Genomic DNA, 40927 nt, shown 5'->3' with positions numbered 1-40927 from the left:
ACTTCCGTCAGATCCTTGGGCGCATCATACGAATGACCAAAGATCAGTCACCTGTCGCTAATATGTACATGTTGGCAGAACCAAACTTAGTAGAATTCGCAGAACGACTGAACAAAGCAATTCCGGGCACTTACAACTACCAAAAAACAGAAGAATTGCTAAATAGCATAGACACCCCAAGCTCAACAAATGGTGGTAGTCGAGACTCTTACAGAGACGGCATTTTAACACCAGAAACTAATCTTGGTGAATTTATCTTGAGTAACGATCATGAACTATTGAAACAGACATGCTTGAATGAACTGGCAATGTCTTCATTCAAATCGAAAATCATTTCGTATTATTTATAGGCTCACTCTTACACCAAAGGATTGGTTCTTACCTAACCAATATTTTTTTAATGTGCGCTCTTAACCCCCCTTATTTCACAAAGAGCTTCAATAGTAGTATTTCCTTATAGCAGCAATGGTGCTGCTCAGTTAATAAAGGAAACATACAATGTCTCAATTCGAAAGTGACTACGAACAAACTCAAGATGATATTGATAATCGCGCAGACCAACTAAACCCAAACAATGACTCATATTGGCAGTCTCGTGGTGAGGAAGAAAGACCAGAAGATTGGGAGGATCAATAATGCCGACGAATAATCCGAACTGGCCGACTAAAAATGGTAGTGGCAACCCTTCAGGCAAAGGGTGAGGAAATAACCCACCTAAGAAATAGACTGATATACGGCCGCTTAAGCGGCCGTCTCTTTTTCTCTCAAATAGTAGGACAGGTAGTTATCTGCTGAGTAAATTTCTTTAAGCATCCTCTGCTCATCAGTTTTATATTTGACGAGCAGACGGTCTATTGCTTGGCAAATCAAGCAATAAATAAATAAAAGAAGTTGGTCTTCAAAAGCAAAGTTTGAGCAAAATTTTTCCAGCGTTGCAAAGCTAGGTTTAGTTTTTCCTTTACGCCATTCTTTTAGGCGTTCAACTTGTACTTCTAACAAAGTCCGACCTGTTTCCGTACTTTCTTGCTGAATGGGTACATACTGAGCTAATGTTCGAAATGAAACGCCAGTGTCTTCTTTGATAAACGACATGAGTTTACCAAAGTAGCATTTACCATCTGATGCTAGAATTTTAACCAGAAAACTATTGTGTTGTTTTATACCTTCTTGATGACGGTGCTTCCAATTAAGAGCAACTAGATCAAAGGCAGCGAATAAAGACAAATTGAAGTCTTGCGTAAAAAGTCCCATAGCTTCTATTTCGTCTTGGTTCGCTTGAATATTCTGTTCTAAAGAAAGCCTCTCAAATAATTGGATAACTATATTTTGTTGTTCTGAATTCAAAGCAGTTTTATCGATAACTGGACGATAAAATTCGGCAATTAGAGTAAGAAGCTTTTGCTCATCTACACCTCGATGGTTAGAGCCCCATTCACGCTGAGCTTCATACTCAGTACATCGCCTTTCGATAAAAGCAATGAGAGGCTGTAGAAAACTCGTGTCCTGAGCAGCTGACTCAAACCCCGCTGCAAAGCTTTTAATAGCTGCACGCCATAAGGTCTTAAGATCGTCTGTGCTAGTCCCTATCGGAATGAAGTTATCAAGATTGAGGTTGAGCTGATCTAACAGTGTAAGCATAGGAGCGAGTGCCTCATCTGCTTTTTGTTCAGACACTCCCTTTCCCGACAAGTTATCAAGGCTACGATCACTAACTTTCACCTCTTGCCCAAACAAGGCAGCAAGAATTTTTATCTGACTTCGAATGGAGGTAGGAAAGCCAAATAATTCTGCGACCTCATCAGGAGTCTTTATAAAAGGGTTTTTCTTTATGATTGGTTTGATGACTACTTTTTCACTACTCATTAGCTTAATCACAAGATGGTATTTGAAAAGGGTGGACTATCAGAGCCTTACTACATAATTCATGATATTAAAATCTGATAAAACAATAGGCGTTTATGAGGTCATATTATACTTCAGGATCTAAAAATGGTGCAGCGTAATTAAAATATTCTTCTTGTGGTGTACGAGCTACATTCCACATTTTTTTGTGACCTGCTGGCCTGTCTCTTTGATCAGCATGGGTAAGAATAAGTCTCCTCTTAGCCCGAGAGACTCCAACAAAGAAAGCGCACCTCTCAGCTTCGGGTTTCCCGAAGAATATTTCGTTCTCTACTGCCATGATTATTACTGAGTCAAACTCCAATCCTTTGCTCTTATGAATAGTCAAAATACGTACAGCTTGGTCATCAGAAAAACGAGTCAGAGCTTGCGGCAAATCAGAGACAAGTCCAAGCAGTTCGTCAATGCGAGCTTTTGTATCACTCAAGACTTCACCTAACCTAACATGAGACTCATAGTCAGGTGATAGAGCTACAAGGGTCTCTATGCCTATTTTTTTTAAAAAGCGCCGCACAGCATCCCACCATCCCGAAAACGGTTCATCCAAACCGGCCATAATGACTATTTTTCGCTGTTGTTTGAAGAAGCTTTGAAAGTTTTGCCTAGCACTAGACTGAACCTCATCATCAGCGAAGGGAGTCAATTGATTCATAAGTCGAATCCAGGCTTTGGGCTCTCGCTGGCCATAGAGGCAGGACAAATAGTCAACAACGAGTCGTGCAACTGGCTCGACAGTAATATCCTGCATCTGATGTTCGTTTCTGTATGGTATTCCTCTAACTTCCAAAGCGGCCATAAGTTGGTTGGCGTAAAGCTCGGGTTGCTTAGACACTAATACAGCAATTTCGGATAATGGAACTTGTTCGTTTATCCAAACAGCAACCAAATTAGCCAAGTAGTCAGCCTCTACCTGAGCATTCTCGAATTGCCATGCGAAGACCTCTCCCTCTTCACCAGCAAGCTGGTCTTCTGGCATTACAGAAGTGGGATCGAGTGCACGAATTATTTCATTCTGCATCCGAAGTAAGCGTGGTTTTGAGCGAAAGTTTCGATACATATTGAGTGGAACAGCAGCAAAGTCCTCTGCGAATGTTTGAAAAATACCATCCAGAGCTCCCGCCCATCCCATGATTTTTTGTTTGGTATCGCCTACAGCCGTGAGGCGAATACTAGTGCCTTGGAATGCAACTTTTACAAGTTCATACTGTTGATCCGTGCAGTCTTGGAATTCATCCAAAAAAACATCGCTGTAAGTTTGTCGTACGGCATTTCTTGCAACGTTAGAGATCTGAAGAATTTGAATTGCTAACGGAACAAGAGCTTGAAATGTAATTTGCTTTCTGGCAATTTTTTTGTCGCCAATCGTGAAATCCACATCAAGAGCATCATCACCAGTAAGCACAATTCGGAAGCGATCAATAATACGCTTTGCAAAAGCATGGAATGTGTAGCTATCAAAACGAGAAGCTGATTCTTGACCACTACGACGACGAATTCTTTCTTTTAAATTTTTGCTTGCGTCAACCTTGAAAGAAATAGCTAGTATCCTCTTCGGATAACGGCAGGTTCCAGTCCGTAATAGGAAATCAGCTCGCTGCGCGAGCATTTCTGTCTTGCCTGCACCTGGTCCAGCCGTTAGAGCAAGGCAACCCTCTTGCACTTTTGCAGCACGTAGCGCATTGGGCTCAAGTATCAGCCCATCCGCAGGTAACCAAGCATTGATGGAGATCATTCTGGCAAACCTTCAAGCATAGAAATTACAGCATCCGCGAGTTGTTTGAATGATTTAGGCATGTTCGCTAATAAATCCTTATCACTAATTTGAGCCAAGGCATCTATATGTGCAGCAGGCTTACTACCCAGTTTAAAGTGCTTGTGATAAGTAGAGAAAAGATTTAACTCATCATCGGAATATTGAGACGAGTCATAGTGGCTCTTGCCCAAAACTGCTGTTATAACAGAGCTACTGGGGGCTTCCTGCTGAACAGCATAAGCTTTTGGAAAAGAAATGAGCATTGAAAAGTCTAAATCCAACGGGTAGGAAAAAAATACTCCTCGTTTCCTCAATTCCTTAAAGTAGTGAGGATAAGCACGTACTTTGTGATCATCATTATTCCACTTGGGTATTCTATAGTCCTTAGGAAGTACATTGTCAGGTTGAAAGTCTGCTATTTTATCATTTACATATTTTAACCTTCCCCAGCCTCCCTGATATCTAGCCAAGTCCAAATCAAGAAGCGTTAGATAGGGAATTTCCAATCCAGATAACAAACGCCAAAAATGGTTAACATGCCGACCGCCTAAAGGAGCAATCGTGACCGCAAATTCATCTACAGCCACACCTTTTGCACTGAGAATACGTGGAAGCACTAGCTCTTCGCTATCTCCTTCACCTAAAACAACCAAACGAGAGAAGAAAACCTCAGGGAACGCCTGAACGGCTTCACGAACAAATTTGTGCGCTTCATCAGATTTTTCGGGTAATTGGATATTCTTAACTATTGTTTGTCGAACTTCGGTTAGTCGAAGGTAGCGAATTTTTTCCGGATCGACACGTCGCAACATTGAAGGTGCATGGGTAGCAATTAAAGCTTGAGCGTCTTCATTGCATGTCATGGAATTCAGAGCAGTAACAATCCGGCCCAGGTAATGAGGTGACAGGCTGTTCTCAGGTTCCTCAAGAGCAATTAAAGTAAAGACAGGTGGGCGTAACTTCTCTAGATCAAATGAGTCGTCTTCACCAGAAAGAACGGCACGTCCAATTGCTTGAGAAGAAAGTACTAATGACAAGTAGAGCATCGACTTCTGGCCGTCACTCAGTCGTGAAAAATCAACAACTTTCTCATTATGACCAGGTGAAAAAGACACAGATAGATGACGAAGTAGCATCTCTATTTCTGATGCCACAAAAGTAATCTTTGGATCCGTGAAATAACTACCTTTATGAAGAGTTCCCCATACTTTTTTTAATCGGGAACTAAAAGCATTAACTGATGGATTGGCCGCCAAACTTTCACTAATATGATCAGTTAACCCTTTGACCTCTTCACGCTCATGTTCCCAATTTACAGCCCGCAGCAGGCGACCAAGCAGAGCGTTTGTTCCATATTTAATATGGTCTGTGGGATCTCTACGGGCTGGCAGATAGTGAACCTGTATGTGATTTCTCTCAGACCTAGGAACAGTTTGAGGGTTTAAAGGAGAGCCATCCGGGCCAGCCTCAAGAACATAAACAAAAGTCTCTTCAATATCCCCGTCCAACCCCATAGTAGCGGTTAAACGATATCTAACTCTAGGAATGCCATCAGGACGATCAAGGCGCATGTGGTTAAAATGAGGAGCTATAGTCGAGTTATCTCCCTCGTCATCCAACTCGGGGAACTCGAAGTCTGCCTCAATCCACAGTAGCCTTTCTTCTGGTAATTCCTGTTCATTATGCGGAACATGAAAATCTGATCGCTGAATACGGCGCAATGATGGATCAAAAGCAAATAGTCTGCACAAAGCTTGAAGTACAGCTGTTTTTCCTGAGCCATTGGGGCCAATTAAATAAGTAATATCTTCCAATGTAAGCTCTGTGGGCTTTAAACCAAAACTTTGAAAGTTTGAAATCCGAACGCTGTGTAGGTTCATCCCTATACCTTATTTTAGTAACTCTGTTTGAAATAACTATAAATCAATTGTAAGCTTTAGATCATGCTATGTATAAACTTAAACGTCATATCTATAAGAAGAAAAAATAGAATCACTCTCAAAATTTAAAAGCACATTCTTTAAATCAATTATTTTGTCGAAACAGCCGTAGCTTAACTCTAGGGATTATATAAAAACCTATCTTAAATAGGCCTGAATTAAGCCCAGCTATCTATCAATAATTTTATTCAATTTTTTTAAAATCCGTTACCCCCATTTCATGTAGGTTCTCTTCAAGCCACTGGTTTAACAAGTCAATTTGAACGAACTTTGTAGGTACTTCGTAAGGATGGGAAAACATCCACCAAAAACTATACTTACTAACATATAACTCTATAACCTGGCTTAATTTTTGTGTTTCAGGTGCTGGCCAATTTAAAAGAGATCGGATTAAATCGAAGTTTGAATTTAAAAAATCTCTACGTTTTTTAATTTTACATAAGTGGCTTTTACCCTTTGATTGATCAAACATTTTATCTCTTAACCTCTTTGAGTCTTTAAAACAAAACGCAGGTTGTGTATATTTACATTCAATAGTGAGCCAAATATTTTTTGTAGGCCAGTATGCAAGTACATCATAGTCACCAACATCTTCCAAACTAAGTTTAGAGAAGCGGCGCTTAAAATCAATTCCAGAAATATAGTAAGGCGCAAACCTTGATGTAATTTCAGAAGATACTACCTCTAATTTTTTCTCTAAGCTTTCTTTAATATTTCTAAGTGATTTATCTATTTTTATTGAACCAAGATCTGTTGGTAAAAAACCTTCTAAAAGGCTTTCTCGCCATATGTTTTTTGCTTGGTATACTGAATGAGCACCCCAAATAAGCATATTATCATTTAAAAGAATAATCGGTCTAATAGTATAACGATGAGGTCTTTTATTATGCTCCCATATTGGAACATCAGACTCGAAAATATCTTTTCCTGTAAGTTTTCTTGTTTTTTCAGGATCTAACGTAAGAAAAAGCAAAACTTTTTCAATTTCCAAAACATCAGAATCCCTTAAAGTTTTTGAAATGATAGATAAAACATACTCTTTTTCAAATTTATATGAATACTTTGGAGTATTTACAGATGAAAAATGAGTCCATCTTGACAAAACCTTTAAAACGTCGAGCATTAATATAAAGTTAAAACCAAATTCTTCTAAAAAAGCCAAACATATATCATCAAGTGATTTTTCATCAGAAACTTCGACTCTGTCAGATTTCTTACCAGTTAAACCTAGTTTTAAACTTGCATCATGCTCTTTATAAAGAGTTTCTTTATCCTTTCTTTCTTCTGAATAAAATACTTCTGGTATATACTCATCATCAACAACAATCCCGCCTTTTTCAATATCATTATGCAAGACATCACTAGCAGAATACAAAACCATTAACCAGTCAACTTTCCCCAAAATAGTAAGAATATCATTTATAGATGGAATTTCACTTCCAAACTCTTCCTTACCAACACAATATTCTATTAAGTATCTATAATTCTTTGAATCTTTAGTTAAATTTTCAGATGATTCATATTGGGCTGAAGTTCGATCAAATGAAACCTCATGACTCAAACTTTGCCTTAATCTTTCTTGCTTATTCTTATGATAATTAATCAAACTTTCATTCTGTTCAATAAAAAAAACTAAAAGGTCATCCCTATCAAATCTTTTTAATTCTTCGTGTATTTTTTTTCTGTATATTTCTTTAGCATTATCAATTATTTCTTTTGCGGCCTTCAAATCATAACGACCTGGAGATATATCTAGATCTTTAAGAATGAAAGCGACCTCTTTCCTTGCAGTTTTGTAATCTTTTCCAGAAGCACCATTATAAAAACTCTCGTTTGGAATTGATATATGCTTATCGACTATATTTACATTTATCCTAGGAGGTCTAGATGAAGTTTCCAAAACTTTAGAGTACAAGGATTCATCTAATTTATCGCTACAAATATGGAACTCTAAGTTTTTTAGAATTTCACATGTACACTTAGCTTGAAATGAAGCGTCCACAGGCTTCTGTAAAGAGTCAAATATTAGTTTTAAATTTAAAGAAGCCTTAAAATTATCATCTATATCAGAAAAATAAAATTTAGAAAAAACATCACCTCCTAAAAAACTCTCATTATTTTCATTTAAATCAGGATTAACCAAAAAATCAACATCAGCTTCACATTGAATATGTATAAACTCTCTATCGAAAATAATTTCATTAGATAATATTTCATTTCGCTGCTTAATGGCGTCAGTAAAACATTCTAATGATAGCAGCAACAATTCAATATTATTCTCATCTAATTTACTATTTTTAAGGTTACAAAAAAAGTGTAATTCACAACATCCTATAACCGTATACCAAGAAACCCAAAAATCAGTTTTAGATAAAATTGATTTTATACCGCCATAATTATCACCGATATTCCATGACAAGTTTGAAACCGGAATATATTTTGGAGCCACCCGCCAATATTTCAATAAGTAATCATACCTCCATTCACAACCATAATGAGGATCTAAAAAAATCTGATTTGGTGTTATAGCACCTCCGACAATTACTGAATCCGAATTTTTATATGCTGCTAATTTATCTATCATCCCAGCCATTAAGAAAATAGAACCATCCCCATCAAAGTCCATAATATCTAATAGCGAGTCACTTTTTTCATAAGATGAAATCAAAGTTATAAAGTCACTTAAAAAAATAGCGTACGCAGGTTTTTTAGGCATATCAAAAGGCAATATAGAAGGGGTAAGCTCCATAATTATAAACAATATTTTTATATTTCCTTTTAAAAAATCGCCCCCTTCATCGACTACAAATCTTTTTTTATTTTCTATATTTAAAAAATCAAAATCTTCTGCATTTGAAAATTCGCCAAGCAATTTATTAGATAAAAAATCAATATTCTCGCATTCACTATATAATATAGGAACAGGTATAAAAAAATTATTTTCAGATACCATCATACTTGGAAAAAACCACTCTGGGTTATTCTTTTCTTTGAAAAAAATATTAGGACCAGGAATACTTTTTTCAACATTAGAGTCTATAAATTTAGATAATGAGCATAACTGATCGTACTCACCAAGTATGACATTATAATTAGTGCTCCAGTGTTGAATTATTACACTTGAAAAATTCCTGATAGACATAGGAAATAATTTATTTTCAAACTCTAAAAACAATTTTTTCTGCATTTCTCCCTGACTTACTAAATCGTCAAATTCGTATTCATCAACCATACCCTTATCATCATCCAAATTAATGATATAAGGATGAGAAAGCTCTTTTATAAATTTGTTTTTATTAATTTTTTTGATTGCATCTTTCACATTTTCCCAAAACACTTTAGTTGGTATGGAAAGATAGCCAGTTGTTATATCACTTACAACACCTGCATTTTCTTTATCAATAGCGCTTATAAAATCAGACTGGGTAACTAGAGCCATCTCCATTGATTCTAATATATCAGGATGATTTGCATATTTAATTTCAAATGCCTTAATATAATCAGTTATTCGCTCTACAAATCCACCAAAAAAAACAGGGATCACTCGACCATTAAAATCAGAAAATATATCTCCCCAATCAGCTTCAGGCACAAAATCTTCCGCAGGGAAACTAGGCAGTAAACGATAAACAGTACTTATAAAATCAGTGAATTGCGAGTAGTTATTTATTTCTTTATTGCTTTTAAATTCATTAACATCCATTGAGATCAATATATTCCAAGCCAACTGATGTTTTATATTACTTGATCTATTTGGAATCCAAGTCTCTGATGTAATAATTGATTGAATAACACTTTCAAAGCTATATTCAGAAAAAATTCTTCTCAACGAAAAAACTGCATGATCATAAGACCCCAACTTAGAAGTATTTATTTTTTTAGAAAGTTTAGATTTTCTAGGCTTTTTATTAGATTTAGACATTTAAATTCCTTTTCCATATCTGATTATACTTCTCAGACTTTACTAGACGATAAATTTTAGCCCCATCGAATGGGTTTATAATATTCAAACTTGCAAGTCAAAAAGAAAGCTATTTCTTCGACTTGCATTGCTGCTGGCCGCAGTAAAAACCATGAAATTCTCCTTGCTTCCTACGATATGTATTTCACTCTCTGAACGGGTAAAGGATATATACAGCCATGCGCGATCGACGATTCTGCCAATGATCACTCGTGGAAATTGTGAACCTTAGGCCTTATGTAGAGTGATGGCGTAACCCAGCTCCATGCAATCCAATATGTCTTGTGTGATTTGTATTCTCTCACCACTATCATGTGTCACATCACCAAAGTATTTTTCAGCTGACTCATACGAGATGTTCCCTTCAGAATCAATGCCACTAAGAATGCCAAGGCTGCCATTGTGAATGCATAAGTCGTAGAAAAGACATTTAATGCTTTTGTATTCAATGAAGCTTGGTTGTCGTGAAATATCTTTGAAATTAGCCATTCGTACTGATGCCAACTGGGAATTTCCTTATCAGATGACACCCAAACTCCTTTATAAACTTAACGCCTCGTTAAGAGGCAAAAAATTATTGGCTAAAACTAGCGACGAAGTAGAACAAACCAGCTTTTTTCCTTTTAAACGACTTGCTAAGTGCCTTTCTTCATATTTTCATAGATAGAAGCTGAAACCTTATATCTTGGCATTCTTGTGACTGAGTATTATATGTAAAGTTAACTCTGTAGAATGGTCTAGTATAATGATCATAATAGACGTTGTCCTCATCCAATTCTTGATTGTGAAGACTAGCTATAGAGGTAATTGCAGCCTCATGATATTTGTGCTCAACTATAGGTATTTGTAATCTAACAAATACAATTCTCATGTCAAAGAAAGCATCAACACCCACATTTCCATCTTCTAACAATGAAACAGACTGGATAAGTAAATCTTCTAGACCTTCCATAATATAAGCATCAATACACTTAAATAACTTTAACGTTTCCGTATATTCTTTTTGCATCAGAGATCTATCAAAAATACTTTTATCTACTTCAGATAAATAATTAAGACCTTTTACTTCAAGAAACTTTTCAAAATTATCGTATGCAAAATCAGAAAACTCATAATCTTCACTTGGAAGCTCAACACCAGCAGACTTTAAGACTAATAACATTGACTCTGAACTCTGCTCTGGAAATTTAACACGAAAAGCGCCATCTTTATCAAATCGGGCCTCTCCTAATAGTCTAGCACCTTGCCCATTTGAAGATGTCTGGATACCAGCTACATTTTCTGGCCAATGATTTTCTGGCCATGGCGAATGTACTGTTGATAATAGTGATGTCCAAACTAGAGAAACGTATGTAGGGCCTTTTGAATCATCTTGGCCTTCTAAACAAGAGGAAATAACACCCACTACTCTTCCTTCTGCATTAAACACTGGCCCTCCACTCATACCGCCTAATGCTTGCATGGCAACCTCTATACACGGTCCATTAATATGGGAGCCCCTGCCTTCTAAATATTGCTCAGTTACGAGTCCAGAAGTTATGAAGAATGATATAGTGGGTACACCATCATTAGATATTTCTCGATAGCCAGTAGCCCAGAGTCGTTCTCCGATTTTAGGTACGGATGCTTCAATAGGAGCAAATAAATAATCATTTTTATCAGTGAATTTTGAAAATGGTGAATACGATAAAATACCAACATCACTATATTTTGCTTCTGGATTTTGAAAGGGAATTAATTCAATTGATATTTTTTCTTGAGCCGAGAAGTCTTCTGGCGTCCAAATTCTCATGTTGCTATCATTAGGAAACGTAAATAGTAACGCATGCTTCTTTTCAGTTTCTTCAATAACATGAGTCGCGGTAAGACAAAGTCCTGGAGCAATCATGATACCGCTACCTATAATGGATTGTTGTTCACTGTCTATAAAACCAATTGCAACTATTAACCCTTGAAGGCTCCACAACTCCTCTTCACCAATTCCATCAATTGGATGAAACTCTGGACGGATCCATTTACAAGCTCGATCTAAAATATTACTTACAGGACGTTCAATCATTGTTTGGAATGAGTTTTTCAAGCTTACCTCTAATAGTATTAATTTCTATGGTGTACAGCTGTAACATAGAGTACTACAAAATTATCTATGATCCTGCACGAAAGGAGTCTATTTCCTTTCTTTTCCCAAATGAACCTTTGGCCATGATCTTGATAAGAGGATAGTAACTATTTCTTAAATCAATAATCTAAGAGATCAGAGTTTAAATATCACATTTAATGTACAGAAAGAGTATTGCGAGCTAAATTTTTAGCTTACTCAAGAGTAGATTGGTGTGTTTGCCTCTCATAAACTGTTTCAGTCTCAGGTGTTGAAAAGCGCTTTCGGGTCTTCTTGGCTCTAGGCTTGCTTATGGCTATAGAAATTATGCTGTGGGTTTATAGTCTATAGCACTTAAAACAGTTAATATGATTTTTCAAACTGTTCAAGGAGGAACACATGGAACAACTCAAACGATTGCTCACAGATTTAGAGCGTATTTCATTTCAAGATATATCCGAAGTACCTAAAGAAAGGCAACACGAAGTTGCTGAGCAGATAGAACAACTCCAAGATATCCTTTCAACACTAAGTCCATTTAAGGAAAACACTTTCAAAACTCTCTAGTGCTAAGTTGGGAGGGGCTATGCTTTTTTATGGTAGAAAGTATAAAAACCGCAGTCTAGCTTTTGTAACTGCAGGGGGGTAGTGAGGAATATCAGCCATTTATGGTAAATTACAACTATCCTCAATTCTGTAAAATTGAGGATAGCTTAGCTTAGGGTTCTGGGGAAATAGTATCGAGTTAATCAAGCTATAAGCATGATTAACTTCCAATGTATTTCAAGTATTGGAGGATTTTAAGTTTAGTCATACCAAAGCTAGGTCTGAATGGTTGATGTAGCAGGCAAGCTGATGACTTAGAAAAGGGAGACTAATACAACTAAGTTAGTAAACCTGATATCCATTCTTTAGTGGCCTTCGAATCAAACGCTTTTCTTCCGTACCCTGCGTTTAACAAATCTTCAGGCAAATAATCGTCATACTTTTCAATCATTTTTTGTTGTAATGAAAGTATTTTAGCCAACTCTGTTTCATCAGGCACCCCATCTATTATGATATCCATAAAGTAATCCTTTAAGGCATCGAGACTCGCATTCTGAACTTCGATAACACCAGCAAAATTACTGTATACATACCCGCTTTTAATTAGCAAAATAGTAAGAGTATTAACTACTTTATCGCCCATCCATGAAAAAATATAACAGTGCTTACCACTTTGATATATGGGCTGATTTTCAAGATTGGCTTCTTTGAAAAAATACGCTCCTTCTTGAAATAACTGACTTCCGATCTTATCCACAAAATCTATTTTCTGATTACCAACTTCAATACGATAGTCACCAGAGCAATAGATTCTTAACATCTCTTGTCGAACTCTGTCATGAATCGACATGCCGCTACCGTTAAATTTTGGAGGTTTACCACCTTTAGTAGAAGTCACATAGATTACTTTCTTTTCATCATCAATATCAGTTACCTTCCATCTACGACCACCAAATATGATGTGCTGACCTTTTAAAATTAGTGAATCAACTGGTAACGTTCCTAGAGTTTTACTTCCGGCAACGATACGGAATTCCTCTGGTGTTTTAAAAACAGCATAGAAAGTATAGGAATTGGTAAGGCGCTCACCCTCAATCCCTAAAACCAATTCACCGCTATTAAGTTGCTGTATTAGTTGGACGGTCCCCATATGGGACAAGAGTTGTTTAAAGTGCTGAATTGATATTTCTTTGAATGATCCTTGCTCACATAATAAAGAATAAAGCTGGTCTGCTCTGACGCTTCCCCATTGAGCAATGACAGCTAGAATCTGGTGTAAAAATGTAGAAAAATGCATTTGCTTTGTATCTGCTGGTTCAAACCAGTTATCTACAATTAATAAGCGTATCATTGCTAGTGATTGAACAAGCTCTAACCTAAGACCATCTACTATATTAGATTTATCACTCAGTTCATTTTCTGCGATAAACATTCGTAAAATGGAAGGGGTATTTCTTCTACCGGATCGACCTAACCGCTGACGTAAGCTTGATACTGAATGTGGAGCAGTAACCTGAATGACAGAACTCACTTTCCCAATGTCGATACCTAGCTCTAAAGTCATAGTACAAATAGCTGTAGTAGGAAGAGCTTCCTTTTGCAATCTGGCTTCTAAATCTTCTCTGAGTTCTTTAGCTAATGAGCCGTGGTGTGGGAAAAACTCATTCGGTACAACTTGTTGCTCACATAAATCACTTAACTGTGCAGCAATGCTCTCTGTACGACTGCGGCTATTGGCAAATACCAGATGTGAGTCGCCTCTACAGAGCCTAAATATTTCCTTGCAAATCTGCTGTTCTGATGAGGTACATGTATCATCAGCCATAATATCTACAGGTTCTAAATATCCTTTAACCTGAACTTTAATAGTGCTTTGGTGCTGACTACTAGTAATAGTTTCACAAGGCAGACTTTTATTCGGCCTAAGAGAAAGAGGTACTTTTTCAAGCTCTCCTAGTGTCGCACTTAAAGCAACCCGTGGAATAGGATTAGTAATTCGACCTATAAGATGCTCTAGGCGAGTAAGCAGAGAAAGTAATTGCTGACCTCGCTCTGTTCCGATAAACGCATGAAATTCATCAATAACAATATATTTAAGGGATGTGAAGGATTGTTTTACCCATCCAGGCTCTCTGACTAACAGTGACTCTAAGGATTCTGGGGTAATTAACAGAATACCAGAAGGATTGTTTCTGGCTTTCTTCTTTTTGGACTGAAGACTATCACCATGCCACGGCGTAACTTGCAAATCCAACATTTCGCTTAAACTCTCGAGCCTGCGGTATTGATCGTTAATCAGTGCTTTTAAAGGGCTGATATACAAAATACCAAAGCCGCTTTTCTCTTCAGCAATTGCACTACATGCTGGTAGAAAAAAAGCTTCTGTTTTACCTGCCGCTGTTGATGCGCTAATTAGCACATCTTTATCACAAGCTAGAATCGGTATGATTGCCCGTTTTTGGATTTCTCTTAAATCAGGCCACCCTTGGTTAAACAACCATTTCTGTACACGCTTATCAAGAAGTTGATATTCATCTGTCATAATTTGAAATCAGCTAGTCCATCAGATTTCGTTGTTTCTCCAGCTCCTTCGTCTACAAAAATTTCATCTGTATTACTTGGATGATCTTCCTCAATAGCAATAGATTGAACTAACTGCGACCATTGCATAGAAGGGTTTTGCTCTAGTACGGCCAACATATCTAAAAACGCTTTGATAGTATTTCTCGGCGTTCGAAAATAAGCATCTCCGATAGTCTGGCTACAATGCTGTAGAAATGACTTGAGAGCATCATCTGGAACAAGGTATTTAGAAGTATCACCTTCAGCAAAAACATGGCGTAAGTTCTTCAGAAGAATATAAAGTTCTTCTGGAGTTAAACTCGATAGGTGAAGTGCTGGGGAGGAGTAATCAATCACACCTGCTCGCTTTGCAAAGCTGTTTTCAGCTAAACGGGATTGTAATGCATCATAGCTATATAGTCCTCTACGAGGATCTAATAAGAACTCCGGAGTTCCACCCAATAAAAAACCTAGATATTCAGCTGAGCCTTGAAGGCAGTCATTTAGCATTCGTAGAATCTGCTCATAGTTGGATGTACGCGCTTGTGTACTGCTTAATTTGTAAAGGTTAACCATCTCATCTAGATTAACAAGTAAGCCTTCATAGCCAGCCTGACGTACAAATAGGCTCATAAGTTTTAAAGCATCATAAAAAGAATTGTCAGAAATAATCGTTCTGACATCAAGATCCCTTCTCGCATCTGTCTTAGTGGTGTATTCAGCTCGCAACCAACGAATAGCATTTGATTTTAACTCATCATTATCTTGCTCATGACCGTTCCAGTAAGCATCAATGACTTTTGCAAAATCATACCCGCCAACCAGTTCTGACAAAGAGGCTAACTTTTGATGTATTACTGTTGAAACGCTGATATCTTTTTCATCTGCTTCTTTACGAGCCTGAGTTACAAACCGCTCTACAACACTGGCTAATGCATTTCCATCCGGTTTATTACGGGTTGCTAGGTTCTTCATGAGCTCAGAATACAGGTTCCGTGCCTGACCTGAAGAAGCATGTACTCGTCGATCCGGTGAAAGATCTGCATTGACTGTAACCAGCTTCTTTTCAAGAGCAATGGAACGCACTACGCTTAAGAAAAAAGTTTTCCCTGAGCCATAATCACCAATGATAAGTCTGAATGCTGCGCCACCCTGAGAGATTCTTTCAATATCCTTATACAACGCTTTGACTTCATTGCTTCTACCTACCTGAATATGCTGAATCCCAATTTTGGGAGTCACCCCCGATTTCAGTGATTGAATTATTGCGTCACGTTCTTTTAACCGGATACGTTTTTCCATAAGTTTAACCTTCTATCTCTGCTACGATTTCCTGATCAACATAAATAGCATCACCATCATCTTCAAGTACAGCTGCATCCACTTTATCAAAAGACCAGTCATTAATAGTTTCCAATGCTCCGCCAACCATAAGACCTAAATCTCCGCATAGCGATTCCACTTCGTCACGAGACCATTTATCTTTCCGTATCAGGCTTTCAAACAAGGCATAATGCTGTTTATCAATTCCGGCTTCTTCCTCTATATTAAAGCTATCGTCAGTTGAGTCATCGGACTCTCCTGTAGATTCGTCTTCCACAAATATTGCACCTAACATGCTTTGCACATCTTTGGTTTCTGATTCATGAATCGCTAGGATATTTTCATCTAACTGGAACGAAGTAAGAGCTGACGAAGTTGTTTCTGACGGAGAGCTTGAAGATTGTAAACCACCTTTACTTGATGACATTCCATGAATGTCACCTGTAACAAGGGCTTTATCAAGACCTAGCAAGGTATAAAGTTTTTCAAGCTGTTTGATTTCTTCTGGGTCTATTTTTCCATCGGCCATCGCCACACCAACAAGTATGCGACTAACCGCTGCTTTTTCTGTTTTACCTAATATTTCCAGTCTCGCTTTCAAACCTGTGATATTTGAAGGCGTATTGAGCCTCCAAACTAAGTAGGCGTGTAGTGATTGTTTTTCGGTAGGTGATAGATTGGTACTGTGATCAATAAGCTGTGTTAATAAATTTAATTCCGCCTGATCTACATGCGAATCAATAGCGGCAACCATTGCCCCTAAACGAAGTGCCATACCTACTTCACTATAAGCCTTGGATGGTTCAAAGTATTTGCCGTGTCCTTCAGGAAATAGAACCAGCTTTCCATCTGCACTCGTCTTCGAATGATGGTAACGAGTATCAGGAGCGATGCCATATCCGGCTTTTTGAGCAAGGTTCTGAATTAGTTCAGCTTCCTTTTTGTTGATCTTGGAAGGCAAAGGCGATTTAGTATATGTCCAGAACTCCTCAACATCTACCAACCCTTTTTTTGTTGAAATAGCATCATCTGCCCATTTTTGAAATTCTCCCAACCCTAACTCCGCACCTAAATCACTAAGATCATCAGGCAGTAACAATACAGCTTCAATATCAGTGCGAGACGTGGTTGGTTTAGCAAGGTAACGACTATACGCTTCTAATTCGGTCGTACATTCATCTGCTAGGGCAATCAGCTTATTTACAGGACCTTTCAAATTACTTGGGTCAGGAAGATCTTGTTGAGGGAATGATACGCCACGTAAGGAAGAACTTGCTGGATAATACTCAATCTTTAGTCGTGTCTTATTAGGTTTAACAATAACACCGTTTCCATATTTTTTTGTATAACGTAGTTCAAACATCCGACTAAATTCATAGTCACAGCGCCGTGCCGGTTTCTTCAGATTATAATCTGGATAAAATCGAATCCATGCCAATGCCAGTTCAGCGGGAACAGGCGTTCCTTCACTTACTGTAGTGGCTAAGCGATGTTTAAATAGAAGAGAATCTCTTTGTGGGCTTTTTTCAAGTTCTGGATGTGATACTACTTTAGGGCGTAGTAGACACATGAGTTCCAATAGACGTGTGGCATAATTTGAAAAAGATCGGCTACTACCGTAAATGCTTTTTAAACGTAGTATTTCGTTAAACAAAGACTTAAATTCTGCGTCATCTACGGTCTGCTTAATTGAATCAACAGTAATTCGTCTTTCGATGCCATAGAAATAAATAAATACATAACCTAAAGGAGTATCTGGATCACTTCTATTACCGGATAACCAGTTGAGGAAAGCTCCACGCCCTTTAGGAGTAAGTGAGATGAATTTAGGCCAATAGCCTAAGCTTTCATCCTCATAACTTGACAGCTGATGTTCAATTTTTAGCGAATCATCAACTAATGAGGCTTCCGTTCCATAACCATCTAATGAATTAAGCTGTCCACCAAAATAAAAATTACCTTTAGTAAACAGTTGTCCATTTATGGTGATGGATTCATCTGGTTTTACCCATTTTCCTGAAGTTTTGTTTTTGCTTTTTTCTTCTTCATAACCATAAGAAATACTAAAGGTAGCTAGATCGTCGTCGTCATGATTGCTTTTTGCGACCACTCGATTACTAGTTGTTATAGTTACGTTAATGTCATTTTCGGAGCTTAGTCTATTACTCTGGCTTTTTTGTTTTGAGGAGGTTCCTTTTTTTTTGGTGATGTAGAAAAACACTACTACGATTCCAATTAATAGCCAAAACTCCATGTTAACCTCGATTCTTATATTTTCAGTTGAAATGTGATCTAGTAAAGCATAGAAAGTCCATCCTAGCCCCATCGGATGTATTTATAAACTCAAATTAGCAAATTAAGAAGGTAGCTATTTCTTCGACTCGCGTTGCTACTGGCCTCTGTAATTGCAATGAAATCTTCCTGACTTCCTACGATATGTATTTCACTCTCTGCACGGGTAATGGCTGTATACAGCCATGCACGATCGACTATTCTGCCTTTATGCAATGCAATGATCACTCGTGGAAATTGTGAGCCTTGAGCCTTATGTAGGGTGATGGCGTAACCCAGCTCCATGCAATCCAAGACGTCTTGTGTGATTTTTATCCTGTCACCCGTATCAAGTGTCACATCACCAAAGTATGTTTCAGTCAACTCATCTGAGTCATCCTGTTCTGGCTCAACGCCACTAAGAACGCCAAGGCTGCCATTCTGGATGCCTCTGTGATAAAGGTTCTTCGTAAACAAAACAGCATCATTTAGTCGTAGCTTTAAGAAGAACTCTTCAGAGTACATGGTGAATCTAAGCATTTGGCCATGACTATTTACTGCCGATTGAACTTTGTTATTTATATCAGAGACCATGTTTCTAGTAGGCGCAATAATACGACTATTATCAGGGCTTTCACGATACAGAAGGCAACATCTATCAGTTATATCGCTTCTATTAGCCTCATGGAAGAATATAGAGGCGGTAGAAAGTTTCGGAGGAATCTCTCCCTGATTAATAAGCTTTGAGTACTCAGGGATTCCAGTACTTCCTTCTTGACGCTTCACAATATCCAGCATGGTGTTTGCTATTCGTTTTGAGTGAACGATATCAGCCAATACTTTTCCGCACCCAATAGGCGGCAGTTGATCCGGGTCGCCCGTTAATACGATCCGTACAGATGGGTGTATATGCGTAACGATCCGATACATGGTCGGTAAATCAACCATGCTTGCTTCATCAATTACCAATAGGTTTTTATCGCTACCTGTGCTGTCCAATGGTGGGTTTCTCAAAAAGCCAGCAATAGTCATCGTCGTGAAGCCAATAGACTCATGTAGACGCATTGCAGCTCGACCACTTAGTGCAACGGCATGAATTGAATAACCCATTAAACTAAAGGCTCTAAGCGCTGTTCTGAGCACTGTCGTCTTACCTGTTCCAGCCCCTCCGGTTATACAGGCTACAGCATTATCTAAACATGCTCCCACTGCTTCTTTTTGCTTGGCTGTTAGATCATAAGGTAGTTCTTTGAGGGCCGCACGATAAGCTTGACTGGTTTTTCGGTCATACAAACCGTCAATGTCAGCCATTGTTAACAGGCGTTTGGCAACGGTAGATTCCATTAATAGTTGAGCGGTTGGGTGATACGTCAGAGTGTCATTATTCAGCAGAAATTGAGCTTTATCGTGTCCTGCTTTGCATGCGCTTGCGACCAAATCGTTGTTCTTCAGTAATTTGTTCAGTACAGGTACTAGGTCTTCACGCTTGGTATAGGTATGCCCTTTTTCAACTTGCTTTCGTAGGGCAAATTCTAGGGCTGCACTAAGTCGTCTCTGATCATCAGCCGCAATTTCAAAAGTCCAATTTTTAATAAGGCCTTCAACATCATCAAAGTACATTCCGAATCCACATAGTAGGTAAGGGTTGTCCTGTATTGCGTCGACAGATTTGTCATCATGGAACTTGAGCAGTCGTTGTTGAATTGAAGCTGGAATACCACGCAGCGTCATCCAGTTGGTATGTTTGAGATTTTTATATTTCTCATACCCTTCGTAAAGCGCATCAATAGAATCCTCACTCAAAACCCCTTTAAGGCGATTTCTGGCTTCAAGTGTGTCATTTTGCAGGGTGGAGTGGAAAGAGTTGCCTAGCAACGCCCATAGAGCTCTGGCCTTAACCTCTCCAATCCCTCTAAACGCTTTTTCTTTGGCGATGAACTGTATTAGCTGTTCTCCTGACTCTGGCAGAGTACATTCAACATAATCTGGTACTTCATAGATATGCTGTAGCATTACGTAATCGCCTGTTACCACTTTCTCAATGCGTCGTGCGCCTTTGACTATCCAATACTGCCCAATTGCCGGTTGCACTGGGATTGATTCAGGATTTGCTTTAATAGTAACGAAATATTTACCGCTAGCAGTTTTGTAGGAGTTTTTTTCCAGTGGTACACCGGTGAAGATAACTAGACTAGAAGAACTATAAGGAATGCTAGTTATCCTAACGTGATCTTCTTGAATGGCATTATTCATCGAGGCATGAACCCCATCTCAGACAGAGTTTCAGACAACTCACCGAAGCGTTCCAGGCGAGACTCTAATGCTCTAACCTTGGCTTTAAGTTCGATATTTTCAGCCTCTAATTGAGATAACCTTCTAGACTCCAGTTGCCTAGAGGCTTGGCTAGCATCGTATTTCTTTGGGTTAGACTTCGCTGTTTCAGACTCAGCTGTCAGTTGCGGCAACACAGCACGAGCCCTTAACTCAGTCTCAAGTTTCTCAAGACTTTCTCTTAAAACAGGGTTCTGTATCAGCGCCGACTTTCCACAACCAATGGCCTTTGCAATTTCGCTACGCTTTAACTGACCTCGGTAAGCAATTTGAAGAAAATCATCATCTGATTGGGTCGCTTTCCAAACTTCAAAAGAGTCGACGTTTTGCTGTGCTTTTTGTTGCCCGTTAGCCATTACTTTTCATCCCTTATTCGCATGATAGTTTGTCTGCTTACCTCGAATTCGCGTGACAGTTTAGAAATACTCTCAATTTTGAGGCGCTTACGTATCTGCTTTCTTTCGTTGTCGCTGATTTTGGGAGGCCTTCCCATATGCTTACCGGCTTGTATGGCCGCAGCTCGACCTTCGCTTGTTCTATCATAAATTAAGTCGCGTTCTAGTTGAGCGAAAACGCCAATGAGTGAAACCATTGCTTGTGATAGAGCTGTGCGTTGGTAATTATCTAAAGAGCCATTCAGCATTTTAAGGGAGACATTCTTTTCATGAATTTTATCGATGGTTCTCAAAATAGCTTTTAGGGAACGACCAAGCCTGTCTAGCAATGTTACGACAGACATCGTCATCACGCATATAATCAATCAGAGATTGAAGCTGAACATCGTTATCCTTTGAACTACCGCTATATTTTCCTGAAAATATTTTCTGGAACCCAGCACTCTCTAGGACAGTGAATTGTGAACTCAGTGATTGCGCTATGGTGCTTACACGAGCATAACCAATCAAGTGTGACATCATACGTACCAAAGTTATAACTTTAGTTCATCAGAAGTTAAAGGTGTACTTTTATCAAGTCCATTCAATAAGTACATGTACATTAATAAAGATTAGTCTTTAGTTTATTTTTCAAGATGGGTTTTGGGTGTAGTTCAAAAACTAACCCCATGAATCTTTAAAACATTAGGAATAAACAGCTATTTAAAACTGGAAAAACAGGAGTAGACGTTTCTTTTAGACCAAAACAACCTAATAAGTCGTAAAATAATTCAGATTTAAAACCAGCGGGGGGATGTTCAGAAATATTTTTAAGTAATATACAAACTGAATTAATTAAACTAACTAAACGTTATTATCACAAGATCTGATGCTATGAACACTTAATCCTATTGAATCAGATAATAAATAAATGACACATTAAGAATGTTTATCATGCACTACTAATAGGAGAGGGAAGATAAATATAACCGAGAAAAAATTAATAAAAATTAGGAAAAAATAATTTAAATGGTGCCCCGTACTGGATTCGAACCAGTGACCTACCGCTTAGCTTACCACTATAGTTTTCACTACCACCAAAAGGCTTTGTGGTCTGGACTATCCCTTCATCATACAATCAAGTTGCTTAGATGTGAGCCGTCTAGTCTCTACACCTTCCCATCAAAAAGCTGGGCTTGGCTCGAGATTGCCATTTGTCATACGACAAGAAGGTTTCCTCGAATTTGACTCATTACATTCACAAGGTTTCCCAAGCGAAGCTCCTAAATTTTGTAGCAAATAATTACCACAAGCATAAAGGCGGTTGCTCTATCCACTGAGCTAACGGGGCATATATATTCAATTTGGTAAATTGTAATTTAAAAATTGTAAACTTACCATAACTAACACTCCCTAAATATCTCACTCACTCACTGTTTGGTAAGTTTTAAGGGTTTTATTCTTGCTCTATCCAACTGAGCTAACGGAACAAAGATCATTACATTTCATTTGGTGGGCTATTATAGGGATGGAATAGCAATCGTCAACCAATAGACATAAAAAAGCCCAGTAAAACTGGGCTAAAAATGACTATTTGAAGCTATGGAACCGAGAATAGTTAAAATTCACTACTCCGCAGCACAAATATCACAAAAGGAACAAGATAAATAATACAAGCAGCCACCCTAAAAAACAAGACACATGCGCCAAAAGGAGCCACGTTGCACCGTGTTTGTGCAATGTGCATTAAAAAGAAGTTTTTAATAAAATATTTAAGCCTATGTTATTGTAGTAGCCAACTTAAACAGAGCTTGATCACCATGCCAGAACGTCTAATTTATTTTTTTCTTGTCTTCAAACGTTATGGATACTTAACAATAACAAGATTCAAACATAGCAACCTTTCACAAAAAGCAGCACAACTCACCTTATCAAGTTTGTTGGCTGCGGTTCCTATAATTACCATCATTGTTGGAATACTAAGCTTTACACCCGCATTAGAAGCAATGCAGGCACAGCTATTTCAACTCATTGAGCTACATCTTGCACCTGGCTCTAGCGATATCATGATGCCTTATTTAATTAAGTTTTCAGCACAAACCAAAAACCTTCCCGCTGCTGGATTGATCGCACTAGTTTTAACCGCTCTATTACTACTAAATAGCTTTGAAAGCAGTGTCCAATCAATTTGGGAAATCAGAAAGACCAGAAAAATTAGAGAGCGACTTTTAACCTACTGGGCAATTTTAACCCTAGGGCCAATCATATTTGCATCTTCGTTAAGCCTATACGGCACACTTATATCAATACAAATTCAAGGCACTCAAACAAACGCATGGATTGATAACCTATTGGAACTTGGAAGCATGACCTTGTATTTCCTAATGCTTCTGACACTAAACTTTTTAACTCCGAACGCAGAGGTTTCGCTGAAATGGGCATCAATTTCAGCTCTTGCAGGCAGCATTGGTCTTTTTATCTTAAATACGATATTCAGCTCGTTTGCACAGTTTTTCAGCAGCTATCAAGTCGTTTACGGCGCATTCGCAGCTATCCCGATATTTCTGATCTGGTTACAAAGCTCATGGCTCATTGTTCTCGCATCCATCTGCTTATGCGCCACATTGCACAACATAAAAAGCACAACAGAACAGAAAAACTTAGCATCCGGTCAGGATTAATGTAAAATCCCGCAAATTTTCAACAACAGGGCTTACCATGACGAATACAATCAACGACCTAAACAAAATTTTAGATGAGGCCGATTGCTTAGTTGACGAAGCAAAACTTAACGAAGCCCTTGATAAAATGGCAACACAAATCACAGCAGATCTTGCAGATAAGCTCCCTCTTGTTCTCTGCGTTATGAATGGCGGATTGATTCCAACAGCAGCCCTGATAGAACGATTAAACTTCCCATTAGAGCTCGACTACATTCACGCAACTCGCTACGGAATGGACACGGAAGGCGCCTCACTCAACTGGCTAAGCTACCCACAAACAAGCCTCAAAAACAGACACATACTCGTTGTAGACGATATTTTTGACCAAGGACACACCCTACAAGCCATCGCAAAATGGCTAGAGGATCAAGAAACAAGCGGCGTATATACTGCGACCGTTATTAATAAACTACACGACCGCAAAACGGATATGACACCAGACTATGTTGGAACAGATGTTGTGGATAGATTTTTATTCGGCTACGGAATGGACTACAAAGGCTTCTTCAGAAACCTAAAAGGCATTTACGCCATTAAAGATAGCTAACCCAATAAGATATTACAGACAAAAAAATGCCCGCTTTAGTGAAGCGGGCATTTTTTATTACAATAGAAAACTAGAATACTCGGTTAAAACCGTTAAGTGCCGCAACTCGATAAGCTTCCGCCATAGTCGGGTAGTTAAAGGTCGTATTCAAAAAGTACTTCAAAGTATTCTGCTCACCTGGCTGCTTCATAATAGCTTGCCCAATGTGAACAATCTCAGACGCTTGGTCACCAAAACAATGAATACCCAACAACTCTAAAGACTCACGGTGAAACAGAATCTTCAACATCCCAACTGCTTCGCCCGTAATTTGAGCGCGAGCTGTATTTTTAAAGAAAGCACGACCTACTTCGTAAGGCACCTTTTCAGCCGTTAATTCAGCTTCCGTTTTGCCTACTGAACTTATTTCAGGAATTGTATAGATACCTGTCGGCACTTCACTGATGAATTCACCACCTGGCGCACCAAACATATTAGCTGCTGCAGCACGACCTTGATCATATGCCGCGCTCGCTAGACTTGGCCAACCGATAACATCACCCGCAGCATAAACATTTTCAACTTGCGTTTGGTAAGTATCATTTACCGCCAATTGACCACGACTATTAACATCAAGATTAATTGACTCTAAGCCCAAGTTATCAGTGTTACCGGATCGACCGTTACAGAACAACAAAGCATCCGCACGCAATTTTTTACCTGACGCCATATGCATAACAACACCACGCTCTGTCGTTTCAACAGAATCGTATGTCTCATTATGACGAATTAGAACACCGCCATCACGCAAGTGGTAACTTAATGCATCGGTAATTTCATCATCCAGGAAGCTCAAAAGCTTTTTAGCTGGATTGATTAATTCTACACGCACACCTAGCCCACAAAAAATTGACGCATACTCACAACCAATTACGCCCGCACCATAGATAATTAAAGAGCGCGGAGTATGACTCAAGCTAAGAATGGTATCAGAACAATAAATACGAGGATGTGAAAAGTCGATATTAGCCGGACGGTATGGACGAGAACCAGTTGCGATCACAACTTTCTTTGCAACTAGAAGCTCAGGCCCTTTTTCATAGGTATTTACTTCTATCGTGTTTGCATCCTTGAATTTACCTCTACCAAAGTAAATGTCAATTCGGTTACGCGCATAATACTCTGTACGCCCCATGACCTGCTTATCAATAACTCTATTTGCACGATCCAAAACCTTTGGGAACGAAAACCAACGAGGCTCACCAATATCACGGAACATTGGGTTAGTATTAAAGGCAATAATTTCCTTAACAGCATGACGCAACGCTTTTGATGGAATGGTTCCTAAATGCGTACAACTTCCGCCTACTTGCGAACTCGCCTCAATAACAGCCACTCTTTTGCCTGCCTTCGCAGCACTCATCGCTGCACCTTCTCCGGCAGGACCCGTGCCTAACACCACAACATCATAATGTCTCGTTGTCATAATACCCTCTTCACTGTTCAATTATTTAGATGCGTCGTAAAACGTGTCATCAGAAACCGTTGCTGCCATACCTTTTTTCGTTTCTTTCTCACATTTACCTTTGTCACCACCACAAATATCGCAGGCGACCTCCATACCCAGAGCACTCATGCCGCCACAAGAACCTGAAATAGGCTTTCTACCCATCAACACACCGACAGACATAGCAGTAACCAATAAAAGCATAAGGGCAAATGCCAAAATAATCGTCAACATATGATATCTCCTATAAAACAAGAAAATTAAAAGCGCATTTATTTTAAATAAGACCTGAAAGCATCAGATGGATGCTCCTCAAAACCGAAATCTGTTTTCACCAACAAATACGCTGCAATGCCATTTTTCTGCGCAAACTCGAAACCCTTTTCGGGACCAAGCACAGTAATTGCAGTAGCAAGACCATCAGCCATTGTTGTTGTTTTATCTACTACAGTAACAGAAACCAACCTATGCGTAATGGGCCTACCTGTTACTGGACTAATTGTGTGAGAATAACGCACGCCGTTTTTCTCAAAATAATTTCGATAATCACCCGATGTCGCAACGGCAACATCTTTTACATCAATTATACGCTCTGCGATATCATGCCCACCTGCCGGGCTCTCGATTGCTATCTTCCAGGGTGATCCATCAGACTTAATACCTTTTGACGCGATCTCACCACCCACTTCAACCAAGTAACTTTCTATCCCTTTATCCTCCAAAACCCGCGCAACAACATCAACGCCATATCCTTTAGCAATGGAAGATAAATCCACATAAATATCTTTTTCTTTTGTCAAATGGAGGTTGTCAAGCTTTAAGTAATGGTAGCCCACTCGCAACTTAGCTTCGTCAATCGCATCTTGACTAGGCACTTTATCTTCGCGTTTACCTGGACCAAACCCCCACAAGTTAACCAAAGGACCGATAGTAACATCGTACTCACCATCGCTCATTTCACTAATAAGCAAAGCTTTATCAATAACATAAGCCATATCTTTACTGACAACCGCAGACTGTCCTTTAGGCAACTTATTAAATAGCGATAACTCTGAATTAGGATCATAAGTCGACATAAGCTTGTTAACTCTAACCAAAGCTGCATCAACGTCGTATTTCAAATCCGAAGAATTATTAACGTCTTTTTTAGTAAAAAATTTCACTGTATAGGTTGTACCCATTGTCGGGCCAGAGAAACTTGCCAGTTCAGGAGTAAAAACAGAAAGACGGTAAACAACCGCAATAGCAATAAACAGGAAGGCTGAAAATAGTATTTTTTTACGCATATAAAGTCTTTTTAGTCGCCAATAAAATAAAGACCCACCAGAAGGTGGGTCTTTATTCAGGTGCTAGCCACCGAAATCATCAAGTAAGATGTTTTCTTTTTCTACACCTAGATCTTCTAACATCTTAATAACAGATGCGTTCATCATTGGAGGCCCACACATGTAGAACTCACAATCCTCTGGAGCCGGGTGGTCTTTCAAGTAACTCTCATAAAGAACATTATGAATGAAACCAGTTTTACCCTCCCAGTTATCTTCAGGCTGAGGATCAGAAAGCGCCAAATGCCATTCGAAGTTTTCATTCTCTTCTTGAAGCTTATCGTACTCTTCCGTATAGAAAGCCTCACGGACACTACGTGCACCGTACCAGAAAGAGATCTTACGTTTCGAATTCAAACGCTTAAGCTGATCAAAGATGTGTGAACGCATTGGCGCCATACCAGCACCACCACCAACAAACACCATTTCAGCATCAGTGTCTTTGGCAAAGAACTCACCAAATGGACCGTATACTTTTATCTTATCGCCAGGCTTAAGACTGAACACATAAGAAGACATCTGACCTGGTGGTAAATCATCTTTACCTGGAGGTGGTGAAGCAATACGAATATTAAACTTCACAATACCTTTTTCTTCAGGATAGTTCGCCATTGAATAAGCACGAATCACGGTTTCATCTACCTTGGATACAAACTTCCAAAGGTTAAATTTATCCCAGTCACCACGATACTCTTCTTCAATATCAAAGTCTTTGTAATGAACAGTATGCGCCGGCGCTTCAAGCTGAACATAACCACCTGCACGGAAATCAACGTTTTCACCCTCAGGCAACTTCAACGTTAACTCTTTAATGAAGGTTGCCAAGTTAGGGTTTGACTCAACAGTACATTCCCATGCTTTAACACCAAACACCTCTTCAGGCACCTCTACATCCATATCTTGCTTCACAGCAACCTGACAGGACAAGCGATAACCTTCTTTTTCATCTCGACGAGTAAAGTGAGACTGCTCAGTAGAAAGCATAGAGCCGCCACCACTAGTCACCTTACATTTACACTGAGCACAAGTACCACCACCGCCACAAGCAGATGATAGAAAAATGCCACTGTTCGCCAAAGTTTGAAGCAACTTACCACCAGCAGGTGCAGTTACTTCCTTTTCACCATTGATGCGAATTGTAACGTCCCCAGTACTTACCAAGCGCGCACGAGCAGCAAGGATAATTGCCACTAACGCAAGCACGATAGCTGTGAACATCACCACACCTAGAATAATTTCTAAGTTGACCATGTTAGTTAAACCTTATTCTTGGTTGTCTAAATGAGCAGCCAATTAAAGCTGCACACCAGAAAATGACATAAAACCTAAGCTCATCAGACCAACAGTAATGAACGTGATACCAAGACCACGAAGACCTGCAGGAACATCTGAATACTTAAGTTTCTCCCGAATACCAGCTAGCGCAGCAATCGCTAACGCCCAACCAACACCAGCACCCACACCATAAACAACGCTCTCACCAAAGTCATAGTCACGTTCAACCATGAACAAAGAAGCACCCATGATGGCACAGTTAACTGTGATAAGTGGTAAAAACACACCAAGTGCGTTGTACAACGCAGGCATATATTTATCTAAAGTCATTTCCAAAATTTGAACGACAGCGGCGATAACACCAATGTAGCTCAATAGACCTAGGAAGCTAAGATCAACCCCAGACAAACCAGCCCACTCAAGAGCACCGTCCGCCAAAAGATTTTTGTACAACAAGTTGTTAAGAGGAACAGTAATCGCCAAAACAACAACAACCGCTATACCTAAACCTATCGCTGTTTCTACTTTTTTGGACAAAGCCAAAAAAGTACACATACCAAGGAAAAAAGCTAACGCCATGTTTTCAACAAAAACAGCCTTAACAAATAGACTTATTAAATGTTCCATTTATAGCGCCTCCTGAGAACGAGAATTCGCTGCAATCTTGAATTCAGGCTCTTCAACTTGCTCTTTCTTATAAGAACGTAAAGCCCAAATAACCAAGCCAATCACAAAGAATGCACTAGGTGGAAGCAACATCAAGCCATTAGGCTGATACCAACCACCATTCTGAATAGTAGCAAAGATCTCGAAGCCAAATAATTTACCAGCACCAAGCAGCTCACGGAAAAAGGCAACAACAATCAACATTGCGCTGTAACCCAAGCCATTACCAATACCATCAACAAAGCTCATTACAGGACCATTCTTCATAGCAAACGCTTCTGCACGCCCCATTACGATACAGTTCGTAATAATAAGACCAACAAATACAGAAAGCTGCTTACTAATTTCAAAGGCAAACGCCTTCAAAATCTGATCAACCACAATTACCAAAGAAGCAATGATGATCATCTGAACAATGATACGAATACTGTTTGGAATATGATTACGAATAATCGCAATAAAGAAGCTTGAAAAAGCCGTTACTAAGGTCAAGGCAATCGCCATAACCAAACTAACTTTCATACTACTTGTTACGGCCAACGCAGAACAAATACCCAGAATCTGCAAAGCAATTGGGTTATTTGCAAGAATTGGCCCAAAGAGGACTTTTTTCACATCAGACATTATTGAACTCCTTCGCTACGTAGTTGCGATAAGAATGGTCCAAAACCTTCCTGACCCAACCAGTATTGAACAAGATGAGTAACACCACGACTTGTTAGTGTTGCACCAGATAGACCATCAACTTTATAAGCAGCTTTAGGATCTGAACTATCTACACCACCTTTAACAAGATGTATAGCCGCCTCACCCTGCTCATTGTAAATTTCTTTACCTTTCCAAAGAGCTTTCCAGTTAGGGTTATCAACCTCACCACCCAATCCAGGTGTTTCAGCTTGGTCATAGAAACCAAAACCGATCACTGTATTAAAGTCGTTCTGTAGAGCCATGAAGCCATACATAGTTGACCACAAACCATAGCCATGTACCGGCAAAATGATTCGGTCGATACTATCGCCAGACTTCACAAGATAAACTGCAGAAAAGTTTGAGCGACGCTTAATGCCTGCTGGATCCTGCTCGCCTTTAAGGGCAATAGATAACTTAGGATCTTTAGATGCAGCTTTTTGATCAAAGGTTTCAGCCTTGATACCTGCGTCTTTCAACTCTTCTTGCGTAGCAAACTTGCCAGTCTGCAAATTAACAATACGAGTTTCAACCGACTCAAAAATTTCATCAACTGACTTGCCTGGTTCAAGCATGCCAGCAGCAGATAAAATATTACGCTTACGGTCTAAATCTTTATTGGTGTTCTGAATAGGCTTAAGACCTACCGCTGCCGCAGCAACAAAAATAGAACAAACCAAACACAAAGATAAGGCAACTATAATGGTCTTTTTAATACTATCGTTACTGCTAGCCATTGCGTGCAATCCTCCGTTTAATGTTCGCCTGAACAACAAAGTGATCAATAAATGGCGCAAACAAATTCGCGAATAAAATTGCCAACATCATACCTTCTGGGTACGCAGGGTTAACAACACGAATCAACACAACCATCAAACCAATCAGAGCGCCGTAAAACCACTTACCACGATTCGTCATTGATGCAGACACTGGATCAGTGGCCATGTACATCATACCGAAGGCAAAACCACCCAAAACAAGATGCCAATACCAAGGAGTAGCGAACATAGGGTTAGTATCAGAACCAATTGCGTTAAACAACGCAGAAGTTAGTACCATTCCCAACATTACGCCAGCGACGATTCTCCAAGCAGCAATTCGCATTACCAATAATGCACAACCACCGATCAGGATAGCCAGTGTAGAAGTTTCACCCATTGAGCCTTGAATAAAGCCAAAAAATGCATCAGACCAAGCAACAGTTAAACCAGCAACGCCATCAGCAGCAAGCTGACTTAGCGCTGTAGCGCCGGAGAAACCATCAACCGCTGTCCAAACCGCATCACCAGACATAGATGCTGGGTAAGCAAAGAATAGGAAAGCACGACCAGCCAAAGCAGGGTTAAGGAAGTTTTTACCTGTACCACCAAACACTTCTTTCGCCAAGACAACACCAAAAGTGATACCAAGAGCTACTTGCCATAAAGGCACAGTGGCCGGCAGAGAAAGAGCGAATAGGATAGAAGTAACAAAGAAACCTTCGTTAACTTCGTGTTTACGTACAGAGGCAAATAAAACCTCCCAAAAACCACCAACAATAAAGGTAACAAGATAAACAGGCAAAAAGTACATTGCACCGTAGATCATGTTGTCCCAAATGCTTGAGGCATTATAGCTAGTTAGACCACCAATAATGGCATGGCGCCAAGAGTCAGCAGGCGCAACACCCATTGCCTCCATAGCCGTATTGGCTTGCAGACCAATGTTGTACATACCAAAGAACATAGCTGGGAATGTACACATCCACACCAAAATCATAATGCGTTTCATATCAACTGCATCACGAACATGGGAGCCGTTTTTGGTCACTGAACTTGGGCGATAAAAAATAGTATCAACCGCTTCATAAAGCGCGTACCACTTTTCGTATTTTCCACCTGAGTGAAACTCAGGTTCCATTTTATCGAGTACTTTTCTAAGCCCCATGAATTAACCCTCTTTCTCTATTAGAGTTAGGCAATCCCGAAGGATCGGGCCATATTCGAACTTACCTGAGCAGCTGTAAGTACACAAAGCCAAATCTTCATCATCTAACTCAAGTGCACCAAGCTTTTGAGCCTGCTCTGTATCATTCACAACCAACGCACGTAGCAACTGTGTTGGCAAAATATCAAGCGGCATTACGCGCTCAAAATTACCAAGCGGCAACATAGTACGATCACTACCATTTGTTGTCGTTGTCATATCGAATGATTTTTTACCAGTAAGTTTGGACAAAAACACATTCATAATAGAATGTTTTTCTACACCAGCTCGAAGATAATGCATCATTTGACGCTCACGACCTTCAAGCAATACTGACACTTGATTATGGTAGCGACCCAAGAAAGCAAAAGCACCAAAAGCATTACGACCAGAAAGAACAGAACCAGAGATAATACGGTTATCGCCTTCTGCCAATTCACCAGCCAATAAGCCATCCAAGCTTGCACCAATTTGAGTGCGAACTAAACGAGGCTTTTTAACTTGTGGACCTGCCAATGCGATAACTCGCTCAACACTAAGTTCACCAGTAACAAAAAGTTTACCGATAGCAACAACATCTTGGTAATTAACAGACCAAACAGTCTTCTTATCGCTCACTGGATCAAGAAAATGAATGTGCGTACCAGCAAGGCCAGCAGGATGAACACCAGAGAATTCTTCAACCGTCACATCAGACGTTGTTGGGATTTTTGCACCGGGTGCTTTACATAGAAACACCTTACCTTCAGTCAAACGAGTCAACACGGTAAGGCCATCTGCAAATGCTTCCGCCTGATCAGCCAGAACAACTTCAGGAGAAGCAGCCAACGGATTAGTATCAATAGCGGTAACAAAAATAGAATTCGGCACTGAAGCAATTTCAGGCACTTTAGAGAATGGTCGCGTACGGAATGATGTCCATAATCCAGAATTCACTAGATTATCTACAACTTTACTACGTTCAAGAGATTTTAATTCAGAGCCAGAATAAGCGGCGAAGGTTTCGGATTCGTTCCCCTCAACACTAATAACAAGCGACTGAAAAACACGTCGTGCACCACGATTAATAGCAACTACGGTTCCAGAAGCTGGAGCGGTATAGTTAACACCCTCGGTTTTCTTATCTGTAAAGATAATTTGACCTTTCTTGACCTTGTCCCCTTCCGTGACAAGCATGGTAGGTTTCATTCCATGAAAGTCTGGACCGATCACAGCAACTGTTTTAGCAGCAGTAGCCGTCTCAATCACTTGATTGGGAGCACCTGAGATCGGTAGATCTAGGCCTTTTGTAATTTTATACATATGTTCTGCCCAACAATAAATTGAACACAAAAAGCGTAATGCGTAATGTCCACACCCCCCTCCGGGAAAACATGCATGAACGAACAACCAACCTTAAGGTAATTGTAAAACGCAAACTCACTTCACCAAAAAACCGACGTATTATAAAGATCATTCCCCCCATTGACCAGCTCATGAAGCGGTCTTTAAGCATCAACTTTTACTTAAAAGTACTACTTCGTCCTTATTACATGACGTACAGCCATAAAAAATACTTTTTTTTGTTATTTTATTACAAGATTGGATGCGACACTGCTCATTAACACTATTTAAATTAATTAAAATAGAACAAGGCAATCCAAACAGCACAATGGACCGTACTTTAGTCAGTTGCCATACATGATTGAAAACGACACAATATCGCCTAACAAATGAATAGGCTCAAAAACACGGAAGCACAATAATGATCAAACCAGAAGCTCAAATTCATATTAAGAACTTACGCTTACGCACTTATATTGGATTCAATGAATCAGAAAAACAAAACAAACAAGATGTTGTCATTAATGCTTGGATACACTATCCAGCTTCTCAAGCCTACGACACCGACGATGTTGAAAACGCCGTAAACTATCGAACCATCTGTAAAGAAATGATAGCGCATACAGAAAATAACCGCTTTCTTTTGCTTGAAAAGCTGACCGCAGACCTACTTGCACTCTGCATGACATCAAATCATGTTACCTTTGCAAAAGTTGAAGTTGCGAAACCACATGCACTACGTTTTGCCGACTCTGTATCCTTAACGTTATCCGCTACTAGAGAACAATAAGTCCAACATGCCTGAAACTGTATCAATCACCCAAAAACCCGGCTTCAAGAATTTAATCAGTGGCTTAGATGGCAGCCGTAAAGCACTACAACTGCTAGCGATAGCCTCTCAACATAAACAGCCCATCCTTTTTATGGCTAATACCGTCGCAGAATTAAACGAGATTGAAGATGAAATACAGTTCCTAAACCAGCAAAAAAAAGAAATATTAAGATTTAGCGATTGGGAAACCTTACCGTACGATGCTTTCTCACCACACCAAGACATCATCTCTCAACGCTTAGAAACTCTTGCCAAACTAACTGAAACCAAAAACCCAATCGTACTCACTACGATTGCATCCTGTTTGACTCGACTATGCCCAAAGCAGCACCTTGACGCTCAACGCTTCCACCTAAAAGAAGGACAAGAACTACCTCTTGAGCAGCTTTCAAGAAAACTCACTAACGCGGGCTATTTAAATGTAGAAAATGTCCACGAATATGGCGAATACGCAATTCGTGGCGCCCTGATGGATGTCTACCCAATGGGCGCAGAGAATCCTATTAGAATAGATTGGTTTGACAACGAAATTGAATCGATACGATGGTTTGACCCTGAAACCCAACGCAGCATCAGCAAAGTACCCGAAATTAAAATGCTTCCTGCAAAAGAGTTCCCGACGACACCTCAGGGAATCCAACAGTTTCGCCAAGCCTTTAGGGAAAGATTCGAAACCAACCCTCTTTCCAGTCCGATCTACCAAGACATTTCCAGCGGCCTAATTCCTGCTGGCATAGAATACTATTTGCCTTTGTTTTTTGAGCAAACCGCCAGCGTATTTGATTATCTTCCTGACAACACGCTAATCATTCGCTCTGACAACTTCAATGACCAGTTTGCTAGCATTCAGCTCGATTTTCGCAGCCGCCATGAATCACTTAATTACAACATCGAACGCCCCATTTTAAAGCCCGATGAAATCTGCTTAAAAGAAGACGAACTCTTTGCGCAGCTTAATCAATATACAAGCATCATTTTCTCAGCTACTGGCGATCACCCAGCATACCAAGCGCTTGATGCAGTCAAAATTGACTCCAAAGCAGCGCAACCACTTGGCAAACTGCAAGACTTTCTAGCCAGAACAACAGCCAGAGTATTGATTGTGGCAGAGTCCGCGGGACGCCGAGAGGCACTACTGGATTTATTGAAAAAATACAGTATTAAGCCCAAACAAGTAGACAGCTGGGAAGCCTTTACCAAATCCACAAAATCACTCGCCATCACGGAAGGTAATATTGGTCGTGGCTTCATTATTAATGATGAATTAGCCCTTATTCCTGAAAGTGAAATATTAGGCGAACGTGTTTCTCAGCACCGTCGACGTAATAAGCAAAACAACATTAATGAAGATGCGATTATTCGCAACCTCACTGAATTGAGACTAAACGCCCCTGTTGTGCATATCGATCATGGCGTTGGGCGCTACCTTGGACTTACTAACCTAGAAATAGATGGACAAGAAACCGAGCTCCTAACTCTTGGCTACGCTAATGATGCCAAACTTTATGTGCCTGTTTCATCATTACAGTTAATTTCTCGCTATACAGGCGCCGACGAAGACACAGCACCGCTTCATAAACTCGGTACAGATAAGTGGAGCGTTGCCAAACAAAAAGCCGCTGAAAAGGCCCGCGATACAGCCGCAGAACTATTAGAAATCTACGCAAAGCGCGAGGCTCGTGTCGGCTACGCCTTCGCCAAGCCTGATGATCAATACGAACTGTTCTCCGCAGGCTTCCCGTTTGAAGAAACACCAGATCAGCAAATGGCAATCGATGCCGTCATGGCTGATATGTCGACCAAAAAACCAATGGACCGCTTGGTCTGTGGGGATGTAGGGTTTGGCAAGACAGAAGTCGCCATGCGAGCGGCCTTCCTTGCTGTTCAAGACGGAAAACAAGTGGCTGTTCTTGTCCCGACCACACTACTCGCTCAACAGCACTACGAAAACTTTTGCGACCGTTTTGCCGACTGGCCAGTAGAAGTCGAACTATTATCTCGTTTCCGCTCAGGCAAACAGTCCAATACATCTATTGATCGACTAGAATCCGGCAAAGCAGACATTGTTGTTGGCACCCATAAGCTCATCCAAAGCGATATCAAGTTTGCAAACTTGGGGCTGGTTATTATCGACGAAGAGCACCGCTTCGGCGTTAAGCAAAAAGAACAATTCAAAGCCCTGCGCGCAGAAGTCGACATACTGACACTCACTGCCACACCAATTCCTCGAACGCTAAATATGTCTTTGTCTGGTATTCGTGATTTATCCATTATTGCCACACCACCAGCCAAACGCTTATCTGTAAAAACATTTGTAAAACAAAAAGACGAGCACCAAATAAAAGAAGCGATTTTGCGTGAGCTACATCGTGGAGGACAAGTCTATTACTTACACAATGAAGTACAAACCATTCAAAAAGCCGCTGAGGAGATAGAGGGATTAATTCCTGAGGCTCGTGTTATTGTCGGTCACGGTCAAATGCGTGAAAGAGAACTGGAACAAGTCATGTCTGACTTTTATCACAAAAGAACCAATGTACTCGTCTGCTCTACCATTATAGAAACAGGCATAGACATACCAAACGCCAACACTATTATTATTGAACGTGCCGATAAATTTGGTCTAGCACAACTTCATCAATTGCGTGGTCGTGTTGGCCGATCTCACCATCAGGCTTATGCGTATTTGCTAACCCCAAATGACCGAAAAGTAACAGGCGATGCGGAAAAACGCCTAGAAGCTATAATGCTTGCAGACAAACTTGGCGCTGGATTTACTCTAGCCACTCACGATTTAGAAATCCGTGGTACGGGTGAATTACTGGGCGACGGGCAAAGCGGACACATTGAGCATGTAGGCTTCTCTCTATTTATGGACATGCTAGACAGAGCAGTAAAGTCCCTCAAAAATGGTGAATCACCCGATATAGACATTACGTCTCCAGCACAAACCGAAGTAAACTTACGTGTGCCAGCACTCATCCCAGAAGATTATTTAGGTGATGTACATTCGCGCTTGATTCTGTATAAACGTATTGCTAGTGCAAAAACTAGTGATGAGTTAAAAGATCTTCAAGTGGAAATGATTGACCGCTTCGGGCTACTGCCCGATGCAACGAAAAATCTATTCCGTCAAACAGAATTAAAGCTCAAAGCAGAAAGCCTTGGCATTAATAAAATTGAAGCCAACGCAAAAGAAGGTAAAATTTTCTTTAACAGCAAGACACCAGTCGATCCAATGAAGTTAATTAGGCTTATTCAAACGAAGCCTGACATATATAAACTGGTTGGCTCTGACACATTGAAGTTCTTAGCACCGATGAACAGCGCAGAAGAGCGCTTCCAACACACAACAATGACTCTGGAACTACTACATTGAAATCCTTGATTGTTATTTTTTTATCCTTAGCTCTACTAAACACTCGACTCTTTGCTGAAGACGGTGGAATTAATCCTAACACCGCCAGAGCGTACGAAGCCTATTTGGTGACATTCCAATGGCCAGACGCCCTAACCAGCGAGCAAGTGACTTACAAAAATATTCTTTCGACAGACAACCTTATCCGTCTAACAGGTAATGAAAAAAGCACCGATAACAACAATGCACAATCCACACCTTTCGGAAACATCGAAGCGAGACTAGGCAAGAACGTCAAAATCCTAGCAAATAAAAAGTGGACGCTTATTTTCAGATTTCCTGGAGACACCATAAGAAAGTCTTTCTATAGCGAACAACAGAAAGATGGCTACCCAGAGTTAACAGGCAAAATAGCGATCAAGCTAGGACGCTATTTAGAATCAGACATTAATTACCAGCATTATGTTTTTGATCGTTTCACACAACCAACCCCCGATCAAAACAGCACATCAATATTATTGAGCCAAAACCAGACGCAACCTGCACTCAAAGCGTTTGAGCCTGCAATGGTGCTGAAGCTTCACCAGAGCAACAAAACTGCCAGCAAAAAAGTGAACTACTTAGACCATCCAACAATTGCTACATTAATATATTTTGAGCCAATTGAATTAGAAGATGCAATAGATAAAGTGGCCTCACAGTCAATGGATCATGAAACAGGACAAAGTTTAACTTATAACGAACTTCAAAGCACAAACGAGCTCACAAAGAGATAGGACTACGAGTTGGACACATAAAAAAGAGTGGCATGCGGCGCATACCACTCTTTTTTTATATCACTACTTTTACAGCGCGAATTCTAGATTATTGGCTAATAACCGCGAGACTGGGTAATCTTTCCAACCCAAGATACTGCTTTTTGCTCCAAGGCCGAAAAGAACGACAAACCTAGGCGCTCAGCCATACCTTTTGGCTGCTTATAAGTAACTTGTATTACTTCTGCATTTTCATAATGAGAAACCAAATACGCATCACTAGTCATTACCACATCAATCAGCTTATTTTCTATCGCCTCTGATCCGTACCAAGTATCGCCGGTTGCAATATCTTCAATATCCAATTGCGGGCGCTGACTCGAAACAAAGCGTTTGAACAAACCATGCGTATCTTCTAGATCCTGCCTGAATTTCTCACGACCTTCATCTGTATTCTCCCCCAACATTGTCAAGGTGCGCTTGTACTTACCCGCAGTATGAAGCTCAACATCAATCAAACTCTTATCTAGCAATCTATGTACGTTTGGGATTTGGGCAACAACACCAATAGAACCAAGAATAGCAAATGGCGCTGCAATAATTTTGTCAGCAACACACGCCATCATATAACCACCACTGGCAGCGACTTTATCAACACAAATCGTTAATGGGATATTGGCTTCACGAATACGCTGCAACTGAGATGCAGCCAAGCCATAACCATGCACAACACCACCGCCACTTTCTAAGCGAACAACCACTTCGTCCTGTGATTTGGCAACACTCAGAATAGCAGTGATTTCTTCACGCATGGTTTCAACGGCAGAAGCCTTGATATCGCCGTCAAAATCTAAGACATACAGACGTTTTTTAGCAACGTCTTCAATATCTTTTGGCGCTTTCTTCTGAGCTTTCTTTTCTAGCTTTTCTTTTTTCTTCTTTTCTTTCTCTCGATTCTTAAGAACTTTTTTATCCAACAGTTGATGATCTAACTGCGCCTTCATAGCGTCATAACTTTCATTCAACTTAGTAACAGACAAGCTACCTGGCTGTGACTTTCGCTTTCCACTAGACACTATGGCCAAAAGAAAACCAATAACCAAGGCAACACTTACTAGCTTTAATAAAAAACCAGCATAATCAGCTAAAAATTCCAACATTCTTTTCCTCTAAACAATCATAAGCTCTTGAGATAGTGGGGCTATTTTTATAAATAGCAATATCTTTTACTCATTAATCACTATAGATACTGTTTTCTTTATCCCTTATTATCAGCTAACTTTAAAACATCGTAATACTTTGCCAACACGTTAATGCTTTCCCTAAAGGAGCAATGAATGAAAACAACTTTGTCACATGCGCTTGGCAACAATTTCCTTGGGGCTTCTCCCCTCTGGTATAAACAAGCTGTGATCGCATTTCTTATCATCAATCCTATTGCCGTTATTACGCTGGGGCCTTTCATTACTGGCTGGCTACTGATCATTGAATTCATTTTCACTTTGGCTATGGCCCTAAAATGCTACCCACTTCAACCTGGTGGCCTTATAGCGATTGAAGCAGTATTGCTAGGACTAACCTCGTCAGATGGCGTTTATCACGAAGTCATTAAAAACTTTGATGTTATTTTATTATTAATGTTCATGGTGGCTGGCATTTATTTTATGCAAGGTATGCTGCTTTTCATCTTTAATAAATTACTGATCAAAATACGTTCAAAAGTAATTATTTCCTTAGTTTTTAGTTTTACCGCCGCTATTCTCTCTGCCTTTTTGGATGCATTAACCGTTACTGCAGTATTAATAAGTGTGAGTGTTGGGTTTTATTCGGTTTACCATAAGGTTGCTTCTGGCCAGTCAACAAACAACTCACACAACCACAGCAGCGATGACAACATACTTCCTGTTAATCAAAAAGATCTAGCTGAATTTCGCTCCTTTCTTCGCAGCCTCCTTATGCATGGCGCCATTGGTACTGCGCTTGGCGGTGTAGCAACTCTAGTTGGCGAGCCGCAAAACTTGCTTATTGCCAAAGTAGCAGGATGGGACTTTATTGAATTCTTTTTACGCGTTGCCCCAATCTCAATGCCAGTATTGGCTTGCGGCTTGTTAACGGTAATTCTTTTAGAAAAAATGAAATGGTTTGATTACGGCGCCCATCTTCCTGAGAACGTAAGAAACATACTGAAAAACTTTGAAGAAGAAGAATCCAAAAAGAGCACAAACAAACATAAAGCACAGCTGATTGTTCAAGGCATCGTTGCCATTGTGCTAATTCTCTCTTTGGCTTTTCACGTTGCCGAAGTTGGCTTAGTTGGCCTCATGGTCATTGTGCTACTGACGGCATTTAACGGCATTACAGAAGAGCATCAAATTGGTCACGCTTTTGAAGAAGCGCTGCCTTTTACCGCTCTGTTAGTTGTCTTTTTCACAATTGTCTCAGTAATACATGAACAGCATCTATTCCAACCAATTATTGATGTTGTACTGCACATGCCAACACACTCTCAACCAATCATGTTCTTTATCGCCAATGGCATTTTATCCGCCATCAGCGATAACGTATTTGTTGCAACAGTTTATATTGGCGAAGTAAAAGCAGCACTGGATGCGGGCACCATTACTCGCGAGCATTTCAATACGCTTGCGGTTGCTATCAACACAGGCACTAACCTTCCAAGCGTGGCAACACCAAATGGACAGGCCGCATTCTTATTCCTGCTAACCTCAGCCATTGCCCCTCTACTACGATTGTCTTATGGCAAGATGGTTTGGATGGCATTACCTTACACTGTCGTACTAAGCATAGTTGGCGGACTTTGTGTCACTTACTTACTGTAAGCCTTATCAGAATAAGAAATAGACACATAAAAAAGCCCTCTTCTTGAAGTGACCCCATAAAGTTGGACACTTTATTAACCGGCT

Annotated in this window: 31 protein-coding genes and 1 pseudogene; 9 read left to right on the top strand and 23 right to left on the bottom strand. The window is 39.9% G+C overall.

Annotated features, from left to right (window positions below):
• Together KPL72_RS19625 and KPL72_RS19620 are read left to right on the top strand one after the other, a co-directional pair.
• A pseudogene (locus KPL72_RS19625) lies at positions 1 to 350 on the top strand (hypothetical protein); the annotation flags it as partial.
• A 148-nt stretch (positions 351 to 498) separates the two neighbouring features.
• Positions 499 to 636 (top strand): hypothetical protein, encoded by a 138-nt coding sequence (locus KPL72_RS19620; protein WP_024025206.1) that lies wholly within the window; start codon positions 499 to 501, stop codon positions 634 to 636.
• 105 nt (positions 637 to 741) lie between these two features.
• Here the strand turns inward: KPL72_RS19620 and KPL72_RS19615 are convergent, their stop codons facing one another.
• The 6 genes from KPL72_RS19615 to KPL72_RS19590 form a co-directional block, all read right to left on the bottom strand.
• Complete coding sequence (locus tag KPL72_RS19615) at positions 742 to 1863, bottom strand: hypothetical protein (protein ID WP_219704159.1); 1122 nt, start codon at positions 1861 to 1863, stop codon at positions 742 to 744.
• A 106-nt stretch (positions 1864 to 1969) separates the two neighbouring features.
• Complete coding sequence (locus KPL72_RS19610) at positions 1970 to 3634, bottom strand: UvrD-helicase domain-containing protein (RefSeq protein ID WP_219704158.1); 1665 nt, start codon at positions 3632 to 3634, stop codon at positions 1970 to 1972.
• Entirely contained in the window at positions 3631 to 5535 is a 1905-nt protein-coding gene (locus KPL72_RS19605; RefSeq protein ID WP_219704157.1) for an ATP-dependent nuclease, read from the bottom strand. The genes KPL72_RS19610 and KPL72_RS19605 overlap by 4 nt, the downstream gene beginning before the upstream one ends.
• 244 nt (positions 5536 to 5779) lie before the next feature.
• Positions 5780 to 9517 (bottom strand): hypothetical protein, encoded by a 3738-nt coding sequence (locus tag KPL72_RS19600; RefSeq protein ID WP_219704155.1) that lies wholly within the window; start codon positions 9515 to 9517, stop codon positions 5780 to 5782.
• A gap of 267 nt (positions 9518 to 9784) precedes the next feature.
• Complete coding sequence (locus KPL72_RS19595; RefSeq protein WP_219704153.1) at positions 9785 to 10060, bottom strand: hypothetical protein; 276 nt, start codon at positions 10058 to 10060, stop codon at positions 9785 to 9787.
• Positions 10061 to 10205: 145 nt separating this feature from the next.
• Positions 10206 to 11636: a S1 family peptidase gene (locus KPL72_RS19590; RefSeq protein WP_219704151.1), complete on the bottom strand. Its 1431-nt coding sequence runs from the start codon at positions 11634 to 11636 to the stop codon at positions 10206 to 10208.
• 417 nt (positions 11637 to 12053) lie between these two features.
• On the opposite strand from KPL72_RS19590, the gene KPL72_RS19585 reads away from it, so the two are divergent.
• On the top strand, positions 12054 to 12221 hold the full coding sequence (locus KPL72_RS19585; RefSeq protein WP_219704150.1) for a hypothetical protein: 168 nt from the start codon (positions 12054 to 12056) through the stop codon (positions 12219 to 12221).
• Positions 12222 to 12537: 316 nt separating this feature from the next.
• Here the strand turns inward: KPL72_RS19585 and KPL72_RS19580 are convergent, their stop codons facing one another.
• The 7 genes from KPL72_RS19580 to KPL72_RS21525 form a co-directional block, all read right to left on the bottom strand.
• A complete protein-coding gene (locus KPL72_RS19580) occupies positions 12538 to 14742 on the bottom strand; it encodes a DEAD/DEAH box helicase (RefSeq protein WP_219704149.1) in 2205 nt (734 codons plus the stop codon).
• A complete protein-coding gene (locus KPL72_RS19575; protein ID WP_219704148.1) occupies positions 14739 to 16064 on the bottom strand; it encodes an ATP-binding protein in 1326 nt (441 codons plus the stop codon). Before KPL72_RS19575 ends, KPL72_RS19580 begins: the two co-directional genes overlap by 4 nt.
• Before the next feature lie 4 nt (positions 16065 to 16068).
• Positions 16069 to 18339 (bottom strand): tellurite resistance TerB family protein, encoded by a 2271-nt coding sequence (locus KPL72_RS19570; protein ID WP_219704147.1) that lies wholly within the window; start codon positions 18337 to 18339, stop codon positions 16069 to 16071.
• Positions 18340 to 18428: 89 nt separating this feature from the next.
• Positions 18429 to 20609 carry an AAA family ATPase gene (locus KPL72_RS19565; protein ID WP_219704146.1) on the bottom strand — a complete coding sequence of 727 codons (2181 nt, stop codon included), beginning with the start codon at positions 20607 to 20609 and terminating at the stop codon, positions 18429 to 18431.
• Positions 20606 to 21043, bottom strand: a complete 438-nt coding sequence (locus KPL72_RS19560) for a VPA1267 family protein (protein ID WP_219704145.1) — start codon at positions 21041 to 21043, stop codon at positions 20606 to 20608. Before KPL72_RS19560 ends, KPL72_RS19565 begins: the two co-directional genes overlap by 4 nt.
• Positions 21043 to 21426 (bottom strand): recombinase family protein, encoded by a 384-nt coding sequence (locus KPL72_RS19555; protein WP_219704144.1) that lies wholly within the window; start codon positions 21424 to 21426, stop codon positions 21043 to 21045. Before KPL72_RS19555 ends, KPL72_RS19560 begins: the two co-directional genes overlap by 1 nt.
• Complete coding sequence (locus KPL72_RS21525) at positions 21359 to 21601, bottom strand: recombinase family protein (protein ID WP_219704143.1); 243 nt, start codon at positions 21599 to 21601, stop codon at positions 21359 to 21361. Before KPL72_RS21525 ends, KPL72_RS19555 begins: the two co-directional genes overlap by 68 nt.
• A gap of 1280 nt (positions 21602 to 22881) precedes the next feature.
• Between KPL72_RS21525 and KPL72_RS19545 the strand changes: the two genes are divergently transcribed.
• Positions 22882 to 23742 (top strand): YihY family inner membrane protein, encoded by an 861-nt coding sequence (locus KPL72_RS19545; protein WP_249411740.1) that lies wholly within the window; start codon positions 22882 to 22884, stop codon positions 23740 to 23742.
• Between the two features lie 37 nt (positions 23743 to 23779).
• The gene (locus tag KPL72_RS19540) at positions 23780 to 24331 is read left to right on the top strand and encodes a hypoxanthine-guanine phosphoribosyltransferase (RefSeq protein ID WP_219704142.1); all 552 of its coding nucleotides are present in this window, start codon (positions 23780 to 23782) and stop codon (positions 24329 to 24331) included.
• Between the two features lie 70 nt (positions 24332 to 24401).
• On the opposite strand, the gene sthA is transcribed toward KPL72_RS19540, so the two are convergent.
• The 9 genes from sthA to KPL72_RS19495 all read right to left on the bottom strand — a co-directional run bounded on the left by sthA (position 24402) and on the right by KPL72_RS19495 (position 33037).
• Entirely contained in the window at positions 24402 to 25796 is a 1395-nt protein-coding gene (sthA, locus tag KPL72_RS19535) for a Si-specific NAD(P)(+) transhydrogenase (protein WP_219704140.1), read from the bottom strand.
• Between the two features lie 21 nt (positions 25797 to 25817).
• Positions 25818 to 26051: a (Na+)-NQR maturation NqrM gene (gene nqrM, locus KPL72_RS19530; RefSeq protein WP_212918468.1), complete on the bottom strand. Its 234-nt coding sequence runs from the start codon at positions 26049 to 26051 to the stop codon at positions 25818 to 25820.
• 38 nt (positions 26052 to 26089) lie between these two features.
• On the bottom strand, positions 26090 to 27103 hold the full coding sequence (locus KPL72_RS19525; protein WP_219704138.1) for an FAD:protein FMN transferase: 1014 nt from the start codon (positions 27101 to 27103) through the stop codon (positions 26090 to 26092).
• 63 nt (positions 27104 to 27166) lie between these two features.
• Entirely contained in the window at positions 27167 to 28393 is a 1227-nt protein-coding gene (gene nqrF / locus KPL72_RS19520) for an NADH:ubiquinone reductase (Na(+)-transporting) subunit F (RefSeq protein ID WP_212918466.1), read from the bottom strand.
• Positions 28394 to 28435: 42 nt separating this feature from the next.
• Entirely contained in the window at positions 28436 to 29044 is a 609-nt protein-coding gene (gene nqrE, locus KPL72_RS19515; protein WP_012069424.1) for an NADH:ubiquinone reductase (Na(+)-transporting) subunit E, read from the bottom strand.
• Complete coding sequence (locus tag KPL72_RS19510) at positions 29045 to 29707, bottom strand: NADH:ubiquinone reductase (Na(+)-transporting) subunit D (RefSeq protein WP_212918465.1); 663 nt, start codon at positions 29705 to 29707, stop codon at positions 29045 to 29047.
• The gene (locus KPL72_RS19505; protein WP_212918464.1) at positions 29707 to 30507 is read right to left on the bottom strand and encodes a Na(+)-translocating NADH-quinone reductase subunit C; all 801 of its coding nucleotides are present in this window, start codon (positions 30505 to 30507) and stop codon (positions 29707 to 29709) included. The genes KPL72_RS19510 and KPL72_RS19505 overlap by 1 nt, the downstream gene beginning before the upstream one ends.
• Entirely contained in the window at positions 30500 to 31696 is a 1197-nt protein-coding gene (locus KPL72_RS19500; RefSeq protein ID WP_212918463.1) for an NADH:ubiquinone reductase (Na(+)-transporting) subunit B, read from the bottom strand. The genes KPL72_RS19505 and KPL72_RS19500 overlap by 8 nt, the downstream gene beginning before the upstream one ends.
• Before the next feature lie 3 nt (positions 31697 to 31699).
• Positions 31700 to 33037 (bottom strand): Na(+)-translocating NADH-quinone reductase subunit A, encoded by a 1338-nt coding sequence (locus KPL72_RS19495; protein ID WP_212918462.1) that lies wholly within the window; start codon positions 33035 to 33037, stop codon positions 31700 to 31702.
• Between the two features lie 442 nt (positions 33038 to 33479).
• On the opposite strand from KPL72_RS19495, the gene folX reads away from it, so the two are divergent.
• Genes folX through KPL72_RS19480 form a run of 3 tightly spaced genes read left to right on the top strand, consistent with a single transcriptional unit; the run spans position 33480 to position 38024 of the window.
• Positions 33480 to 33848: a dihydroneopterin triphosphate 2'-epimerase gene (folX, locus tag KPL72_RS19490; RefSeq protein WP_212918461.1), complete on the top strand. Its 369-nt coding sequence runs from the start codon at positions 33480 to 33482 to the stop codon at positions 33846 to 33848.
• Between the two features lie 7 nt (positions 33849 to 33855).
• A complete protein-coding gene (gene mfd / locus KPL72_RS19485; protein ID WP_219704136.1) occupies positions 33856 to 37269 on the top strand; it encodes a transcription-repair coupling factor in 3414 nt (1137 codons plus the stop codon).
• Positions 37266 to 38024 carry a CsiV family protein gene (locus tag KPL72_RS19480; RefSeq protein WP_212918459.1) on the top strand — a complete coding sequence of 253 codons (759 nt, stop codon included), beginning with the start codon at positions 37266 to 37268 and terminating at the stop codon, positions 38022 to 38024. The genes mfd and KPL72_RS19480 overlap by 4 nt, the downstream gene beginning before the upstream one ends.
• Positions 38025 to 38119: 95 nt before the next feature.
• On the opposite strand, the gene sohB is transcribed toward KPL72_RS19480, so the two are convergent.
• The gene (gene sohB / locus KPL72_RS19475; protein ID WP_430010747.1) at positions 38120 to 39163 is read right to left on the bottom strand and encodes a protease SohB; all 1044 of its coding nucleotides are present in this window, start codon (positions 39161 to 39163) and stop codon (positions 38120 to 38122) included.
• A gap of 177 nt (positions 39164 to 39340) precedes the next feature.
• Here sohB and nhaB point away from each other — a divergent pair, with 177 nt between their 5' ends.
• Positions 39341 to 40843 (top strand): sodium/proton antiporter NhaB, encoded by a 1503-nt coding sequence (gene nhaB, locus KPL72_RS19470; RefSeq protein WP_219704134.1) that lies wholly within the window; start codon positions 39341 to 39343, stop codon positions 40841 to 40843.
• Positions 40844 to 40927 lie beyond the last annotated feature (84 nt).

Source organism: Marinomonas lutimaris, assembly GCF_019426345.1.
Taxonomy (GTDB): Bacteria; Pseudomonadota; Gammaproteobacteria; order Pseudomonadales; family Marinomonadaceae; genus Marinomonas; species Marinomonas lutimaris.
This window is presented reverse-complemented; position numbering and strand designations above follow the sequence as displayed.

Bases quoted from the DNA above. Each gene is read 5' to 3' on its own strand.
- KPL72_RS19600 (WP_219704155.1), bottom strand. From the start codon at position 9,517: ATGTCTAAATCTAATAAAAAGCCTAGAAAATCTAAACTTTCTAAAAAA.
- KPL72_RS19620 (WP_024025206.1), top strand. From the start codon at position 499: ATGTCTCAATTCGAAAGTGACTACGAACAAACTCAAGATGATATTGAT.
- folX (WP_212918461.1), top strand. From the start codon at position 33,480: ATGATCAAACCAGAAGCTCAAATTCATATTAAGAACTTACGCTTACGC.
- KPL72_RS19575 (WP_219704148.1), bottom strand. From the start codon at position 16,064: ATGGAAAAACGTATCCGGTTAAAAGAACGTGACGCAATAATTCAATCA.
- KPL72_RS19585 (WP_219704150.1), top strand. From the start codon at position 12,054: ATGGAACAACTCAAACGATTGCTCACAGATTTAGAGCGTATTTCATTT.
- KPL72_RS21525 (WP_219704143.1), bottom strand. From the start codon at position 21,601: ATGTCACACTTGATTGGTTATGCTCGTGTAAGCACCATAGCGCAATCA.
- KPL72_RS19545 (WP_249411740.1), top strand. From the start codon at position 22,882: ATGCCAGAACGTCTAATTTATTTTTTTCTTGTCTTCAAACGTTATGGA.
- KPL72_RS19505 (WP_212918464.1), bottom strand. From the start codon at position 30,507: ATGGCTAGCAGTAACGATAGTATTAAAAAGACCATTATAGTTGCCTTA.
- KPL72_RS19560 (WP_219704145.1), bottom strand. From the start codon at position 21,043: ATGGCTAACGGGCAACAAAAAGCACAGCAAAACGTCGACTCTTTTGAA.
- KPL72_RS19510 (WP_212918465.1), bottom strand. From the start codon at position 29,707: ATGTCTGATGTGAAAAAAGTCCTCTTTGGGCCAATTCTTGCAAATAAC.
- sthA (WP_219704140.1), bottom strand. From the start codon at position 25,796: ATGACAACGAGACATTATGATGTTGTGGTGTTAGGCACGGGTCCTGCC.
- KPL72_RS19555 (WP_219704144.1), bottom strand. From the start codon at position 21,426: ATGTCTGTCGTAACATTGCTAGACAGGCTTGGTCGTTCCCTAAAAGCT.
- KPL72_RS19610 (WP_219704158.1), bottom strand. From the start codon at position 3,634: ATGATCTCCATCAATGCTTGGTTACCTGCGGATGGGCTGATACTTGAG.
- nqrE (WP_012069424.1), bottom strand. From the start codon at position 29,044: ATGGAACATTTAATAAGTCTATTTGTTAAGGCTGTTTTTGTTGAAAAC.
- KPL72_RS19570 (WP_219704147.1), bottom strand. From the start codon at position 18,339: ATGGAGTTTTGGCTATTAATTGGAATCGTAGTAGTGTTTTTCTACATC.
- KPL72_RS19540 (WP_219704142.1), top strand. From the start codon at position 23,780: ATGACGAATACAATCAACGACCTAAACAAAATTTTAGATGAGGCCGAT.
- KPL72_RS19525 (WP_219704138.1), bottom strand. From the start codon at position 27,103: ATGCGTAAAAAAATACTATTTTCAGCCTTCCTGTTTATTGCTATTGCG.
- KPL72_RS19500 (WP_212918463.1), bottom strand. From the start codon at position 31,696: ATGGGGCTTAGAAAAGTACTCGATAAAATGGAACCTGAGTTTCACTCA.
- mfd (WP_219704136.1), top strand. From the start codon at position 33,856: ATGCCTGAAACTGTATCAATCACCCAAAAACCCGGCTTCAAGAATTTA.
- KPL72_RS19580 (WP_219704149.1), bottom strand. From the start codon at position 14,742: ATGACAGATGAATATCAACTTCTTGATAAGCGTGTACAGAAATGGTTG.
- KPL72_RS19615 (WP_219704159.1), bottom strand. From the start codon at position 1,863: ATGAGTAGTGAAAAAGTAGTCATCAAACCAATCATAAAGAAAAACCCT.
- KPL72_RS19605 (WP_219704157.1), bottom strand. From the start codon at position 5,535: ATGAACCTACACAGCGTTCGGATTTCAAACTTTCAAAGTTTTGGTTTA.
- sohB (WP_430010747.1), bottom strand. From the start codon at position 39,163: ATGTTGGAATTTTTAGCTGATTATGCTGGTTTTTTATTAAAGCTAGTA.
- nhaB (WP_219704134.1), top strand. From the start codon at position 39,341: ATGAAAACAACTTTGTCACATGCGCTTGGCAACAATTTCCTTGGGGCT.
- nqrF (WP_212918466.1), bottom strand. From the start codon at position 28,393: ATGGTCAACTTAGAAATTATTCTAGGTGTGGTGATGTTCACAGCTATC.
- nqrM (WP_212918468.1), bottom strand. From the start codon at position 26,051: ATGTTGACGATTATTTTGGCATTTGCCCTTATGCTTTTATTGGTTACT.
- KPL72_RS19565 (WP_219704146.1), bottom strand. From the start codon at position 20,609: ATGAATAATGCCATTCAAGAAGATCACGTTAGGATAACTAGCATTCCT.
- KPL72_RS19495 (WP_212918462.1), bottom strand. From the start codon at position 33,037: ATGTATAAAATTACAAAAGGCCTAGATCTACCGATCTCAGGTGCTCCC.